We start from the raw sequence: 56,632 nt of genomic DNA on the forward strand, positions 1-56,632 counted from the left end.
CCACAGTGCTGGTCGGCGGTTTCCCTCGTGGCGTCGGGATCGGTCGATCCAAGAAGGAAGCAGAGCAGAAAGCTGCCAGCTTGGCGTGGAATGCACTGTCGGAGAACGACGCTGCGGTTCCGGCCGAGCCTGCATCAGACCCTTCCTGATGCCCGAACTACCCGAGGTCGAGGTGGTCCGACTCGGTTTGGAATCTCACGTCGTCGGCAAGACGATGCGATCGGTCGAGGTACTGCACCCTCGAGCTGTGCGGCGACACGATCTCGGTGGCCTCGATCTGATCGGTCAACTGAGCGGCCAGCGCGTCTCGTCCGCTCGACGACGCGGGAAGTACCTGTGGCTCGTGATGGAACCCGGTGACTTCGCGACTGTCGTGCACCTGGGTATGAGTGGGCAGATGCTGGTGCAGCCACCGACCGCGCCGGACGAGAAGCATCTGCGGATTCGCGCTCGACTCGACGACGGTAACGACTTACGCTTCGTCGACCAGCGAACGTTCGGTGGCTGGGCGCTCGCCCCGATCGTCACGGTGGACGGAACACAGGTACCCGAACCGGTCGCGCACATCGCCCGCGACCCGATAGACCCGCTGTTCGACGCCGAATCCGTGGTGAACGTGTTGCGCGGCAAGCACACCGAGATCAAGCGCGCCCTGCTCGATCAGACAGTGTTGTCGGGGGTGGGCAACATCTATGCCGACGAAGCGCTGTGGCGGGCGAAGATCCACGGCAACCGCATCGCCGAGACTCTGACACGGCCTGCCCTGCGACGACTGCTCACCGCGGTGCACGCTGTGATGGGCGAGGCTCTGGCGCAGGGCGGCACTTCGTTCGACGCGCTGTACGTCAACGTCAACGGCCAATCCGGTTACTTCGATCGTTCCCTCGACGCCTACGGCCAGGAGGGTCTGCCGTGCTCGCGGTGCGGAGCCCCGATCAGGCGTGAGAAGTTCATGAACCGATCGTCTTTCAGCTGCCCCACCTGCCAGCCACGACCGAGATACGCGCGCGCCTGACCGTGAACAGGGCATTCCGCAGGCTCCACTCCTGTCTGAATAGGTCATTCCGCAGGCTCCACTCCCGTCTGAATAGGTCATTCCGCAGGCTCCACTCCCGTGATGCCCGCCTAGTATTTCTGTCATGGCAGAACAGAGCACGCCGACCAACCTCTGGGTCGAGCGCACAGGCACCCGTCGCTACACCGGCCGCAGCTCGCGAGGAGCCGAAGTACTCATCGGTTCGGAGTCGGTCGAGGGCGTTTTCACCCCCGGCGAACTGTTGAAGATCGCGCTCGCCGCGTGCACCGGCATGAGCTCGGACCTCCCTCTCTCGCGGCGACTGGGTGACGATTACGCCGCCACCGTCGAGGTGTCCGGTGCCGCGGATCGCGAGAACGAGCTGTACCCGGAACTGAACGAGATCCTCCGGGTCGACCTGGGCGCGATGGACCCCGAGGCGCAGGAGCGTCTGCTCACCGTCGTCGAGCGCGCCATCGACAAGGTGTGCACCGTCGGGCGAACCCTGAAGGCGGGTACCAAGATCACCTTGGACATCGACGTGGACGCCTGATGAAAGCCAGGGCGGCCGTCGTCGCAGGTCTGATCATCGGCGCGGCAACCGCCCTGGCTCCCGCCGCGGAGGCGTCGAGCACCTGCACTCCGTGGTCGGTGCGCACGGTGGCATCGGGATTCGGGATGCTCGAGAATCTGGAATTCGACGGCCGAGGCTCGATGATCGTCTCCGAGACCTCGCCCATCGGACCGGGGGCTCTACGTACCGTCGCGCCGAACGGGAACCGGGGCACTCTCGTGTCGGGCGTCGAGTCACCCGGCGGACTGGTCCGTAGTGGTGACACGCTGTATTTCACGACCGGAAACAGTGCTGCCGCAGGACTTTTCGATTTCCGAACCGGAACGATCGACGAGATCGATCTCGGCACCGGGGTTCGGTCGACATATGCCTCGGGCCTGGTCATGCCCAACGGGCTCGCGCGATCGGAGGCGGGTGAGCTGTTCACGACCCGTAATCTGGGCAGCCTTTCCGGCCTGACGCGCGTTGCGGTCGACGGTTCGGTGTCGACGGTGCGGACCGATCTGGGATCGGCCAACGGCATCGGTATCGGCAACGGAAAGATATACGTGGCCAACACGTTCGATCCGGAAGCGACGGTGACCGTGCTCGACGAGATGTACCCGGCGGGGCCGTCCTCGCGCATTCGGATCGACGGTATCGGACCGCTGTCGATGTCGGACGATCTGACCGTCGGCGAGGACGGAGCGGTCTATCTCGCACAGAATCTCGCCGGCAGAGTGGTCCGTATCGACCCGGAATCCGGATCGTCCTGCGTGATGGCGACCGGCGTGCCCCTTACCTCTTCGGTCGCCTTCGGCGGGGTGGGATTCGACCCGAAAGCGTTGTATGCCACAAGTTTCGACGGATCCGTCCGAGAGTTGAGACCGGTATGAGCGACGAACGGTTGACGGCGTGGGTGCACGGCCTGGTTCAGGGGGTCGGGTTTCGATGGTGGACTCGTTCGCGTGCACTCGAGCTGGGGCTGGTCGGCCACGCGACCAATCACGCGGACGGACGCGTTCTGGTGATCGCGGAGGGGCCGCGCGATCGCCTCGAGGCGCTGCTCGACTTGCTGCGAGGCGGTCGGACTCCGGGCACGGTCACACTCGTGGTCGAGAGCTGGGATTCGGCCCGCGGTGATGTGGCGGGTTTCGTCGAACGGTGACCACGGCCCGTTCCGGGAGGCTCGGCGCACTTTCACGCACCGTGCCGGTAAAGTACGGACGCTATGTATCTCAAGAGTCTGACGCTGAAGGGCTTCAAGTCCTTTGCTTCGGCGACGACTCTTCGTTTCGAGCCGGGAATCACCTGTGTCGTGGGTCCCAACGGTTCGGGTAAATCCAATGTCGTAGACGCCCTGACCTGGGTGATGGGTGAGCAGGGTGCCAAAGCGCTACGCGGCGGCAAGATGGAAGACGTCATCTTCGCCGGTACTTCGGGGCGCGCCCCGCTCGGCCGCGCCGAGGTCACTCTGACCATCGACAACTCCGACGGAGCTCTACCGATCGACTACTCCGAGGTCTCGATCACCCGGCGTATGTTCCGCGACGGCGCGGGCGAGTACGAGATCAACGGCAGCTCGTGCCGGTTGATGGACGTTCAGGAACTGCTCAGCGACTCCGGTATCGGCCGGGAGATGCACGTGATCGTGGGGCAGGGCCGGCTGGCGGCGATCCTCGAATCGCGACCCGAGGACCGGCGGGCGTTCATCGAGGAAGCAGCCGGGGTGCTCAAGCACCGCAAGCGCAAGGAAAAGGCCGTCCGCAAGCTCGATGCGATGCAGGCCAATCTGGCGCGACTGACGGACCTCACGACCGAATTGCGTCGTCAACTCAAGCCCCTCGGTAGGCAGGCCGAGGTCGCGCGGCGCGCGCAGACGGTGCAGGCAGATCTGCGCGATGCTCGTCTGCGTCTGGTGGCCGATGACCTGGTGGCCAGACGCGAAGAATTCGCGAATCAAACCCAGGACGAGCAAGCCGCACGCGAGCAGTACGCGATGGTCCAGGACGCACTCGAAGCCGGGACCGTTGCGCTGGGGGAGCACGAGCAGGCTGTCGCACGGCTGACGCCGAGTGCCGAAGCGGCCGGGCAGACGTGGTTTCGCCTGTCCGCGTTGGCCGAACGCGTGAATGCGACGATACGTATCGCGCACGAGCGAGCTCGGCATCTCGACGCCGTCCAGAGCACCGGTCGCGGCCAGGACCCGGACGAGCTCGAAGCGCAGGCGGAACGGGTAGCCGAGGAAGAGATGGAGCTCGTCGAGGCCGTGGAGATGGCGCGCGAAACCCTCGAAGCGGCACGCGAGCAGCTGGCCGAGCGTGAAGCCGCTGCTGCGGCCGCCGAGCGTGCCCACCTTGCGGCCGTACGCGCGGTGGCCGACCGCCGCGAAGGATTTGCGCGCCTGTCCGGCCGCGTCGACACCTTCAGGACCAAGGTCGAGTCCATCGACGCCGAGGTCGCGCGGTTGTCGGTGGCCATCGACGAGGCCCGAGAGCGCGGTGAGTCGGCACAACGCGAGTTCGAGAGCGTTCAGGACCAGATCGGCACCCTCGACGCGAGCGAGCTCAGCCTCGACACACACTACGAACGAGCAGTCGCCGCGCTGCGCCACGCCGACGCCCGAGTCTCGGAACTACAGGCCGAGGAACGCATCGCGGGTAAGCGGGTGGCGTCGTTCGAGGCCAGGATCGAGGCGCTCACGATGGGCCTCGAACGCAAGGACGGTGCCGGGTGGTTGGTGGAGAACCAACAGGAGGGTCTGTCCGGTCTGTTGGCAGGACACATCACGGTGGAGCCGGGGTACGAAATCGCCGTGGCAGTGGCCATGGGCCCCGCGGCGGATGCCGCACATGCCGAATCGTTCGATGCCGCACGTGACGCCGTGCTGGCTCTGCGTGCTGCCGACGGCGGCCGCGCATCCATCGTGCACAGCAGTGCCGTTGCAGCACAACCGAGTCGACGCCCGGAACTCCCCGGCGGTGCTCGGTGGGTACTGGATCTGATCGACTACCCGGAGCGGTTGGCCGGGGCGATGGCGGCACTGCTCGACGGCGTGGTGGCGGTCGACTCGCTCGATGCGGCACACCGACTCGTCTCGGATTCCGGTGAGTTGCGTGCGGTGACGAAGGACGGCGATGTCGTCGAACCCGGTTGGGTCACCGGCGGCTCGGACCGTCGTCCGAGCACCCTGGAGGTGCAATCGGCAATCGATACGTCGACGGTGGAGCTGGCGGCTGCGGTCCGCCGCGCGGAGGAACTCGATGCCGCACTCTCCGGTGCGTTGGCGGAGCAGCGCGACCGTCGTGAATCGGCGGAGCAAGCGCTCGCAGCGCTCAACGAATCCGATGCCGCGATGGCCGCGGTGTACGAGCAACTGGGAAGATTGGGCCAATTGGCGCGCTCGGCGCACGCAGAATCCGCGCGACTGACGACGCAGCGCAGCTCTGCCGAGGCGAGCCGCGAGGAATCGATTGCGCGGCTGGCCGAGCTCGAGGAAAATCTGCGAACCGCCGAGGACGAACAATCCGGTTTCGTCGGAGACGGCGAGAACGGTGATGCGGCGACCACCATGGAACGGGAGATGGCGGCTGCGGCACTGACCGAGGTGCGCGCCGTGGAAGTCGAAGCGCGTCTGAACGTGAGGACCGCCGAAGAGCGGGCGCAGTCCCTACGGGGCCGGGCGGATTCGCTTCGACGGGCGGCGCGAGCCGAGCGCGAGGCCAGGGCACGAGCCGAACGCGAGAGCGCGGCGCGTCGGCACGCGGCCGCAGTGGCCGCGGCGGTCGGCGAAGCGGGCGAGGACGTCGCAGCGCGGTTGGCTTCGGTCGTCGCCGCTGCTGCCAGAAGGCGTGACGAGCTGTCGGCCGAACGAGCCACGCGCACAGTCGAACTCGACAAGGTGAAGGAGCAAGTTCGCGCCCTGCAGGGGCAGCTTGCCTCGATCACCGACGCCGTGCATCGAGACGAGGTCGCACGTGCACAGGCTGCGCTGCGCATAGAACAGCTCGAGACCACGATTCTCGAACAGCACGGCATCGGCCTCGACGATCTCGTGGCCGAGTACGGGCCAGACGTGGCGCTGCCGCCCACCGAGCTCGAAATGTCGGAGTACGAGGCAGCCAAGGAGCGCGGTGAGCAGGTGGTGGCCCCGGCTCCGATGCCGTTCGACCGCGTAACCCAGGAGCAGCGCGCCAAACGGGCCGAACGCGACCTCGCCACCCTCGGCAAGGTCAATCCGCTTGCCCTGGAGGAGTTCGCAGCGCTCGAGGAGCGCTACAACTTCCTGTCGACTCAGCTGGAAGACGTCAAGTCCGCACGCAAGGACCTGCTCGGCGTTGTCGCCGACGTCGACGATCGCATCCTGCAGGTCTTCACCGAGGCCTGGCTCGACGTCGAGCGAGAATTCACCGGAGTGTTCGCCAAGCTGTTTCCCGGCGGTGAGGGACGGCTGATCCTGACCGATCCGTCGGACATGCTCACCACCGGAATCGAGGTCGAGGCACGTCCGCCCGGCAAGAAGGTCAAGCGCCTCTCGCTGCTCTCCGGAGGCGAGAAATCGCTGACCGCGGTGGCCATGCTGGTGGCCATCTTCCGCGCCCGACCGTCACCGTTCTACGTCATGGACGAGGTCGAGGCTGCACTGGACGACACCAATCTGCGTCGACTGATCGGATTGTTCGAGCAACTTCGCGAGAAGTCGCAGTTGATCGTCATCACGCACCAGAAGCCGACGATGGAAGTGGCCGACGCGTTGTACGGCGTCAGCATGCGAGGTGACGGCATCACCACGGTCATCTCGCAGCGATTGAACCGAGAGCGTGTCGCGGTGGACGTAGGCGATCCCGATTCGACGCCTGTCGACGCCGAGCCCGACACGGTTTCCTGAAGGCGGGTCGCCCGGGCAGGCCTACTGCTTCGGGTAGAGCTGATCCGAGTAGGACGGTCCGTAGTATTCGCGCAGCTCCTCGACGGTCTCGGGGGCCTGCGGAATCAACGCTTTCGTCAGGGACGCCACATCGGGAATGGACTCCGCATCCCACGTTTGGGGCTGCCACAGCTTCGACCGCATGAACGCCTTGGCGCAGTGGTGGAACACCTGCTCGATGTCGACGACGAGGCACATGATGGGTCGGTGGCCCTTGACCTGCAGTTCGTCGAAGAACGGTGCGTCGGTCACCAGTGAGGCGCGACCGGCGATGCGCAGAGTGTCACCGCGCCCCGGCACGAAGAAGTTCAGTCCGACGAACGGGTTCTCGAGAATGTTGCGGTAGCCGTCCATCCGACGATTGCCGGGGCGTTCGGCAAGTGCAATGGTGGCGTCGTCGATGACGTGGACCAGGCTGCCGGGCGGGTCACCTTTGGGGGAGACGTCGCATCGACCGCTCGCGTCCGAGGTACCCATCAGGCAGAACGGCGAGGCAGCGAGCCATTGCACGTCCAGCGGGTGCAGGGTGCTGCGGTCCTTGTTCGCCGCTCGAAAGCTCGGCTCGCCGAACATCTCCGTCAATCGGTCGGCGTCGCGCACCGTCGTCCACTCCATGACGTCAGATGCTATCGACACGGCTCAGGTGAGGGACAGCGCTTTTCTCGAGGAGTGCACCACCGGTGACGAACGGCCGTGATCGCCTGACAGGATGGACCACGTGAGTAACCAAGCGTGGATCATCGTCGCGGCGATCGCCGCCGTCCTACTGGTCGTTCTCGTCGTCGGGCTGGTGCTCTCCCGTCGTCGGAGAGTGTCGCTCAAGTCGGACGAGGCCGCGCGCATCGAGGACGCGGCCACCAAGGACAGGTCCGGTGGCTACACCGCGGGCAGTGGTTTCTCGTTCAGCCAGGGCACCGCGACCGCCGAGCCCGTACCGCCTGTGCCGAAGCTCGTACCGCCTGCGCCGAAGCCCGTACCGCCTGCGCCGAAGCCCGTCGAGACCTCCCCGGCCGAGCCGACGCCGGAGGAACCCACTCCCACCCAGGACGAGCCGGAGGCGCTCGAACCCGAGGTGCCGGTCGTCGAGCCTCGGGTGCCGGTTGCCGAGCCGGCGTTGTCGGAACCCACCCCGGACGCCGAGGCTCCTGCTCCTCGACTGGACACCATCGATCCGACCGAGGGCCGGCTCGACCGTCTCCGCGGCCGTCTCTCCCGTTCTCAGTCCGCCGTCGGCAAGAGCTTGCTCGGACTGCTCGGTGGAGGAGACCTGGACGAGGATTCCTGGGAAGAGGTCGAGGACACCCTGCTGATCGCCGACATCGGCTCGGCCACCACCACCGAGATCGTGCGCACGCTGCGCGAGCAGATGGCGGCGCGCAGTATCCGCACCGAAGCCGATGCCAGGGCCCTGCTACGCGAAATCCTCGTTGCGCAGCTTCATCCCGAGTTCGATCGCTCGATTCGCGCGCTTCCACACGATGGTGCCCCGGCCGTGCTGCTCGTGGTCGGAGTCAACGGCACCGGAAAGACCACGACCACCGGCAAACTCGCACGGGTGCTGGTCGCGGACGGACGACGAGTGCTGTTGGGGGCGGCCGACACGTTCCGCGCGGCCGCCGCCGACCAGCTGCAGACCTGGGCCGAGCGAGTCGGTGCCGAGGTGGTCCGTGGCAAAGAGGCGGCGGATCCGGCCGCGGTGGCATTCGACGCGGTGAGCAAGGGAATCGAGAACGGGGTCGACGTGGTTCTGGTCGACACCGCGGGTCGTCTGCACACCAAATCGGGGCTGATGGACGAGCTCAGCAAGGTCAAGCGGGTCATCGAGAAGCGTGCTCACGTCGACGACGTCCTGCTCGTTCTGGACGCGACCGTCGGCCAGAACGGACTGACGCAGGCCCGTGTCTTCGCCGAGATCGTCGACATCACCGGTGTCGTGCTGACCAAGCTCGACGGAACGGCGAAGGGTGGCATCGTTTTTCAGGTACAACGTGAGCTCGGTGTACCCGTCAAGCTCGTCGGCCTCGGTGAAGGTGCCGACGATCTGGCTCCGTTCGAGCCGGGTGCGTTCGTCGACGCGCTGCTCGGCTGATCGAGACCTCGGGGTTGCCCGCGAACCGGGCGAAAAGCACAAACGCCAGCACGAAACCTTTTTGCAACAGAATTCGGTCATGCGTTCACATGTCCGAAACACCCGAGTGTCACGGATGAAACTTCGTGAAACCACTCTTCTTGCGTAACGGCGCGCCAACCGGTGTGCAGGAGAATGGAGGGTGTACGTGAGTCCCGAGGATATGTTGGCCAACTCCGGCAACGCCGCGTGGATGCTGATGGCAGCATCGCTCGTATTGCTGATGACGCCGGGCCTGGCGTTCTTCTACGGCGGTATGTCGCAGCAGAAGTCCGTGTTGAACATGATGATGATGTCGTTCGGAGCAATGGCCGTCGTCTCGATCATCTACTTCCTGTGGGGCTGGTCGATGTCCTACGGCACCCAGGACATCGGAGGCGTCTTCGCCAACCCGTTCGAGTTCTTCGGACTCAAGGATTCGATCACCGATGCCGACGGCAACTACATCGCCGGCGCATGGGGCTACGCCAACGTCATCGACGTGGCATTCCAGGTGACCTTCGCCATCATCACGGTGGCACTGATCAGCGGCTCGATCGCCGGCCGCGTCAAGTACGGAACGTGGCTGGCCTTCGCGGGCATCTGGGTCACCCTCGCGTACTTCCCGCTGGCGCACATGGTCTGGGGCGGTGGACTGCTCTCCGGATCCGAGAAGGGTCTGGCTGCAAAGATTTTCGGAACGATGGTCAACGACGATGGTGACACTGTCGCCAACGTAGCTCCCATCGACTTCGCGGGTGGCACGGTCGTGCACATCAACGCCGGTATCGCGGGCCTGATTCTGGCGATCATCATCGGCAAGCGCGCCGGATTCGGCAAGGTCGCCTACCGCCCGCACAACTTGCCGTTCGTCATGCTCGGCGCAGCGCTGCTGTGGTTCGGCTGGTTCGGGTTCAACGCCGGTTCCGCATTCGCTGCCGACGGCATCGCCGGCGTGGCCTGGGTCAACACCACCGCGGCTACGGCAGCTGCCATCGTCGGCTGGCTCATCACCGAGCGCATCCGTGACGGCCACGCCACCAGCCTCGGTGCTGCCTCGGGCATCGTTGCAGGTCTGGTCGCGATCACCCCGGCCGCAGGCGCACTGACGCCGGTCGGCGCAATGATCCTCGGTGTCATCGCCGGTGTGCTCTCCGCACTGGCTGTCGGCCTGAAGTTCAAGTTCGGCTACGACGACTCGCTCGACGTCGTGGGCGTTCACCTCGTCGCAGGCCTGTGGGGAACCATCGGAATCGGCTTCCTCGGATCCGAGACCGGCCTGTTCTACGGCGGCGACTACAAGCAGCTCGTCGTGCAGATCGTCATCGCGCTGTTCGCGCTGATCTTCACCGCCATCGTCACCGCAGTCATCGCGTTCGCGCTCAAGCCTCTCGGCTGGCGTGTGACGGACGAGGAGGAGGCGAACGGTATCGACGAAGCCGAGCACGCCGAGACTGCATATGATTTCGCCTGACAAGGTAGAGATAGACGTGAACGCTGCACCGTACGACAACGGGCACTCGAGGTCTTGTGAAGGGAAGCAAAAATGAAGCTGATCACGGCAATCGTCAAACCGTTCACCCTGGAGGACGTCAAGACGGGGCTGGAGCAGGCCGGCGTACTCGGAATGACAGTCAGTGAAGTTCAGGGTTACGGCCGTCAGAAGGGCCACACCGAGGTGTACCGAGGTGCGGAGTACTCGGTCGACTTCGTCCCGAAGGTACGTGTCGAGGTAGTCGTCGACGACGCAGCTGTCGAGAAGGTCGTCGAGGTCATCGTCGAGGCCGCTCGCACCGGCAAGATCGGTGACGGCAAGGTCTGGGTTTCCCCGGTCGATTCGGTCATCCGAGTCCGTACCGGAGAACGTGGCGCCGATGCACTCTGACCCCAAAGGGTCTCGGGCCGAGGGCCCCGGTTCTGGCGCGAAAGCGCCAGGATCGGGGCCTTCGGTCTCCACGGGCTCCGCATCGAAGGGCACGAGCGATGCTGCAGCAGATCTCGCTCGGGCCAGAAAACAACTACTCGACGGCGGCACGCGCAACCGTCGTCTCGATGCACCTTCGCTCAGGCAGGCTCTGGTCGATCTGCACGAATTCTGGTTGACCACCAAAGGGGCCGAGCTCGGGATCAAACCCGACTCCGGTTTCGCGATCGTCGCTGTCGGCGGTCTGGCGCGCCGCGAACTGCTGCCCTACTCGGATCTGGACCTGATCCTGCTGCACGACGATCTGGAACCACGCATCGTCTCCGACGTCGCGGACAAGCTCTGGTATCCGCTGTGGGATGCCCATATCAAGCTCGACCACAGCGTGCGCACTGTGCCGCAGGCCCTGCAGGTGGCCGCGGCAGACATGACGGCCTCGCTCGGGATGCTCGAGGCGCGTCATATCGCTGGTGACGTGGAGTTGAGCAATCTGCTCATCGGTGGCGTACGCCGCCAGTGGCGCACGGGAATTCGCGGACGCTTCGACGAGCTGATCGAGCAGACCCGCGGCCGGTGGTCGCGGAGCGGTGAGATCGCGCACCGCGCCGAGCCCGATCTCAAGAGCGGCCGCGGCGGACTGCGCGACGTGCAGTTGCTCGACGCCCTCTCCATCGCCCAAGTCACCGACGGCATGCCCGGCCTGGGGCCCGAATCACCGGGTGGCGGTCTGGCGTTCGCGCACGGACGGCTTCTCGATGTACGCACCGAACTACACCGTGTGGCCGGCCGCGCACGGGATCAACTGCGCGCGCAGGATGCCGACGAAATCGGTGCCGCGCTGCGGATCGGCGATCGGTTCGATCTTGCACGCGTGCTGAGTGATTCGGCTCGAACCATCAGCTACTCGGTCGATGTCGGGTTGCGTACCGCCGGGAATTCGCTTCCACGAAAGGGCCTTTCGCGCCTGCGGCGAGTTCCGGTCCGTCGTCCCCTGGACGAGGGGGTCGTCGAACACGCGGGAGAGGTCGTTCTCGCCCGAGACGCACGGCCGAACAAGGATCCGGGTCTGATCATGCGCGTCGCCGCGGCGTCGGCGCAGACCGGAATGCCGATGTCTGCATCGACGCTCAATCGTCTGTCCGACAGCGCACCCGAACTACGTGAGCCCTGGCCCAAGGAAGCTCTCAACGATCTGCTCGTGTTGCTCGGATCGGGTCGCAAAGCCATCGCGGCCATCGAAGCGCTCGACCGAACAGGACTGTGGGGCAGGCTCATCCCGGAATGGGGCGCGGTACGCGACCTACCGCCTCGAGACGCCGTGCACACGTGGACGGTCGATCGCCATCTGGTCGAAACTGCCGCCTACGCAAGTGCATTGACCACCAGGGTTGCGCGTCCGGATCTGTTGGTTCTCGGCGCACTCATCCACGACATCGGTAAGGGACGTGGCGGCGACCACAGTGTTGTCGGTGCGGATCTCGCAATCCAGATCGGAAACCGGCTCGGGCTGTGGCCGTCCGATGTGGCGCTGTTGACGGCGATGGTGCGGTACCACCTGCTGCTGCCGGAGACTGCCACCCGTCGCGACCTCGACGATCCCGCAACCGTGCAGACCGTCGTCGACGCACTCGGTGCCGACACGATTCTCCTCGAGCTGCTTCATGCTCTCGCAGAGGCCGATTCGCTCGCCACCGGTCCCGGCGTCTGGGGTGACTGGAAGGCATCGCTCATCCGCGAATTGGTGCGGCGCTGCCGATTGGTGATGGCGGGGGAGCAGCTCCCGTCCCCGGATGCACTCGACCCGGCCCACATCGAACTGGCAGCACGGGGAGGTGTGCACGTGGACATCACACCGACCGATGGACTCCACACCTTCGTGGTGACGGTCATCGCGCCCGACACCCCGGGGCTGCTCTCGGATGCGGCCGGGGTTCTGGCTCTGCACTCGCTGCGTGTGCTCTCCGCCTCCCTCGGCAGTCACGAGGGTTCGGCGATCAATTCGTTCGATGTCGCACCACTGTTCGGTGCTCCGCCGCAAGCGGGTCTGCTTCGGCAGGAGATCATCCGCGCACAGGCGGGAGAACTCGACCTGGTCGCAGTACTCGACGCCAAGGAACGCGACGCCAGGCCCGAGACCGCGGACGGCGACGGAGAAGATTCTGCAGTCCCGGTCCTCTACGCCCAGGCCCCGCCTCGGGTGTTGTGGTTCGACGACAACGAACCCGGTCAAGTGGTGTTGGAACTACGAGCCGAGGACCGTCTCGGTCTGCTCTGCCGATTGGCAAGTGCCATCGAACAGCAGGGCTCGGACATCCGTTGGGCCCGCGTCTCGACACTGGGCAGCTCGGTGGTCGACTCCTTCTGCATCGATTTGGCGGGAGCGGACAGCCGGGCGGTCCGTGAGCAACTGGAGCGAGCGATACTCGCGGTCGTGCCCGCCCCGGAGCCGCCCAAGCCCCCGGAAAAGCCCGAAGGCACCTGACTGCTGGTCGGTATACGGGCGAAGACCGACTCGCCGTGGTGACTTCTCACGAACTTTCGGCCGGTGCGTTTACCTCCGATACCTGTTTGTTATGTTCGTCACCTAATGCAGGACGACACGTCGCGGTCACACTCCTGCGGGCACCAACTGCTCGAACCACGAAGGTAGTTCCTGCAGGCTCCACTCCTGCTAATGCGAGAGGCACGAACTGTGGGATCCCACCGACGGTCGACCATCTACACGCCGGCCGGCACAGCAACGGACACGACACGCGGCAAACACCGCGCCGCAGAAGAGACCCCCGATACCGGCCGACGGGCCGCGACCATCGTTGCGGCGACCGGTGCGATCGTCGTCGGCGCGACGTCGATGGGCGCAGGCACCGCGGGTGCCGCTCCGATCCCCGAGCCGCCCGCAGCCGGTTTTCCCTTCGCCGTCCCGGAGGGCTTGCTGCCCGCGGGATTCGAGCTACCCCAATTCGTGCCGCCACAGTTCGAGCTCCCGCAGTTCGTGCCGCCGCAGTTCGTGCCGCCGCAGTTCGCACCTCCGCCTGCGGTGCCGCCACAGTCCGCACCCCCGGAGTCCACGCCGGTCGACGCCCCGCCCGCGCCGGAGACCGCCGCGGTGCCGAGTCCCGACCCCCTGGCCGCATTCGGTGTGGCCGATCCCGGTGCCGCAGCACGGCAGTGGCTCGACGATGTGGGCCTGGGGCAGATCGGTGACGGAGGAGCGATGCCGCTCGACAGTCTCCGTTCACTGAAGAAGACAACGGTTCAGCCCGTCGCAGGGGTGCTGACGTCCAATTTCGGTTCGCGGTGGGGCGCTCAGCACAGCGGCCTCGACGTCGCGGCACCGATCGGCACACCCATCTTCGCGGCCGCCGACGGCACGGTCTCCGACGCCGGCCCCGCTTCCGGGTTCGGTCTCTGGGTCAAGGTTCGGCACGACGACGGCACCGAGACGGTCTACGGGCACGTCAACGACTTCTCGGTGCAGCAAGGTCAGCGGGTGTCGGCCGGGGAGCAGATCGCCACGGTGGGCAACCGGGGCCAGTCGACCGGACCGCACCTGCACTTCGAGGTACACGATCCCTCCGGCGTGAAGGTCGATCCGGCACAGTGGCTCTCGACGCGGGGTGTCGCAGTGACGTGGAACGATTCCGCACGCAACGCCTGACCTTTCCGTCCCGTGAAACGACACGACTGTCGAACGCCCCAGCGACGACGGGGCGTGCTGGCGCTAGTCTGGTGACCGTGCCGGATTCGACTCGATTTCGGTGATCGGCTAGCTCAGGAGTGCAATCGGTGTTCGAATCCCTTTCCGACAGGTTGACCGGGACTCTCAAGGACCTGCGTGGCAAAGGTCGGCTGTCCGGCGCGGATATCGACGCCACGGCCCGTGAGATCCGCCTGGCCCTGCTCGAAGCGGACGTGGCACTGCCCGTCGTACGTGAGTTCATAGGTCGCATCAAGGTCCGGGCCAAGGGTGCCGAGGTATCGGGTGCGCTGAACCCGGCACAGCAGGTCGTCAAGATCGTCAACGAGGAACTGGTCGGCATCCTCGGCGGCGAGACTCGCAGACTCGACTTCGCCAAGAATCCCCCCACGGTGATCATGCTCGCCGGCCTGCAGGGCTCGGGTAAGACGACACTGGCCGGCAAGCTCGCCAAATGGCTCAAGGGCCAAGGCCACACTCCGCTGCTCGTCGCGTGCGATCTGCAGCGCCCCGGAGCCGTGAGCCAGCTCCAGATCGTGGGCGAGCGCGCAGGTGCAGCTGTGTTCGCGCCGCATCCGGGAACGTCGATCGGTGGCGGGGACAACGCGCTCGGCGTTTCGGCAGCGGATCCCGTCGAGGTTGCCCGAGCCGGAGTCGCCGAGGCACGAAGCAAGCAGTACGACGTCGTCATCGTCGACACCGCCGGGCGGCTCGGCATCGACACCGAGCTGATGAGTCAGGCCGCGGGCATTCGCGATGCGGTCGAGCCGGACGAGACACTGTTCGTCCTCGACGCCATGGTCGGGCAGGACGCAGTCAGCACCGCCGAGGCGTTCCGCGACGGCGTCGGCTTCACCGGCGTGGTGCTCACCAAGCTCGACGGCGATGCTCGCGGCGGTGCCGCTCTGAGCGTCCGCGAGGTGACCGGCCAACCGATCATGTTCGCGTCGACGGGCGAGAAGCTCGAAGACTTCGACGTCTTCCACCCCGATCGGATGGCCAGCCGCATCCTCGGCATGGGCGATGTCCTGAGCCTCATCGAGCAGGCCGAGCAACACTTCGACGCCGAGCAGGCAGAGGCAACGGCCAACAAGATCGGCTCGGGCCAGCTCACTCTCGACGACTTCCTCGAGCAGATGATGGCCGTCCGCAAGATGGGTCCCATCGGAAATCTGCTGGGCATGCTGCCCGGAGCCGGCCAGATGAAAGAGCTCGCCAACGTCGACGAGAAGCAACTCGACCGCGTGCAAGCGATCATCCGCGGCATGACGCCGCAGGAGCGCACCGACCCGAAGATCATCAATGCGTCGCGGCGACTGCGCATCGCGAACGGCTCGGGAGTCAAGGTTTCCGACGTCAATCAGCTCGTGGACCGATTCTTCGAGGCGCGCAAGATGATGTCGGCCATGGCCGGTCGGATGGGCATGCCGGGCGCGCGCAAGCAGGTGCGGAACAACAAGAAGGGCAAGAAAGGCAAGAAGGGTGCACGCGGCCCGACGCAGCCCAAGATCCGCGGTGGATTCCCGGGAATGCCGGGCGGAATGCCTGCGGGAATGCCCGACCTGTCGTCCATGCCCAAGGGTCTTGACCAGTTGCCGCCAGGGTTGGAGGGCATCGACCTCTCGCAGCTGAAACTGCCGAAGAAGTAAGCGCAGCAGGTGTCGGCGATGCGGGTGCGGGGCCGCGGATTGCCGGACGGGTCCGAGATCGATCTCTGGATCGACGGCGGCGTCCTGTCCACGGAGCCGATTGCGGATGCGGATTTCGTGAACGACGGCGGCTGGATTCTGCCCGGTCTCGTCGATGCCCACTGTCACGTGGGCATCGAATACGGTGGCGGACACACGGACCTGGACGGCTCGATCCGGCAGGCCGAGACGGAGCGGGGCGTCGGCGCACTGCTGTTGCGTGATGCCGGATCCCCGGTCGACACCCGCGCACTGGACGAGTACGACGACCTTCCCCGGATCATTCGAGCGGGCCGTCACATCGCGTCGTCCAAGCGCTACATACCGGGTCTGGCAATCGACATCGAAGACGAATCGCAGCTGCCCGAAGCGGTCGCCCAACAAGCTCGCTTCGGCGACGGCTGGGTGAAACTCGTCGGCGATTGGATCGATCGCTCGGTGGGCGATCTTCGGCCGCTGTGGAACGACTCGATCCTCGTCGATGCCATAGCCGCCGCTCATGCCGAGGGCGCGCGGGTGACCGCCCACGTGTTCGGCGAGGATGCGCTCCCCGGACTGATCGCGGCCGGAATCGACTGCATCGAACACGGCACCGGTCTGACGGACGAGACCATCGAGATGATGGTCGATCACGACACCGCTCTGGTGCCGACGCTCATCAACATCGAGACGTTTCCCGGCATCGCCGATTCCGCCACCAGATACCCCGTGTACGCCCGGCACATGCGGGCGCTGCACGCGCGCGTCGCCGACACCGTCGGCCGTGCGCACGATGCCGGGGTCTCCATCTACGCGGGAACCGATGCAGGTGGGTCGATCGCACACGGTCGCATCGCCGACGAGGTCGCCGCACTCGCGAGCGTCGGACTTTCTCCGACGGATGCACTGGGTGCTGCCTGCTGGGACGCACGGACGTGGCTGGGTCGGCAGGGGCTCGAGCACGGCGCGCCCGCGGATCTCGTCGTCTACTCCGAGGATCCGCGCGGAGGACCGGACCTGCTGGCCAACCCGGAGCTGGTGATACTGCGCGGACGCGTGACCAACCGGCGCGGCCGCACGACGAGCGGATCGGGAGCCGAGGATGACTGATCCGTACAACGGCGGCGGGCAGTTCGATCCGAACCGCCCGAGCTGGGCCGGAATGGCACCGATGAATCACGTCCAGCAGCCGGGCTCGGGTTTGTCCGAAACCTACTGGCGGGCCGAACAGGCCGCCGAACAGCGTCGGCCCGGCCAGCGTTGGGGTTTACCGGCAGCCGCGCTCGTTCTCGGCCTCAACCTGGCGGGCTTCCTGCTGCTCGGACTCGTGGTGACGACCGAGACCTCGGCTCTGTTCGTCGTGGGGATCATGATTCCCAGCCTGCTCGCGGCCGGACTGGCCGTGGCGATCTCGATGTCTCGTGGCAACGGCCCCGTTGTGGATTTCGGTCTGCCCACATCGAGTTCCGAACTGCTCGGCCAGATTCGTTCCGGATTGGCCTGGGGTGGTGTCGCCGTGGTCGGCGGTCTGCTCCTCGGGCTGGTGCTGTTGTCGAGCCTTGACCTCGAGGACCAGACCCCACTGGGCAACGTCACGGGCACCGCCTTGGGTTGGAAGATCGTTCTGGCGGTGTGGATCTGGATCGGCGCACCGATCTGCGAGGAGACGATGTTTCGCGGCATGCTGTGGGGCGCGTTCGAGAAGCGGACCCGCCCGATGCCGATGGCCTGGCTGGGCAACCGATGGGTCGTTCTTGCGATCACCGCGGTGGTGTTCGCGATCTGGCACCGTGAATGGTGGCGCTTCGTGATTCTGCTGTGGGGCGGGCTGGCTATCGGCATCGCCCGAATGCGGACCGGGTCGATCGTCGCGTCGACCACGGCCCACTCGCTGAACAACACCCTGCCCGCCCTGTTGATTCTGCTTGCCTGACCGAGTGGTCCTGCCGGGCGATTCACCGATCGCCCCGCTCGTCTGGCACAATGAACAGCTGTTCGCCCGTCATCCGGTTACGTACCGCGCGGCGGTCACAACAACCCTCAACGCAAAACCGGGTTCGCATGCCGTGCGAACCGCTGAATTGCGCCGTGACCAACTTTCGAAAGGCTCCACCAGAACATGGCTGTCAAGATCAAGCTCATGCGTATCGGCAAGATCCGCACCCCGCACTACCGCGTCGTGATCTCCGATGCTCGCACCCGTCGTAACGGCCGTGCGATCGAGACCATCGGCACGTACGAGCCCAAGCAGGACCCCAGCATCATCGAGATCAACTCCGAGCGGGCTCAGTACTGGTTGGGCGTCGGCGCGCAGCCGACCGAGCCTGTCGAGGCACTGCTGAAGATCACCGGTGACTGGCAGAAGTTCAAGGGCCTCCCCGGCACCGAGGGAACCCTCCGCGTCGCCGAGCCCAAGCCGTCGAAGCTCGACCTGTTCAACGCTGCACTGGCGCAGGCCGACTCCGAGCCCCAGGGCGAGGCCACCACCGCCAAGAAGAAGAAGGCTCCGAAGTCCGACGACGCCGCCGCGGAGACGACCGACGCAGCAGCAACCGAGACGGCAGACGCGCCGGCCGCCGAGGCTGCTGAGAAGTGAGTGCCGTTGTCGCCGATGCCGTCGAACATCTAGTTCGCGGCATCGTCGCCAATCCCGATGACGTTCGCGTCGAGATGATCACCGGCCGTCGTGGTCGCACCGTGGAAGTCCACGTGCACCCCGACGATCTCGGTAAGGTCATCGGACGCGGCGGTCGCACCGCCACGGCGCTGCGCACACTCGTCTCGGGTATCGGTGGTCGCGGCATTCGTGTCGATGTGGTCGACACAGACCACTAGGTCACGTAGACAACCATGGAGCTGGTCATCGGCCGTGTTGCCAAATCGCACGGCATCAAAGGCGAAGTTGTCGTCGAGGTTCGTACCGACGACCCCGACGATCGCTTCGCAGTGGGGACCGTTCTTCGCGGCCGCAAGCCCCGATCGAACGCTGCTCCTTCCTCGTACACGGTGGACGCCGTCCGGGAACACTCCGGGCGGCTTCTGCTGCGTCTGAACGGCATCGACGACAAGACGACCGCTGACCAGATCCGCGGAACTCTGTTCGTCGTCGAGTCGACGGATCTGCCGCCGTCCGACGATCCGGACGAATTCTACGATCACGAACTCGAAGGACTCACCGTCGTTCTGACCGACGGCTCGGCAGTGGGAACGGTCCGTGAGGTCCTGCACTCGGCAGCGGGGGAGCTGCTCTCCATCACGCCGGGCCCCGGTTTCGTCGAGGCCACACGCGCGGAAATACTCGTCCCCTTCGTGGCGGCGATCGTGACCTCGGTGTCGTTGGCCGACAAGACGATCGAGATCGATCCGCCCGAGGGCCTGCTGGACCCGGAGTAGATCGTGCGCCTCGACGTCGTCACCATTTTTCCCGAATACCTGACCCCGCTACGAACTGCCCTGTTGGGCAAGGCAATCGACCGCGGTCTGGTTTCGGTCGAGGTTCACGATCTGCGGTCGTGGACTCACGATGTACACAAGGCCGTCGACGATTCGCCCTACGGCGGCGGACCGGGAATGGTCATGAAGCCGACGGTCTGGGGAGACGCACTCGACGATGTGCTGACAGACGATTCTCTCCTCGTCGTCCCGACTCCGGCCGGTGTCCCGTTCACTCAGCGGACGGCCGAGCGATGGTCCTCCGAGCAACATCTGGTATTCGCCTGCGGCCGATACGAAGGCATCGATCAACGGGTGTTCGATGACGCCGCACGTCGCGTCCGTGTCGAGGAAGTCAGCATCGGCGACTATGTGCTCATCGGCGGCGAAGCAGCCGTCCTGGTCATGGCCGAGGCTGTGGTGCGACTGATGCCGGGAGTTCTCGGTAATCAGCAGTCGCACCAGGAGGATTCGTTCTCCGACGGTCTGCTCGAAGGACCGAGTTACACGCGCCCTGCACAGTGGCGCGATCTCGACGTTCCGCAGGTGCTTCTCTCGGGCGATCACGCGAAGATCGCTGCGTGGCGTCGAGAGCAATCGCTGGACAGGACCGCTGAGCGCCGTCCGGATCTGCTGCAAGACTGAAGAATTCAGCTGATGGTGCCGGCGGGGAAAAGCATCGAGACGAAGCCGGTGAGAGTGTCCCTGGCATGCAGTGCGCTGGCGTCGTCGCTGACGTCGACGACGGCGGTGTCCGGATAGCGTTCCATGTCGTCGGCGTAGAAGATGTCCTCGCGTGACGACAGAGCCAGAACGTAGCGGTTGTCGACACCGATCGTGCCGGTCGACAGGTGTACCCACCGATCGGACACGCAGCACATCCAGCCCTGTTTCACCGCGTGCACACTCTCGCCCGGCAAGCCGTCGACGATCCCGAAATGTTGCTTGTAGCCGTCCGCGGCAATCGGTGCCGAGCGTCGCAGCATTCCGATCACCACGTCCGTCGAGGCGGTCGTCAGACCGCCGCTGCCGTTGAGCAACCCCGCGTAATAGCCGACCAGGTCGCTCGGCGTGGTCTCGGTGTTGTACCACTGGTCGTCCCCGGGAGCTGTGGTGCTCGTCAAGCCGTAGCGAGCCGCGACCGTGCGCACGATCTCGGACGAGCCGTAGCGGTACCAGAGCGTGTACGCAGCGTTGTCGTCCGACAACTCGAGCATGCTGGTCATGGTGGCCAGGTCGTCGGCAGAGACCGGTCGGTTCTCCGACTGCGCTCGGAACAGCACCTCGTCGGCGATGAAGAGTTTGGACACGGACGCGGTCTCGACCTGAACATCGGCATTGCTGCTGTAATACGAGCCCGTCTGACGATCCAACAGCGCAAAATCGACATCGGCACCACGGGCCTGGGCCGAAGCGATCGCCATCGGGATGCGAGCTTCGAGGGCTACGCCGTCGACCTTCTTCATGTCGGGAAAAGGAGATGCCGACGTCTCGGCGGTTTCCTTCGAGGCGGCGTCACCGATCTGATCGTCGGGAGGAACCGAGCATCCGGCCAACAACAGTGAGGCGCAGGCTGCAGCCAGGAATCGAGACCCCCTGACCATCCGCGTATCTCTCCCACACGTTGAACCGCTGACCGACTTGTCCCACAGTAGCGGTAGGGTCCATCGCCGTGACCACTGCTCTGAAATCTGTGAACAAGCGCATAGCCGAAGAACTCGACGTTCGTGAAGAACAGGTTCGTGCCGCCGTGGAACTGCTCGACGGCGGGTCGACGGTCCCGTTCATCGCGCGCTACCGCAAGGAAGTCACCGGCACCCTCGACGACACGCAGCTGCGTCAGCTCGACGAGCGGCTGCGGTACCTGCGCGAGCTCGACGAGCGCAGAGACGCCGTCATCGAGTCCATCCGCTCGCAGGGCAAGCTCGACGACGCACTGGAGCAGTCGTTGATGCTGGCCGACACCAAGGCGCGCGTCGAGGACATCTATCTGCCGTTCAAGCCCAAGCGTCGAACCAAGGCTCAGATCGCGCGTGAGGCCGGGCACGAGCCCGTCGCCGACGCCCTGTTCTCCGACCCCACCACCGACCCGGCCCAGTTCGATCAGGAGCAACTCGACGGCGCGCGGGCGATTCTCGTCGAGCGCTTCGCCGAGGATGCCGACCTGGTGGGTGAACTGCGCGAACTGATGTGGACATCCGGCAAGCTCGTCGCCTCGGTTCGCAAGGGCAAGGAGGAGGAGGGTGCCAAGTTCTCCGATTACTTCGAGTTCTCGGAACCGTTCACCAGCCTGCCCTCGCACCGCATCCTCGCCACGCTCAGAGGCGAGAAGGAAGAAGTACTCTCGCTCGGCTTCGAGCCCGAGCGGGACGAACCGACACCCGGAGTTCCGAGCGTCTACGAAGGTCGGATCGCGACCAAGTTCGGGATCGCGAATCGAGGGCGGCCCGCCGACAAGTGGCTGCTCGACACCGTCCGTTGGGCGTGGCGCACCAAGATGCTGGTGACCGTCTCGCTCGATACCAGGATGCGATTGCGTCAGTCGGCCGAGAAGGACGCCGTCGACGTGTTCGCGAGCAACCTCAAGGACCTGCTGCTCGCCGCGCCGGCAGGCAACCGCACCACGATGGGCCTGGACCCGGGCTTCCGTACCGGCACCAAGGTCGCCATCGTCGACGCCACCGGGAAGGTCGTCGACTTCGACACCATCTACCCGCACAAACCACAGGGCAAGTGGGATCAGGCAGTGGCCACGCTCGCTGGCCTGGCGGCCAAGCACAAGGTCGAACTGATCGCCATCGGCAACGGCACCGCGTCGCGTGAAACCGATTCGCTGGCAGCAGAGTTGATCGCCAAGTTCCCGGCTGCGAATTTGACCAAAGTGGTGGTGTCCGAGGCCGGTGCCTCGGTGTATTCAGCGTCCGCGTACGCCTCGAGCGAGCTACCCGAACTCGACGTCTCGATCCGCGGTGCCGTCTCGATCGCCCGCAGGTTGCAGGATCCGCTGGCCGAGCTGGTCAAGATCGATCCCAAGTCGATCGGCGTCGGGCAGTATCAGCACGACATCTCCGAGACATTGCTGGCGCGATCCCTCGGTGCCGTCGTCGAGGATGCGGTGAACGCGGTCGGTGTCGACGTCAACACCGCGTCGGTGCCGTTGCTGTCGAGGGTGTCGGGTATTGCAGGCTCCCTCGCCGAGAGCATCGTGGCACACCGCGACCAGAACGGTCCGTTCGCCAGCCGTAGCACCCTCAAGGACGTACCGCGATTGGGGCCCAAGGCTTTCGAGCAGTGCGCCGGTTTCCTACGCATCTCGGGCGGCGAGGATCCACTCGATCGGTCGAGCGTGCACCCGGAGGCGTATCCCGTGGTGCGCCGCATCGTCGGCAAGGCCGGCGTCGGCGTGCTCGACGTCGTCGGCAACACCTCGCTGTTGCGTGGTCTCGATCCCGCCGAATTCGTGGACGAGCGATTCGGTCTGCCCACTGTCACCGATATCATCTCCGAACTCGAGAAGCCGGGACGCGACCCGCGTCCGGAGTTCAAGACCGCCACCTTCGCGGCCGGCATCGAGAAGGTCGCCGATCTGAAGCCGGGTATGACGCTCGAGGGCGTGGTGACCAACGTGGCCGCCTTCGGCGCTTTCGTCGACGTCGGTGTGCATCAGGACGGGCTCGTGCACGTCTCGGCGATGTCGCACAACTTCGTCAAGGATCCGCGCGAGGTAGTCAAGTCCGGCGACGTCGTGCGCGTCAAGGTGATGGAGGTCGACATCCCGCGTCAGCGCATCGGGCTGAGTTTGCGTCTCGACGACGAGCCCGGGGCAGCCGGCGGCAAGGATGCGCCGCGTGGACAGCAGAGCGAACGTCCTCGCGGCCAGGGCCGAGCGGCCGGTGCCAACCAGGGCAGTCGTGGGCGAGACGCACGTCCCCAGCGTGAACGCCGCAGCGGCGGCCAGCAGGCCGCACCGGCGGCCGGTTCGATGGCCGAAGCGCTGCGGAAGGCCGGATTCGGAAAATAGCGACCGCGTCGTGTCCGATGCAGGCCTGGGCGGTCCGGATCGCGAATAGTGTGAGGTGCGATTCACCGGTCGTTCGGTAGGAAGGACGTGAGAAACACGTGAGGTGGTTGCATCACGGGGTCATCGATCACGGACGTCTGCCACTGCTCTGTTTCCTGCTGGGACTGCTGGTGGGTTTTCTGCTGATCCGACTCAGCGTCAGAATGATTCGCGCCGATGTGAAGTGGTGGCCCGGCAACATCACTCCCGGCGGTCAGCACATACATCACGTCGTCTTCGGGATCGTGTTGATGCTGCTGGCGGGGATCGGCCTGATCGCGGTGTACGTCGACGGCTCGCAGACGATCGGCGCGGTGTTGGCCGCCATCTTCGGCATCGGCGCTGCGCTGGTCCTCGACGAGTTCGCGTTGATCTTCTATCTCCGCGACGTCTACTGGTCGGAGCAGGGGCGCACGTCGGTCGATGCTGTCTTTGCGGCCCTGGGGTTCACCGGTCTGTTGCTCCTCGGCTTCCACCCGTTGGAGCTGTTGAGCCCGGCAGACTTCCGGGCCGACCCCGATCCGTGGGTGCGCACTGCGCTGGCAGTCCTGGCGCTCATCAACCTGGCCCTGTGCGTGATCGTCCTGCTCAAGGGCAAGATCTGGACCGGGCTGGTAGGGCTGTTCGTCCTGCCGATCCTCGTGTTGGCGGCGATTCGACTGAGCAGGCCGAGCGCGCCGTGGGCGAGGTGGCGCTACACCACCAGGCCGAAGAAGATGGAGAGAGCTCTGCGCCGCGAGAAGCGCTGGCGCAGACCGCTGATCAGAGCCAAGATCTACCTGCAGGACGCGATCGCGGGCAAGCCGAGCATCGTGCATGCACGCGAGGCCACCGAAGACGAGTTGGCGCGCGTCGTGGTGCCTGCACCGGTGTCGGTGGCACGAGTGGAGCCGATTTCGTCGAAAGTGTGATGGTCTGGCACAATGGTCGGGTTGCCTCTAGCAGGCACGGACCTCACTCGGAGTACGAACCAGTCGAGCCGCGTAGTCAGCGAGCCGCTCGGTTCCTCTACTCATGCGCAGAACGCAAGGATGGCACAACCGATGAACACTCTGGACTTTCTCGACAATCAGTCGCTGCGTGGCGACATCCCCGATTTCCGCCCCGGCGACACACTGAACGTGCACGTCAAGGTCATCGAAGGCTCCAAGGAGCGCATTCAGATCTTCAAGGGCGTCGTCATCCGACGTCAGGGCGGTGGCGTTCGCGAAACGTTCACGGTTCGCAAGGTCTCGTTCGGCGTCGGCGTCGAGCGCACCTTCCCGGTGCACAGCCCCAACATCGCGCAGTTCGAGGTCCTGACCCGCGGTGACGTCCGTCGCGCCAAGCTCTACTACCTCCGCGATCTGCGTGGCAAGGCCGCCAAGATCAAGGAAAAGCGCTGACCGGTTCCGCCCGGCCACATCTCGATTCACATCATGCCGCGTCGCCCGTGAGGGCGGCTCGGCATGATGCGTATACACCCCACCGCATCCGGATATGCGCCGCCGAAGAGGGGATCGTCGATCTCGAAACGCCGGCGGTGGACCGTCGAGCCGTGGGGGTGACGGTTCCGGCTAACCTGTTGACGTGACGCAGTCCCCACAGGATCCGACCGATGAGCCCGACGACGAGTCTTCGCAGAAGAGGCGTCGGGAACGCAAGCCCCGATCGTTCTGGCGTGAGCTTCCGATTCTCATTCTCGTAGCGCTGGTACTGAGCTTTCTTCTTCAGACATTCGTCGCTCGGGTGTATTTGATCCCGTCCGAATCGATGGAGCCGACTCTGCACGGCTGTGCCGGCTGTACCGGCGACCGCATCGTGGTCGAGAAGATCGGCTACCGATTCGGCGACCCGAAGCCCGGTGACATCGTCGTGTTCCGTGGTCCGGATTCGTGGAACGACGAATTCGTGTCACAACGGTCGGACAATTCCGTGATCCGCGGGGCGCAGGAGGTCGGCTCGTTGATCGGGGTCGTTGCGCCCGACGAGAACGATCTGGTCAAGCGCGTCATCGCCACCGGCGGCCAGACCGTCGAGTGCTGCGACGACCAGGGGCGGGTTCTCGTCGACGGAAAGCCGTTGGACGAGCCGTACATTCAGATGGATTTCCCGTTCACGCCTGGAACGATGACCTGTGACACCGAACTGAAATCCGGACGATGCTTCGACCCGGTCACCGTGCCGGAGGGCAACATCTGGGTGATGGGGGACAACCGAAGCAACTCACGAGACTCCCGTTACCACATCACCGATGAGTTCACCGGCACCGTTCCCCTGGACAACGTGATCGGTAAGGCCGTGTTCATCGCTCTTCCACCGTCGCGAACAAGCCTCCTGGATTCTCCCGACATCCAGGGTCGATGACGGCATCCCCTCGCCGCGCGCCGCGTGCGCGCGCAACATTGACACGGTCGTCGTGGCCGCCGCGTCCGATCATCCGACGAGCGTCGGGTCTGCGGACGATGGAGTCTGCATTGGAGCGGGGCGGTCTCGGCCCGGTCGCAGGAGTCGACGAAGCGGGTAGGGGAGCCTGTGCCGGTCCGTTGACGGTCGCGGCGTGCGTTCTCGGTGCGCGGGCCCATGCAGCGCTGGCCGATCTGGACGATTCGAAGAAATTGACCGAGCGTCGGCGCGAGGACCTGTTTCCCGCGATCCAGAAGCTGGCATTGGCATGGAGCGTGGTGTTCATCGATGCTGCCGAGGTCGACCGCATCGGAGTCCACGTGGCGAACATCGAAGGGATGCGACGCGCCGTCGCCGGGCTCGCCGTGACTCCCGGGTATGTCCTCACCGACGGCTTTCGCGTGCCCGGCCTCCCGGTTCCGTCGCTACCGGTGATCGGTGGCGATGCCACGGCGGCGTGTATCGCGGCGGCAAGCGTGCTGGCCAAGGTCTCCAGAGACCGCCTGATGGTGAAGATGGACGCGGAAATTCCGGGCTACGGTTTCGCAGTGCACAAGGGCTACAGCACACGCGCTCATTCCGCGGCGATGACGGCACTCGGCCCGAGCCGGGAACACCGCATGTCGTACGCCAATGTCGCCGCCGCGGCCGCAAGCATGTCACGCGACCTGCCTGTGGGTCGTGCCGCAGGCTCCACTCCCGGTGTCGACGCCGTGGGGCGAATGGACTGCCCGGACGCAGGTGCGCGATGATTGTTTCTCACGCCCGACTGGAGGATGAAAGAGACCGATGAGTGCCGAAGATCTCGAAAAGTACGAAACCGAGATGGAGCTCTCGCTGTACCGCGAGTACCGGGACATCGTAGGTCAGTTCAACTACGTCGTCGAAACCGAACGTCGTTTCTATCTGGCGAACTCCGTCGAACTCATTCCACACAACGCCGACGGCGAAATCTATTTCGAATTGCGTATGTCGGATTCGTGGGTCTGGGACATGTATCGCCCCGCCCGTTTCGTCAAGCATGTCCGGGTGATCACGTTCAAGGACGTCAACATCGAAGAGTTGGACAAACCAGATCTTCGTCTCCCGGAATAGTCCACGTCGTACGACGCGGCGGGGCGGACGGTTCACCACGACGTACGTATCTGCGCGGGTGCCCGCCTCGTCGGTTCGGGGCGAGCCGGCCAACGATGGCTTCGGTTTGTCACTTACCTGAAAAGTTGGACGGCCGCCCAAATCGTTCCGGCTGTCCTGTTTCTCGGTTCGATCCGACAGGGAATTCCCCAGCCTCGAGCAGGTGGTCGACATCGTGTGGCGTGAAAGTAATTGCGCAACAGAATGATTCGATTTTCGTCAGCGTTTTCTCGAAAAGTATCGGCTTATCCGAACTGATATTGACCGATTCGACGCGTTGTGAAACACCGGCAGTTCTTTGCGTCGATACGAGAATCGGTGGTAGAACTTGAATATCACATCCCCCAGACGTGTAAGAGGTACGAGATGGCACGCAAGACGCTTGTGCAGATGATCGACGATGTCGATGGATCGGTAATCAAAGACGGACAAGGTGAATCCATCGAATTCGGCATCGGTGGAAATCAGTACCGCATCGATTTGAACCTCAAACATGCGAACGAATTGCACGAACAGTTGGCCTTCTGGATCGAGCACGCGGAGAAGATTTCCGGTCGCCGTACTCGTAAGCCTGGTGCCGCCGCGGCACCGGTTCGGGGCAAGGTCGATCTCCAGGACATTCGGGCGTGGGCACGCGAGAACGGCCACGAGGTCAGTGCACGCGGCCGCATCAGTCAGGACGTTCAGGCAGCGTACGAGGCTGCCCACTGACAGTGCGGTAGTGCCGAGGTGTGTCCCGGCACCACCACAGGTACCCGTTTCACGGTGCCTCGCTCTGCACACAGCTCCGTCCGAGTTCTCGAATTCGGTCGGAGCTTTTCGCTGTCTGTGCCACGACACCCGGCCACGGACTCGCACGGTTCTGGCACCGAGCTCCCTGACGCCGAGCCCCCTAACACAAAGCTCCGTCACAGCCGTCGAATCGGTGCCGCTCTCAGGCGTGTTGCTCCACAGGTGAGCGCTTGTCCACAGGGCAATCACTCACCAGTGCTTTCTTCGCTTCTCCTCTTTCGGGTCGTGCCACCGTCGAGACGACCGAATCGGCCGGCAATGCACGGTCGGAGAGTGGAGGAATGGCGGACATGGCAACCAACCAGGAACTCGGTGCGCGCGGTGAGGAACTCGCAGTGCGGCATCTCGAGGACATCGGGCTGGAGGTGATCGAGCGGAACTGGCGGCATCGAACCGGGGAACTCGACATCATTGCGCGCGATGGCGACACCGTCGTGTTCGTCGAAGTGAAGACGCGATCGGGAATCGGGTACGGAACGCCTGCCGAGGCGGTGACGTACACCAAGCAGACTCGAATCAGAGGACTTGCGCTGCAATGGCTTGCGCTGCAACAGGGGCCGTGGGTGCAGATCAGATTCGACGTGATCGCGATCGTGGTCGGACGAGACGAGAGTCCGGTCATCACCCACGTCCGGTCCGCGTTCTGATGCCGCTCGGACGAGCGCACTCGGTGGCGGTCAACGGGGTCGACGGTGTCCTGGTGGAAATCGAGGCCGACATCGGACAGGGCCTGCCGGGTACGCATCTGGTCGGACTGCCCGATACCGCCCTGAACGAATCGCGTGATCGAGTCAAGGCTGCCGTGAAGAACTCGGGTGGTACGTGGCCCGACAGCCGGGTGATTCTTGCGCTGTCGCCGGCCACGCTGCCCAAGGGTGGTTCGGTGTACGACTTGGCGTTGGCCTTGTCGGTTCTCGACGCTGCCAAAGCCATTCCGCGCGGATGCCTTTCGGAGACGGTTTTTCTGGGTGAATTGGCTCTGGACGGCAGGCTGCGCGCGGTCCGCGGAATTCTCCCCGGAGTACTGGCCGTCAAGGCTGCAGGGTGGAAGCGGGTGGTCGTGCCGAGCCGGTGCCTTCCCGAAGCAGGTCTGGTGGACGGGATAGAAGTATTGGGTGCTGGCTCGCTCGGGGACGTGGTGGCGTGGCTTCGCGGTGAGCACGCCCTCGAAGCGCCCCTCCCCACCGAATGGCATCAGGAGGCCTACCCGGATCTCAGTGATGTCGCCGGACAGGCGGATGCCCGGTGGGCCCTCGAAGTCGCCGCAGCAGGCGCCCACCACATCATGTTGACCGGGCCGCCGGGAATCGGAAAAACGATGCTGGCTCAACGCCTTCCGGGGATTCTTCCACCGCTGACCGAGTCCGAGGCGCTCGAGGTGACGGCCATTCATTCGGTGGCCGGACTCTTGACGACCGCACGCCCCCTCATCACGTCACCGCCGTTCATCGCGCCGCATCACTCGACATCGGTGAGCGCATTGGTCGGCGGTGGAACGGGAATGGCCAAGCCGGGAGCGGTCAGTCGCGCACATCGCGGAGTTCTGTTTCTCGACGAGTGCGCCGAGATGAGCGTTCGAGTACTCGAGGCCTTGCGGACTCCGCTCGAGGACGGCGAAATTCGCATCGCTCGTCGAGACGGCGTGGCCAGATACCCGGCCCGGTTCCAGCTGGTTCTCGCGGCGAATCCATGCCCCTGCGCACCGGCTCGGCAGGCCGACTGCGTGTGTGCGCCCACCGCGCGGCGCAAATACCTCGGAAAGCTCTCCGGGCCGCTGCTGGATCGCGTCGATCTTCGTATCCAGATGATGGGCGTCGCGACCGGAGCGTTGGTCGACGAGGTGGGGGAAGGAACGAGCGAGATCCGTGCGCGTGTCACCGGAGCCAGGGACGCCGCCGCGCAACGGTGGCACGAATTCGGCTGGAGAACGAACGCGGAAGTCCCCGGACCTGCTCTGCGACAAAGATTTCGGTTGGCTCGCTCGACACTTGCCCCGGTGGAGCGCGCACTGCGCAACGGATCGCTCACCGCTCGCGGTGCAGACCGAGCAATTCGGGTGGCTAGCGCACTACGATAGCGGTTATGAAATCGGCCACAGACACTCGGCGTGTGGCGGTCTACCTGCGCCAATCCATGGACCGCGACGGCAACGAGTACGGCATCGACCGCCAACGCCAGGACGTCGAACGCCTCGTCGAGCAACGCGGGTGGACCGTGGTCGAGACGTTCGTCGACAACGACGTGAGTGCCACCTCACGCAAACCACGTCCCGCATTCGAGCGTATGTTGACCTCCGCCGAGGCGGGGGCGTTCGATGTGATCGTGGCCCGGCACCTCGACCGTTTGCTGCGCCGCCTCGTCGAGCTAGAACGCGTACTCGAAGTGTGTGAGGGCACCGGTGTCAGTGTGGTCACGTCCAACGACGGCATCGACACATCGAACGACGGGGGCCGCACGAACGCCCGCATTCTGGCCTCGATCGCGCAGGGTGAGGTCGAGCGTAAGTCGGCCCGTCAACGGTCGGCCATGGCGCAGGCGGCGGCACAGGGCAGGTGGGTCGGTGGCCGCCGTGCGTTCGGTTACGAGTCCGACGGGGTGACGATCCGGCCCGACGAGGCCGAGTTGATCCGCGCCGGGTACGCCGCCGTGCTGGCCGGTGAGCCGGTGGCCGCCGTGGCCCGTGAGTGGACCGACTCGGGCATATCGACGACGCAGGGCACTCGTACCGGCGCGGCCACCGTGTGGCACCGGTCGGGCGTGCGGGACATTCTGTTGAACCCGCGCAACGCCGCGTTGCGGCGGCACCGGCCCACGGGCGCACAGGGCGATTTCCGCAAAGACCCCGAGGCGTTCGTCGTGGGCCGCGCCGAGTGGCCCGCCATAGTCGACGAGGACACGTGGCGGGCGGCGGTGCGTGTGTTGGTGTCACCGGATCGGCGGCGGCCCGCCACGAACCCACAGGCGCTACTCACGAGCGTGGCCCGGTGCGGTCGGTGCGCCGCCGAGGGCGTCGAGTCCTCGGTGCACACCGGGGGAGCGCGGCGGCACTATCGCACCTACCGGTGCGCTCACACACCCGGCCACATGGCGCGCCAGGCCGATCCCGTCGAGGCGTTCGTCGAGGCCGTCATGGTCGAGCGGCTATCGAGGGACGACGCCCTGGCGGTGTTCGCACCCGACGTCGAGGCCGACACCCGAGACCTCGGTGCCGAGGCCGACACGTTGCGCAGCCGCCTCGACGACCTTGCCGAGGATTACGCCGACGGCACCATGACCCGTCCACAGTTCCGCACGGCCAACGAGCGGGTGCGTGCACGCCTCGGCGCAATCGAGGCCGACATGGCCACCGCCGGGGCCGCCGACCTCGTAGCACCCCTCGTCACTAGTGGCGACGTGGCGGCGGCGTGGGCCGCCCTCACGACCCCGCGTAAGCGTGCGGTGATCGACGCCCTGGCCGTCGTGACGTTGAACCCGCTAGGCCGTGGCCGCCACCGGTTCACGCCCGAGACGTTCGCCGCCACCGTCGACATTGCGTGGCGGGCCGAGTAGCCCTCACGCGTCATGCACGACCAAACATGTTGTGCCCCAAGGGGTAACAGTTGCCGACGGCAGTGTCGGCGCTGTAGCGTCTGACACCACGGTGCTAGTCGGCTGACACCCCGGCGGCGCGAGGTTCAATTCCTCCAGACGAGTCACGAGTCCTGTTCCGTGACCGACTGGGAGAGAACCCATGGCGACAACCGCCACCACCCGCCGCCTCGTGACCATCACCGACGCGGCGGCCTACCTCAACACGAGCACCGCCACCATTGCCCGCCGACTGGCCGACGGCACCCTCACGCGCCACCGCCTCGGGCCGCGCACCGTCCGTGTCGACCTCGACGAGGTTGACCGCGTGTTTGGCCTGGCGTCGTGATCGACCCCGCCGTGGTGCGCGCCGTCGTCGACAAGGCCCCGTCGCTCACGCCCGCCCAACGTGACCGCCTGCGCGCCATAACGCGCACCTCGACACCTCGGCCGGCAAAAGTCGGTGCCGCCGCATGACCGCCGCCGTGTACGCCTCGATTGCGTTGTGGGGCAGTGGGTTCGGCTACCTCGTCGAGTACGCCGCCGAGGCCAGACGTGCCGCACGTGACCACCGAGCGCAGTGAACGCGCCAAGTATTTCGACGCCCGCCAAGCGACCAGCAACACCCCTGGAAATGCCGATGCCCTCGGGGACCAACCGAGGGCACTGGCCGAGCTTGAGAGGCAATCTCATGGATGACACCTACGATACCCCCGACCCGGTGATCGGCCTTGTTGCGTCGCTACGTGCGTTGCGCATTGCGCCGCCGGTCGAGGCATCAGCGTTCGAGCTGCGCGCCGGGACGGTGGCGCAGTGGCGCAAGCATTGGAACGACGGGGCACCGGCCCCGACCATCACCATGGCCGCCACGGTGACGCCCGTGGTCGACCTCGACTCGGGCGAACTGTACGAGGCGCTAGAGAGTGTTGAGGACGACGCCGAGGCCCTGGCCCGCGTGCACGACGCGTGGATACGGCACCGGCGGTGCCTCGGCACGAGTGTCGGGGAGGCCGAGGCCGTATTCACTCGTCAACTCGGTATTGCCCGCCACGTCGTCGATCACCACGGGGCGGCGTGATGACCAAGGCATACGAACCCGCGTGGTACCAAGCCCTCGACGCCCGCCAGCAACGTCGGGCCATGCGGTGGGTTCGCGGTGAGGCCGACCGGCCCGCGTTCCTGCCCGATTACGTCGTGCGGCCAGTGCCCAAACATGCACCGCCGCAGAAGGATGCGAGGTACAACCCGGCGGCGTCACCGCCCTCGGAATCCGTCGACGCCATGGTTGCGCGTATGGCCAAGGGGAAGACCGCCGACAAGCTTGCCACCGCCCGTGCCCACGCCGAGGCAAAGGTGGCCGGGGCCATGCGCTCACGTGCCGACCTGGCCACCATGCCCGCCCTAGAGCCGTTGGTCGACGGGTTCCTGTATCTCGACACGGTGGCCCGCCTCGTCGGCCCGCCCGGTAGCTACAAATCGTTCCTGGCCCTCGATTGGGCGGCCTCGGTTGCCACCGGCACGCCGTGGCACGGCCAGGCCGTTGCGCAGGGTGGGGTCGTGTACCTCGTGGGTGAGGGCGTGCGGGGGATCGACGGCCGGTTGACCGCGTGGGAACGCCACCGCCTCGACGGCAAGCCCGCCGAGGTCGAGGTGTTCGACGGGATCGTCGACCTGGCCGCGCCGCAGACCGACGCCGCCGAATGGGTGGCCCTGGCCCGACTGTTGTTCTGGCGCAAGCCCTCGTTGATCGTCGTCGACACACAGGCGCGCTACACACCCGGCCACGAAGAAAACAGCTCGACCGATATGGGCATCCTCGTCAACAACCTCGACGCGTTGCGACGTGGCACCGGTGCGTGTGTGTTGCTCGTGCACCACACCACCAGGGGCACCGAGCACGCCCGTGGATCGACCGCTATCGAGGGCGGCGTGCAGACCGAACTCGTGATGACACCCGGCAAACGAGGCACGGTCAAGCTCAAGACCGAGAAGCAAAAGGACATCGAAGAACCCGAGCCGGTCGAGTTGCACGCCGTGGCCGTCGAGGGCACGACGTCGATAGTGCTCGACTCGGCAGACCTCGGCGTGGACCCGCTCGACCTACCGGCGACCGAGCGCGTCAACGCAACCTCACCGATCTACGAGCGGTTGGCGAGGGTCATCGTCGAGACGTTCAACCACGGCACGACGGGGTGCACCAAGGTCGAGGCCAAGTCGGCACTACAGGCCGACCACGAACTCAAGATCACCGGTGACACCCGCACCGTGGGCAAGCGGTTCCCGCAAGCGTGGTCGACCTTGGAGGCCCGAGGGCACCTCGAAATGATGACCAGTGCCGCGACCGGCAACCCGGTCATGCGGTACAAGATCACCGCCGCCTATGCCGCCGAACTCGACCTCGGTGGGGCATGAAATCCGCCGCGCCGAGGGTGCCCGTTTGGGTGCCCGCCGCCCTTGCCCGCCGAGGGTGCCCGCCGGTGCCCGCCGCCCGCAACGAGTCCGGTGGTTTGCGCAGGTCACCGGTGGTGCCCGCCGGTTGCCCGCCGGTGCCCGCTGGCAATGCCCGCCAAAAGTGCCCGCGCCCCCTCTCTATAGGGGGCGGGCAATGGGGCATCGAGTGATTTTCGACGACAGAACCCGACCTCGATTGTGGGGCGCTGGCACCGGTCGATCACCGCCCACGGCACCGGCTACGAGACCGCCTCGGGGCATTGGCCCCGGCAACCCAACCACCGGACCCCGACGGGTCCACCGAGCGACAGGAACCAACCCATGAGCGTCACCGTAAACAACGAGGCCGACCGCCTCGGCCTACTCATTGCCCTTGGTATGTCCAACGCCGCCGACGCCGACGACCCCACCGCCGACGTACTCGGTGAGGCCGTCGACCAACTCTCGACCGGCAACGTGCCGCACGGGGAGGTCATCGTGGCCTTGGCCCGTCGATACCTTGCGGTCATGCGCCGTGCTCACGGTGCCGAGGGTGCGGCCCGCATGTTGCACGCACAGTTGGCCGCCACGCACATGGTCGAGGACGCGTGACCATGGCGCGGCGTACACACGACCCCCTCGACGGCAAGATCAAGCGGCAGCGTGAACGTAGGGCGCTGGATCGTGGGTACAGCGGCACGGCGCGTGAGGATCGGTTCGACGCCAAAGATGCACGGCGACTGGCGGCCAGGGACGAGGCCCGTAGGGCTATCCGGCGTATCCTCGTCGAGCAACACGGCCCCGACGCCGTGGCACCTTGGCCAGAGGGTGACGACCTCGGTGCATAAACATGCATAACCAGACCGACCGTGGCGCGTGGTGCCACGGTCGGCGATGATGTGACAACAATCACACAGTCGGTTCGGCGTTCTCGACCGCTCTCGCGGGGGTGGGGTCGGAATTGTTGGTGTCGCGTAGCTGGTGCACCCCCCTCTCTCGGGCTTTATCGGCGTGCACAGATCGGCGCGGCAATGTGATCCACATGCACCACGCAATGTCAAGTCTGCCCGACGACGCGACGGCACCGAGTGTCACGACACAATGAATGGAAATGCGGTGTAGTGAATGGGCATCGGGTATGGTTGGGGTGTGTATTTCTTTCGACGAAGTTGATAGGTCGGGTACTTGCGCACCCAACAGGAACGCCGGGGCCGCCGTGGAAACGGCCCCGGCGTTTCTGCTTTCCACGACCACCCGAAAGGGGTTGTGCCACATGGCCGCTCCCGCTAAGCCCACCGCCCTCAAGTTGATCGGCGGTCGAGGCCCCGGCCAGGACAGTGCAGGCCGCAAGGTCGTCACCGTGCCCTCGGCTCGTGAGGCCCCGCCGATGCCCAAGGGCCTGCCTCGTGAGGCGCAGGCCGAGTGGAAACGGGTTGTGCCACTACTCGACAAGCTGCGCGTGTTGGCCGGTGATCTGCACCGAGGCGTCCTCGTGCGGTACTGCACAGCGTGGGCCGAGTTCCACGAACTACGCGCCGACGTGGCCACACAGGGCCGCACCGAGTGGGTCACCGTGCGCAACAGTGCCGGTGACGAAACGACGAAACGCGTGGTGCGCCCCGAGGTCAAGTTGTTGGCCGACGCCCGCGCCGAGGTGCACCGCCTCACCGGTGAACTCGGGTTGTCACCGGCAACCGAAGCCAAGGCATACGCCTCGGCGCAGACCACGGCGGCCATGGCCGACGGCGGCGCGGTCAACCCGTTCGCCTACGGGTCGACGACGTGAGTGCCGTCGACGACGTGGCGCGCCGGTACGAGGCGGCGGCCTTGGCTCTCAAGTTCGACGGCCAGAACACCGACCCCAACGCCGACAATCCACGCGTGTGGGCCACGTTGGGCCTCGGCGCGGTCAAGATCGCATGGGGGTACCAAGGCGATTTCGAGCGGTGCGTGGCCCTGTTGGGCAAGCACGTCGACCGCCCCGAGGGCCTGTGCGCCAGCTATCACCGTGACCTGTTCGGAGAGGTGCCGAAACGGGCCACGCAGGCCGCCAAGCCCGACCTACCCGACGGGTGGGATTTCGACGCCGAGAGCGTCGAGGATGCCCTACCGACACCCGACGACGATGGGGGAACCAATGAGTGAGGCGACGACCGACGCGGAACGGGCCGACGATGCCCCGGCGCTCGTCGAGGTGCCTGTGTGCCTCGGTGAAGTCCTCGACGACGACGAACCGGTGATGATGACACCCGAGGCCGCGCCGGGGTGGGACGAACGCTATTGGCGGTAGACGTCACTGCGGTGTCACCGCCGTGTCACGAGGGGTAGCGTTACCCCAATACTGTTGACAGGCAACAGGATTGGGCATGTAGGGTCGGCGGTGTGTTGGTCGAAGCCATACGCAAGGGTCACGCCGGATCGTCGGCGGGGGCATCGGCGGGCCGTGGGCATCAGCACCCCTGCCATACGCAAGGGTCACGTTGCCAGCATCGGCGGCGGGGGCATAGGTGGGCCGTGGGGATTCACTCAAATCCGTTGTGCCACAAGTGTGGCCGTGAGTCCTAAGGGCACCCATGAAAATCAAGCTCGACGCATTACGCGCCGCAATCAAGGCCGCCGACGACAACTCGGCGGGCAGCCTCGTCGACCGACGGGTGACCCTCATCACCGAGGGTCAAAAGGTGTTGGCCGAACTCAAGTCACTCGACGACCCCGAGGCCACAGACCCGGAGGCAATCGAGGCCGCCAAGGCGGGGGCCGACGCACTCACCCGTCTCGACGCCACAATCGAGAAGGCCACCAAGTCTGCGGAGGCCCTGCGGCGTATCGGTGGCAGTGGCGGGGGCGGCGGCGGTGCCACCGACACCGGTGTGCGCCTCAACCTCAAGTCGGCGGCGCTAACACGTGGCTTGTCCACGAAAATGGCCAGCGGCGACACTCTTGGTCAAAAGGCGGTTGCCGCCTCGGGTGACGTCATCGTGGGTACACCCCTCGACAATCAGATTTACGAACTCGGCAAGGTGGGCACGTCGGCCCTGGACGTGTTGCCGGTGCGCAGTCGACCGGTGATCTACCAGTACTTGCGCCAGGTCACGCGTGAGAACAACGCCGCCGAGGTGGCCGTCGGGCAGCTCAAGCCGACGTCGAAATACACCGTGACCAACGTCGAGTCCCGCCTGCGGGTAATCGCCCATCTCAGTGAGCCCTTGGACTCTTACTGGATTTCCGATAACTCGGCGCTCGACACTTTCGTGGCCAACGAGTTGCAGTACGGCCTACAGCTCGCCGTCGAGGATGCCGTCATCAACGGAACCGGCGAGGGTGAGGGCATCCTCGGCATTCTCAACACCTCGGGGTTGCAGTCGGTGGCGTTCACCGTCGACGCGACCACCTCGGTACGTCGTGCGTTGACCGGCATCGAGTCGGTCGGGTTCCGCGCCACGTCGATCATCCTCAACCCCACCGATTGGGAAGGCATCGAACTCTCACGCCGCCAGGACGGCACACCCGACCTCGGTAGTGCGCTGCCGGTCGTTCGGGCCGACACCAAGTTGTGGGGCCTCAACGTGGCCGTGTCCAACGCGGTACCCGAGGGCACCGCAATCGTGTTCGATCCCACTGCATTGTCGGTGGCCGTCGACGCAGGCGTGCGCGTGCAGTGGTCCGAGTCGGTCGGTGACGACTTCGCACGCAACCAACTGCGTGCACGGTGCGAGGGTCGGTTCAACGTCGACGTGTTCAAGCCCATGGCGGTGGCCAAGGTAGCTCTCAAGGCCGCGTAGTCGTCCACACGGCGTGCAAGCCCGCCCCGCCTCAAGTAAGGCGGGGCGGGCTTTGCCTAGTGAGACGTTATTCAGTGACCTCGACTGAAATGGTCTGGTACTTGCCAGCGATCTTTGCCGAGGCTTCACCACTCACGACGTATTCAGTCCACCCGCCAGGGGGGAAGATGCCCACGACGGACTTAGCGCTCGTTCCTCCCTTGTAGACGGCAAGGTGACCCCCGTCGGCAATCTGCGCCCAATCGCCACTGGGGAACGAGAACTTGTTTGCACTGGTGAAAACGACTACCGCCATGTTGGAACCCTTCGTATCGTCGAACCGGACGGTTTGTACTGTAGTGACAGGCACCGACAATTCGGACGAAGTGGGCGTCGGGTGCTGCTAGGGGGTAGCAGCGAGGATGGCTATGAGGGTCGTGTAACTGGTTTTGACACACCACCGCCCCGGGTTCTCCTGTGAGACCGGGGCGGTGGTGTGTGGGTCAGGGCTCACTGCAACGGCGTGTCCGCAGCTGCCACGTCAACAGTTTTCACCTGAAAGAACAACTCGACGGACGCGGAGTTGTCCAACGTGCCTGCGATTCGGTACAAGCCTGATTTTGGCAACATGACGTCGGAAAGGTCCACCACAAGCGGCGCATTCATCGTGCGTGGATCGGCCTCAGCGTGAATACCAAATCCGAACTCACCCTCAAGTCGAGCGTAGATAGCGTCCCCGTCGGCCTCGGTCACTGTGAACAGGACCTGGATCGGCTCGCCCTGATAGCTAGGCGGGGGCTGAATCATGCACAAGAGTGACAAGGCCATTGGGGCCGGGTAGCTGGGCCTGTTCAAGTGGGATGCCCCGCCGCCGAGCACATTGACAAGTCCGCTTACAACTGTCGTGTGCTCGACGAGCATGAACGTCGTGAACTTCACTGCTTGCTCAACTCTCGGAAGCGGCCCGTCGCGGGGTTGCTGTCGTATTTCGCATCATCGGTTCGGTGTTCTGGCCACTTGTCTTTCACATGCCAGTTTTTCCATGAATCAACAACGGCATAGTTTTGCCGCACGTTGTCCGCAGCGTGGGCGTGAGCGTTCACGCCCTCGTGGCTGAACCCCTTCCAGTCAACGAGCAAGTAGACCAAATCGAAGTTGTCGTCAACCTCGGTGACGATTGCAGAACCCACAAAGTCGCCGTCGTCTTCGTCCGTCTGGACGGCCACGACGAACTCGCCCACGAAAGGGGTGCGGGAGAATTGTGATCGTCTAACCACAGTCAGAGCAGAGTCAGGACCGGCAAACTGGTTGGGGTCAACTTCAATTCGCGCGGTCTTCGCGCTGAGGTCGGGCGTGATCTCGTGATGCGCACCCGTAACCATCAGGTTTCGTGCGAAGTAGACCGCCTCATTTTGCGATGCGTGGTACGACACCCGGGACCCCGCGAGAGCCTGTGCCCATCCTCGGACCACCCGGTCGCTACCAAGACCGCGCAGTGCACCCATGTTCGATTCCACCGTCATCTAGGCATCCTAATCTTCTCGTCAAGCCCGAACGCGTTGGCCAGGTCTTCGACCCTCAAGCCGCGCCGATCTGTACCCACAGGTATGTCGTAGTGGTGTTCGGGAGGCTCATGTTTAATTAACGTGAAACCGCCTGCACTTAGTTCCGACTCGGTAATCAGCATCATGTGAGCAGAGCTACGTTTGGCTAGAACGTGAGTGGTCAGCCGCTCAATCAATTCGGGCACTTGTTCATCGTCCCCGCGCGCCATGGCGAACACAGAGATGCTGTAGTAACTCGGCGGCGAACCGTTCTCCTTGTGCTGGGAGTCGTAGTCGAGTTCTGCGCTCTCTTGTAATTTTTCGGCATCCCACCTCCACTGTCGTAGAGCCAGCAGTTCGCCTGCGGCAAGACTGATCGGTCGAGAACGCTCTTTGACTAGTTCAGCCACATCGCTCCACGGGCGCGTCAGACACGTGGGTACTTAGCGGTTGTGTCACGCGCACCTCGCCCCACACCAGTCTCATAGACGGAATTTTGGCACAGGGTCTTAAGTTTCCGCTCAGAAACCCCCTTAACTGCTACCCGCGTGCGTTCGCGGTGGCATGGACGTTGAACGACCTCGCCGGCGGTGCCGTCCCCGGGGCCGACGAAGTCGGAGCCGCACTGGATTCCGTGACAGGGGAGTGGCATGAAGCACGACGAACGTCGACTTGCATGGGCGTATCTTTCCCGGGTGGCGCAGGGCCCGCAGCGACCCGTGGTCGATCATGCCGCCGCGCACGGTCCGGAGTCGGCCGCTGCGGCGGTGCGGGCCGGTGGTTTGGGTGAGCGGTTGGCGGTGCGATCTCATATCGACACTGCGGCAGCAGATCTCGATCACATCACTGCACTCGGCGGCCGGTTGGTCACGCCCGACGACGACGACTGGCCGGCGTGGCGCTTCCTCGGGTTCGACGGGTCGGGGCTGACCGCAGGCGTCGATACCTGTCCACCGATTGCGTTGTGGGCGCTGGGAAACCAACCGGTAGCGGCAATCACCGAACGGTCGGTGTCCATCGTCGGTACCCGCGCATCGAGCCCCTACGGCGATCACGTCACCGCGGAAATCTCCGCCGATCTGGCACTCGACGGCTGGACCGTCATCTCGGGAGCGGCCTTCGGAATCGATGCGGCGGCACATCGGGCGGCGCTCGGGGTCGAGGGAACGACGATGGCGGTGCTCGCCTGTGGCGTCGACCGCGCGTATCCGGCGGGCCACTCTCGATTGCTGCGCCAGATAGCCACTCGCGGGCTGGTCGTGAGTGAATACGCACCGGGCACCACACCGGCCAAGCATCGCTTCCTCGCCCGCAACAGACTCGTCGCGGCGCTCGGATCGGCCGTGGTGGTCGTCGAGGCCGGGTGGCGTAGTGGAGCCCGGAACACTGCGGCGTGGGCCACGAAACTGGGGCGTCCGGTGCTCGCGGTGCCGGGGCCGGTCACATCGCCCACATCCAAGGGGTGTCACCGCATGATCCGCGACGGTGAAGCCGTTCTGGTGTCGAGTTCGCACGATGTGGTCGCCGAGGCCGGCGCTCTCGGCTCACCGGAAGAGTCACGGCCCGACCTCTTTCGCGAGACGGATGCACTCTCGGAGACCGGTTTGCTGATCTACGACGCGCTGCCGGCGACCGGGTCGCTGTCGAGCCGCGAGTTGTCCGAATACTCCGGTGTACCGATCGGCAAGGTGCGCGCTGCACTGCCTGTGCTCGAAATGGACGGGTTCGTTGCCCGCGACGAGACCGGATGGTTTCGCGTGGTCCGGGGATGAACACCACGTTGCCGAGCCTCGACGGTAGGGTGTTAGGTAATGCTTAGTCGGTGCAGTGTGCATCGGCGTCGTTCGCTCGAAGAGGGGTCCGAAGTGCCACGCAAGAAAACCACCCTGTCCGTCCTGCGCACCGAGGCGCTCACCCCGCACATGTACCGGGTTCATCTGGGTGGTGACAATTTCGACGACTTCGACGCGATCGACGAGACGGACGCCTACGTCAAGCTGTTCTTCGGAACCGATGACGATCCGATCATGCGCACGTACACCGTTCGCTCCGTCGACACCGATGCACGCGAGATCGCGATCGACTTCGTGGTGCACGGCGACGAAGGAGTTGCCGGGCCGTGGGCTACCCGGGCGAAGCCGGGGGACGAGATGTCGTTCTTCGGCCCGTCCGGCGGGTACGCCCCACGGCCGGACGCGGACTGGCATCTGTTCGCAGGCGACGAATCGGCGATTCCGGCGATCTCGGCGGCTGTGGAGGCACTGCCGGAAGACGCCATCGCCAAGGTTTTCATCGAAGTTGCCGACCGCCACGACGAGATCTACATGGAGACCCTCGCCGTCGTCGACGTCACCTGGATTCACCGGGGTGCGTCCTCGAACGAGGTGGGCGACGACCGGGCCAGCGACAACGCTCCCTTGATCGCCGCAGTCAAGGAAACGGAATGGCTGCCGGGGCAGGCACAGGTGTTCGTGCACGGTGAGGCGCAGGCCGTCATGCACAACATCCGGCCGTACATCCGCAAGGAGCGCGGGGTCGGCGCCGAGTGGGCGTCGATTTCGGGCTACTGGCGTCGAGGGCGCACCGAGGAGACGTTCCGAGTGTGGAAGCGCGAACTCGCGCAGGCCGAATCCGGAGTCGACGCCTGAGCCGGTGGCGACCGCTCTCGGTCGGCGTGTCCGTTTGTCGCGCAGCTCGGAAGCGCCCAAGCTGAGACGATGACCGATTCGCTGCCGCCTCGCCTCGGCATCCACGTCGAGGAGTTCGCCGAACACCTTCGACTCGGTCGAGAGCGATCCGAGCACACGATTCGCGCGTACGTGTCCGATGCCCGGTCTCTCCTCGAGCACCTCGCGGCGACGACGCCCAATGCGAGTATTGGCGACCTCGACCTTCGAACGGTCCGCTCGTGGTTGGCGACGTACTCGGCGGCCGGCTCGGCCCGAACCTCGATGGCCAGGCGAACGTCGTCCGCGCGAACCTTCGGCAAGTGGCTCGAACGGGTGGGAGCGGTCGAGGTGGGGCCGGCGGAACGACTGGCAGCACCGTCGAGTCATCGAACGTTGCCCGGTGTTCTTCGCCACAGTCAGGCGGCCGAAGCGTTGGCCGCTGCCGAATCGGGGGCGGCCGAGCTGGACCCGATCGCGCTGCGAGACCGGCTCGTCGTCGAGCTTCTCTACGCCACAGGAGTGCGTGTCGGAGAACTGTGCGGTCTCGACGTCGACGACGTCGACACCGAGCGTCGCCTGATTCGCGTGGTGGGCAAAGGCAACAAGGAGCGCGCTGCGCCGTACGGTGCGCCTGCAGCGGATGCTCTCGACAAATGGCTGGTCAGCGGTAGGCCCGAACTGGCCGGTGATCGATCCGGTGCCGCATTGCTGTTGGGGCGGCGAGGCGGACGGCTCGACCAACGACAGGCCAGAACGGCAGTACATGCGGTGCTCGACGCCGTTCCCGGAAGTCCCAGCCTCGGCCCGCACGGTCTACGTCACTCTGCGGCGACTCATCTCCTCGAAGGGGGTGCCGATCTGCGGGTGGTGCAGGAACTACTCGGGCACGCCTCGCTGGCGACTACGCAGATCTACACACACGTATCGGTGGAGCGCTTGCGTGCCGTGCACGATCAGGCTCACCCCCGAGCGTGAGTCGCGCGTCGGCGGCGCTACGTTTGGTAGCGTCGACACCGACTGACTACACCGAATACGGGGGACCGTGGACCGCGACCGACCGCAAGGTACTTCGGAGCCGTGGTCGATGCATGTCCGTCAGAGCCCGACCTCCGACCATCAGGAGTCCGGCGGGCGTACCGACAGGACTCACGACAACGGTGGCCCGGCATCGCCCGAGCACAGTTCCGCTCCCCGCTCGGTGCCGCGGCAGCCACCACCATGGCAGACACCGGATTCGCTCGATCGGCGGACCGTTCCGCCGCGGTACAACCCTCCGGTTCCGCTCGAGCCGGGTCCGCCGCCCGTACATCCCGATGTGTATCGACCTGTGCAGCCGCCTGCCGACGAGTTCCCGGCACCCTCGACCGGGTGGTCGCCGCAACCGTGGGCCGGTGCACCCAACGCGTATCGCCCGAACAGCCAGGACTTGGGTGCCGACTCGCTGCTCAAGCGTCCCAAGCGCGCGTCGAACTCCGGATGGCGACGTGGCGTTCACCGGCTCACCGGTGGCGTCATCAATCCCGGTGAGTCGACGGCAGAGGAGCGGTACCGGAACCAGGTCGAGCGGATCCGGCAGCCGGTACTCGGCGACTATCGAATCGCATTTCTCTCGCTCAAGGGTGGTGTCGGCAAGACGACGACCACCCTCGGCCTCGGTTCGACCTTTGCGTCGCTGCGTGGCGACTGTGTGATCGCAGTGGACGCGAACCCCGATTTCGGAACCCTGGGCGAACGAGTTCCGCGGCAGACGGCGTCGACCGTTCGTGATCTGTTGGCCGCCGCGCCCAACATTCGGCGCTACTCCGACATTCGCGAGCACACCTCTCAGTCACCGAGTCGACTGGAAGTACTGGCCGGAGAGCGCGATCCTGCGGCGTCCGAAATGTTCGGAGAAGAGGACTACCGAGCCGTCATCGAGATGTTGCAGGTGTACTACAACCTGATCTTGACCGACTGCGGCACCGGCATCATGCACTCGGCGATGAACGGTGTGCTGCAGCTGGCGAACGCCCTCGTGCTGGTCAGTTCCCCGGCGGTCGACGGTGCTCGCAGTGCGGCGGCGACCCTGGACTGGCTGGAATTGCACGGCTACGGACATCTGGTGGAGCGCACGGTCGTGGTGATCAGCTCTGTTCGGCCGGGCTCGTCCGCAGTGGACATGAACTTGCTGCAGCAGCACTTCCTGGAACGCTGCCGCGCAGTTCTCGTCATTCCCTTCGACGAGCATCTCGCCGAAGGCGCAGTGGTCGACCTGGACCTGCTGCGTCCTCAGACGCGAAGTGCGTTCGTCGAACTGGCTGCGATGGTGGCCGACGATTTTCCCGCCGCGTCGGGCAGACACTCCGGACCGCCCCGCTGACCGTCACCGACCTGGGGCGTCGAGTGGTTTCAATCTGATCGGTCGCGTACGTACCAGCGCTGTGGGATCGAGGTAGTCGCGACCGCGTCGTATTCCCCAGTGCAGGCAGGTGGACGAGCAGCTGTCGTGACCCGACGCCACCGAGCCCAGCACAGAGCCGCGTCGAACCCGGGTCCCTGCTGCGACCGATGCCACCACCGGCTCGTACGTCGATCTCAACCCGCCCGGGTGATCCACCGACACGACCGGCTTGCCGGCGACCGTGCCGGCGAACACCACCGTGCCGTCGGCGACGGCCAGGACCGATCGCCCTTCTTCTGCGGCGAGGTCGACACCGCGGTGCCCGGGCAGCCAATCGTGCTCCGGACCGTCGAAAGGGGTCACGACGTGCGGCTTCGGCCGCAACGGCCAGGCGAACTCACCCGGTACGGCCGACGCCACCGGAGTCGAGAGCGACAACGTGGCCGCGATGCAGACCGTGATTGCCTGCAGAACCCGTGTGATGTTCACTCGACGACCATCTCGCGAAACAGAGCCGCGAAACGAACGCGAACACCGATTGTGGACAAGCGATTCTTCTGTCCACAGGCAGCGGAATCCCTTGACAGTCGGCCCTGGTTATGGCGGGGGTCGCGGCAGGTCTACACTCGTCGGTGCGGCCTGTGCGTGCACGGGTCGACTTCGCGCGTCCGCGTCATCGCATCGACTGCTTCGGCAGAACCACCGATACGAGAACCGGTTGTCGGCGGTCCTGAGATCTTCGTGATGTCGGGTCCGGCAACTTCAGCGGCCGCCAGGGCAGAGGTCACCGACACTCTGCGTCAACCGCACCATCGAAAGAGAGTTCTTCAGCCATGGCTGTAGTAACAATGAAGCAGCTGCTCGACAGCGGCACACACTTCGGACACCAGACCCGTCGCTGGAACCCGAAGATGAAGCGATTCATCTTCACCGACCGCAACGGCATCTACATCATCGACTTGCAGCAGACTCTGACCTTCATCGACAAGGCCTACGAGTTCGTCAAGGAGACCGTCGCCCACGGTGGCACGGTTCTGTTCGTCGGTACCAAGAAGCAGGCGCAGGAGTCCATCGCCGCTGAGGCAACTCGCGTGGGCATGCCCTACGTGAACCAGCGCTGGCTCGGTGGCATGCTCACCAACTTCCAGACGGTCCACAAGCGTCTGCTCCGCCTCAAGGAGCTCGAGGCAATGGAGCAGACCGGTGGCTTCGAGGGACGCACCAAGAAGGAAATCCTCATGCTCACGCGTGAGATGACCAAGCTGGACCGCACCCTCGGTGGTATCCGGGACATGGCCAAGGTTCCGTCGGCCATCTGGATCGTCGACACCAACAAGGAGCACATCGCTGTCGGCGAGGCTCGCAAGCTGAAGATCCCGGTCATCGCGATCCTCGACACCAACTGTGATCCCGACGTGGTCGACTACCCGATCCCGGGCAACGACGACGCGATTCGCTCCGCAGCGCTGCTGACCAAGGTCGTCGCATCCGCAGTCGCCGAGGGCGTGCAGGCTCGTGCGGGCCAGAACACCGCGTCCGACGCCAAGCCCGAGGTCGGCGCAGGCGAGCCGCTCGCAGAGTGGGAGCTCGAGCAGCTTCAGCAGGCTTCACCGGCAGCCGACGCTCCCGCGGCAGAGGCACCGGCGGCAGAGGCACCGGCTGCAGAAGCTCCGGCCGCCGAGGCTCCGGCAGCAGAGGAAGCACCGGCCGCTCAGGCTTGATCGAATTCGGTCCCGGTTCACCGAAGTGGGGTGGGCCGGGACCGCTTCGGTATGTCAGGGTGGTCGACGCGCTCGCTCTGCAGTGAGCACGTCGGCGCACCCGTGATCGCATTTCGTACCCGCCCGTACCAGGATTTGAGGAGGCTCGCCCAAGATGGCGAACTACACTGCCGCCGACGTCAAGCGGCTCCGTGAGCTCACCGGCTCCGGAATGATGGACTGCAAGAACGCGCTCGCCGACACCGACGGCGATTTCGACAAGGCCGTCGAGCACCTGCGCATCAAGGGCGCCAAGGACGTCGGCAAGCGCGCCGAGCGCAACACCGCCGAGGGCCTCGTCGTCGCCGAGGGTGGAGTGCTCGTCGAGATCAACTCCGAGACCGACTTCGTGGCCAAGAACGACGAGTTCCAGACGTTCGCCGCGTCTGTCGCAGCGACGGCAGCAGCAGGCAAGCCCGCCGATGTCGACGCGCTCAAGGCGCTCGACCTGAACGGCAAGACGGTCGAGACGGCGCTGACCGAGCTGTCGGCCAAGATCGGCGAGAAGCTCGAGCTGCGTCGCGTCGTGTCCTACGACGGCAACACTGCTACCTACCTCCACAAGCGCAGCGCGGACCTGCCGCCTGCGGTCGGCGTGCTCGTCGAGTACACCGGTGACGGTGACGCTGCGGGCGAGGCTGCACGCGCAGCTGCGATGCAGATCGCGGCGCTCAAGGCCAAGTACGTCACGCGTGACGAGGTCCCGGAGGATCTCGTGGCCGCCGAGCGTCGCATTGCCGAGGAGACCGCTCGCGAAGAGGGCAAGCCGGAGCAGGCCTTGGCGAAGATCGTCGAGGGTCGTGTCAACGGATTCTTCAAGGACGTCGTGCTCACCGAGCAGAAGTCGGTGCAGGACGGCAACAAGACGGTCAAGGCGATTCTCGACGAGGCAGGCGTCACCATCACGCGCTTCTCTCGGTTCGAGGTCGGTGCCAGCTAGTCACGAGTACCGGTTCGGCCGAGGCGATGCCGTTCATTCGATTCCATCGAGTGGGCGGCATCGCCTGTGTGAGGACTCGCTCGTGTGCGGGGCAGGTTCGCGCGCACGCCGGAGCCCTGTCCACCACCCAGGCGTCGATAGGGCAGGATGATCGTTGAGTAAACCGTAGTGTTCGACGAGTACCGAGGAGAGCTATGACCGATCCGGCCCCTGACCGTCCCGGGTTCCGACGCGTGATGCTCAAACTGGGTGGGGAGATGTTCGGAGGCGGCCAGGTCGGTCTCGATCCGGACGTCGTGAACAACGTCGCCGAACAGATCGCCGAGGTGGTGGCCACCGGTGTTCAGGTAGCTGTGGTGATCGGCGGTGGCAATTTCTTCCGGGGTGCAGAACTGCAACAGCGCGGGATGGACAGATCACGCTCGGATTACATGGGCATGCTCGGCACCGTCATGAATTGCCTTGCCTTGCAGGACTTTCTGGAGAAGCAGGGCGTCGCCACCAGGGTGCAGACGGCGATCACGATGGGTCAGGTCGCAGAACCGTACCTACCGCTCCGTGCCCGCAGGCACCTGGAGAAGGGTCGGGTCGTGATCTTCGGAGCCGGCATGGGAATGCCGTACTTCTCCACCGACACCACAGCTGCGCAGCGTGCGCTCGAAATCGGAGCCGAGGTGCTGTTGATGGCCAAGGCAGTCGACGGCGTCTACTCGGCCGATCCGCGTCTTGACCCCGACGCGACGATGTTCGACACCATCACGCATCGGGAAGCGATCGAGCAGGGCCTGAAAGTCGCCGACGCGACCGCATTCAGCCTCTGCATGGACAATCAGATGCCGATGCTGGTGTTCAATCTGCTGATTCAGGGAAATATCGCTCGCGCCGTGTCCGGCGAGAAGATCGGAACGCTGGTCACGTCGTGACCGCCACCGGCGGGAACGTGGGCGAATCGAAGACGAAGACGATGGAGGACAGACCGTGATCGACGAAGCACTCTTCGATGCCGAGGAGAAGATGGAAAAGGCTGTATCGGTAGCACGTGACGATCTGTCTTCGATTCGTACCGGACGTGCGAATCCCGGAATGTTCTCGCGAATCGTCATCGAGTACTACGGAGCGCCGACGCCCATCACGCAGTTGGCCAGCATCAGCGTCCCGGAAGCCCGTCTGGTCGTCATCAAGCCGTACGAGTCCAACCAGCTGGGGCCGATCGAAACCGCTATCCGTAACTCCGACCTCGGGGTCAATCCCACCAACGACGGCAACCTGATTCGCATCGGCGTGCCGCAGCTGACGGAAGAGCGCCGCCGCGAATTCGTCAAGCAGGCCAAAGGCAAGGGCGAGGACGCGAAGGTGTCCATTCGCAACGTGCGCCGAAAGACGATGGAAGAGCTCAAGCGGATCCAGAAGGACGGCGAGGCGGGCGAGGACGACGTCGTCCGCGCCGAGAACGAACTCGACAAGACGACCGCCAAGTACACCGCTTCCGTGGACGAACTCGTCAAGCGCAAAGAGGGCGAGCTGATGGAGGTCTGACCTCCTGCAGGCAGCACTTTTTCACGACAGAAGACGATGAATCTCGAGGAGTTGACGACAGTGGTGGGACCGGATCGGCAGGAGGGCAGCGGTACGCCCGCTGCGTCGTCCGGGGTCGCTGCCGCAAAGTCCGCAGGCAAAGCGGGCCGTAATCTCCCCGCCGCGATCGGTGTCGGTGGGAGCCTGGGAATCGGCCTGATCCTCGTCCTGGTGTTCGTGCCGCTGGTGTGGATCGGCGTGGTGGCCGTTGCGCTGGCCATCGCCACGTACGAGGTGTCCAAGCGGCTGCGCGAGGGTGGCGTGCTCGTACCGCGTATTCCATTGATCCTCGGCGGGCAGGCCATGATCTGGCTAGGCTGGCCGTTCGGTGCTGTCGGCGTGCTCAGCGGGGCGGTGGGCACCGTCCTGGTCTGCATGGTGTGGCTGCTGTTGCGGCAGGGGTTCGGTACAGCCCCGAAGAATTACCTCGAAGAACTCTCCGTCACGGTTCTGGTGGCATGCTGGTTGCCGCTGTTGGCCTCGTTCACCGTACTGATGGTGCTCCAGGACGACGGGGCAGGCCGCATTCTGGTGTTCGTCATCGGTGTCGTGTGCTCCGATGTCGGCGGGTACATCGCGGGCGTGCTGTTCGGGAAGCATCCGATGGCACCGGCCATCAGCCCCAAGAAGTCGTGGGAAGGGCTCGTCGGGTCGCTCATCTTCTGCGTCATCGGCTGCCTGTTGACGGTCACGCTGATTCTCGGGGCCAACTCCATGATCGGAGTGCTGCTCGGGGTGATGCTGGTGGTCACCGGAACACTGGGCGACCTCATCGAATCTCAGGTCAAGCGCGACCTGCGTATCAAGGACATGGGAACTTTGTTACCCGGGCACGGCGGCATCATGGACAGACTCGACTCGCTGCTGCCTTCGGCCTTCGTTGCGTGGCTCGTCTTCACCGTGCTGCTCTGAACCGAGTGCCTGCACGGAAGCCCGGCGACCGCTCCGGGGTGATCCCGAGTCCGAACATCTGGCACTGGCCACATCTCTACGAGGCGGAGAACCGTGCTCAGGATGTCGACGGTGCCCTGTTCGAGGCAATCCGTTCGGCCGCGGACTGGGCGTCGAAGACGGTCGTCGACGTCGGCTGCGGCAGCGGTTTTCATCTTCCGATCTTCGCTGCGGACGCCGAGCGCGTGGTGGGTGTCGAGCCGCACGAGCCGCTCGTCGAGTTGGCACGAGCGAGAGTCGCAGACCTGTCGAATGTCGCGGTCGAGACTGGGCGGGCGGATGCGCTACCCGTCGTCGACGGATCGGTCGACCTCGTACATGCGCGCACCGCGTACTTCTTCGGGCCAGGATGCGGACCGGGGATCGTCGACGCCATGCGAGTGCTCGCGCCCGGTGGCACATTGGTCGTCGTGGATCTGGACGCGACAGCATCGCCCTACGGCGACTGGATGCGATCCGATCTGCCGCACTACGACCCGGCTGCGGTCGAGGCGTTCTTCGCCGCGCAGGGGTTCGACCTCACCCGTGTCGACACGAGGTGGTCGTTTCCGAATCGTCGCGTGCTGAGCGACGTGCTGGGAATCGAGTTCGGTCCGAGGGTCGCACGCCGAGCGATGACAGCGGTCGACGGCACCGCATTCGACGTTCGGTATCGACTGCACGTTCGGCACAAGCCGTCCGGAATCGAACTTCGTCGTGCCGGTGGGTGACTCGTGTCGACGAGGCGCGAGGTCAGGAGGCGGCGGAAATCCCGAAGACCTCGGCCGACTCGCTGATCTTGAGGGCCTTGGCCAGACGTGGCAGATCGCTGCCGTCCTTGACGTGAGCTCCATCGGCACCGAGAGCATCGATCACCTCGAGCGCCCACGACACGTCGTTCGGCGACGGGGCGAGCTCGCGATTGACGATGGCGGCCTGCTCGGAATGCATACACAACTTGCCGGTCATGCCCATGGACAAGGTCAGAGCGGCATCGCGACCGAGGATGCTGTCGTTGGCCGTCAGCGTCGGTCCGTCGATGGGGCCCGGCAGACGCCCGGCGCGCGAGGATACGACCAGGCGTGATCGCGGGTAGGCCATGGCCAGCGGGTCGTCGCTCATGCCGGTGTCGCGACGGAAGTCGCCGCTACCGAACGCGAGACGGAAGGTCGAATCTGCGCGGGCGATCTCGGTTGCCGCTTCGAGTCCCATGGCCGACTCCACCAGTGCCAGGATCGGTGTACCGGGTGCCAGACGGGCCGCGGTGGCCTCGACCTGTCCACCGCTCTCGGTCTTGGCGAGCATGACACCGACCAGGCCGGGAAGGCCGGACAGTGCAGCAAGGTCGTCGGCCCAGTACGGGGTCGTTGCATCGTTGATGCGGACCCATGCCGAATTTCCGTCATTCAGCCACCGGACGACGGCCTCGCGAGCGGCGGGCTTCTTGGCCGGAGCCACCGCGTCCTCGATGTCGAGGATCACTGCGTCGACTTCCGACGCCACGGCATCGCTGAAGGTGTCGGGCTTGGTACCGGGAACCAGCAGCCAGGACCGTGCTCGGTCGGGGGCAACGCCGGAAGCCACTGGTGTCTCCATGAAAGTTGTCACGTCATGCTCCTCGAGTGAAGTGGGGCACCCCCAGCCTGATCGATTCAGTGAGTCAGCGCCAGCTTCTGTACATAGTGTTCACGAGCCGCGCTACTTCTTCTTCGCAGAGCGCCGCACTTGAAGGATTCGAGCTCCGCCCACCATCGCCATCACCAGTGCGCCCGCGATTGCGGCCAACAGCATGCTGATGCCGAGCGGCAGATCGAGCTGCCAGGCGAAGATCTGCACGGTCACCGAATCCAGGTTCTGCACGATGAAGACGAGCAGAATCACCAGGACCACGGCTCCGACCACCAGGCCGGTCCACAGTGCGGCAGTACGAGTATGAGCGATGTCGGCCGAGGTGGTGGTCTGTCGCTCCGGGACGAACTCGGGGTCGGGAGCGGAATGACCCTCCGAATCCGGAGTCGTGATCGGAGCGAGGTCACCCGAAGCGCTGTGGTCGCCGGGGTAGCCCGCGCTCGATTTGTCCAGCGATGTCTCGTGACTGTCGTCAGCTCTGGTGGCCATGTCGATGATCCTTCCGCACGTGAGTGCCGAATGCACGCGCATCCGGCCACGACCTCGATACCCATCGGGTAACGGACGGAAACAGATGCGAATAGGACTGCGAGGCGATCGGGTGGACAATGGAGGCATGAGTGAGGCCGCCGACGCAACGAACACCTCGACCGAGCAGAAGAGGCCGAATCTTCCCCTGGTCTTCACCGCCCCACGTCGCGGTATGCCCTCACGCCACCTCGCCGATCTCGACAGGGAGGGCTTGCGCGAGGCCGTGAAGGCACTCGGCCTACCTGCGTTCCGTGCCGACCAACTGGCTCGGCACTATTACGGCCGGCTCGAAGCCGACACCACGAAGATGACGGATCTTCCGGCCGAGGCTCGCGAGAAGGTGGGAGCCGACCTCTTTCCCACCTTGCTCACGGCGATCAAACATCTGGCGTGTGACGACGGTGACACCCGCAAGACCCTGTGGAAAGCCAACGACGGAACGTTGCTCGAGAGCGTCCTCATGCGGTACCCGGACCGTGCGACGTTGTGCATCTCGAGCCAGGCCGGTTGCGGAATGGCCTGCCCGTTCTGTGCCACCGGTCAAGCGGGCCTGACACGGAACCTGTCGACGGCCGAGATCGTCGATCAGGTCCGCTCGGCCGCGGCGGACATGCGCGACGGCGTGGTTCCCGGCGGTGAGGGTCGTCTGTCGAACGTCGTGTTCATGGGGATGGGCGAGCCGCTGGCCAACTACAAGCGGGTTGTCTCCGCAGTGCGCAAGATCGTCTCGCCCGCACCCGACGGGCTCGGCCTGTCGCAGCGTTCGGTCACGGTATCGACGGTCGGTCTGGCACCGGCCATCCGCAAGCTGGCCGACGAGGGTCTGTCGGTCACGCTGGCGGTGTCGTTGCACACGCCCGACGACGAACTCCGCGACACACTGGTTCCGGTCAACAACCGGTGGTCGGTGGCAGAGGTGTTGTCGGCGGCGAGGTATTACGCAGATCGGACCGGTCGTCGTGTCTCGATCGAATACGCGATGATCCGAGACGTCAACGATCAGCCGTGGCGAGCGGACATGCTGGGCAAGAAGCTGCATAAGGCACTCGGCTCCCGGGTGCACGTGAACCTGATTCCGCTCAACCCGACGCCGGGCAGCGAGTGGGATGCCAGCCCGAAGCCGGTGGAGCGAGAGTTCGTCCGCAGGGTCATCGCGCAGGGTGTCTCGTGCACTGTGCGCGACACCCGTGGTCAGGAGATCGCAGCTGCGTGCGGTCAGCTCGCCGCCGAGAACTGATCCGCTGCTAGCGGGGCTTGCGGCGGACGATCACGTCACGAACGACCAACCCGACGAGCGTCACGGCGAATCCGATCAACCACAGATCCTCGACTTTGCCGGTGTGGTTGCCGATCATCATCAAGAGCAGGAACGCCGCAACGACGATGGCGGCCACTCGCATGGCGCGGTTCGACTCGCCACTCCAGCCCCACTCGGCGGACGGTACGTCCGGAACCTCGTGACGGGTATCGACGACCTGGTCGTACGAAGCGGTTTCCAGTTCGTTGTTTGCCACCGGGTCGGTCCTCTCGGGTGATGATTCACGTTGACGTGCGCACGAGGCGTCGAGGCTGCCGCGTTTCGACAATATTGGCATACGACCGCCCGTCGTAGCCATCAGGGTTGTGCTCACCCGGCGCGAATATCGGCTTCGGTGAGAGACTGCGACAGTGACGTCCGAGCGCCTTCCGCATCCGCTGACCCAGTTTCCGCTGAGCTACCCCAGGGACATGGTGGGGTACGGGCGAACGCCGCCACACGCGCAGTGGCCCGGTGACGCCAACATCGCCGTCCAGTTCGTCCTCAACTACGAGGAGGGCGCGGAGAACAACGTTCTCGACGGTGACACCAAGTCGGAGACATTCCTGTCGGAAATGATCGGTGCGCAAGCATTTCCGAATCGACACATGAGTATGGAGTCGCTGTACGAGTACGGATCCAGGGCGGGTGTATGGCGGGTACTCCGGGCGTTCGAGAAGCGAGGTCTGCCGCTGACCGTGTTCGCCGTCGCCAAGGCGATGGAACGGAACCCGGAAGTGGTTGCCGCACTGGCGGAGTTGGGCCACGAGATCGCCTGCCACGGACTGCGATGGCTGTCCTACCAGCAGATCGACGAGAACGTCGAGCGCGAGCACATGGCCGAGGCGGTGGCCATCCTGCAGGGTCTGACCGGCTCGGCCCCGCTGGGGTGGTACACCGGCCGCGACTCACCGAACACCCGATCGCTCGTCGTCGAGCACGGCGGATTCGTTTACGACTCCGATTCCTACGCCGATGATCTGCCCTATTGGGAGAAGGTGTCCACGGGCAGTGGGACGGTCGATCACCTGGTGGTGCCGTACACCCTCGATACCAACGACATGCGATTCGCGTCGCCGGGAGGCTTCTCGACCGGGGACGAGTTCTATGCGCACCTGCGGGACGCGTTCGACGTGCTCTACGCCGAAGGCGAGAACGGCTGTCCCAAGATGCTCTCGGTCGGATTGCACTGCAGGCTGGTCGGCAGGCCTGCTCGAATCGCGGCTCTCGAGCGATTTCTCGATCATGTGCAATCGCACGAGAAGGTGTGGGTCGCAAAGCGAATCGACATCGCCGAGCACTGGCGCGCCGCGCACCCGCCCAGCGCGTGATTCAGTAGGGAAACGTCACTGCGGCGACCGGCAGACCGCCGCCAGCGCAGTCAGGTAGCGGTCGGTGAACAGCGACTGGACCCGCCGGCCCACCGGACCGCCGAGCCTGGTGTACCAACGGCCCGGGCTCGAGAACGCGGCGATGTGCGCGGTGACGGTTCCGTCGGCGGGGGAGTAGTCGACGTGGAACAGCTCCTCACCGGACTCGGGATGGCCGTCGAGGGTGCCGTAGGCGAAGCCCTGACGGTTGGCCTCGTCGATGACGTAGACGACCCGGCACGGAATGCGTATCGGCCCGAGGGTGAGCACGACCACGGCGTCGGGGACGGCGGATTTCTCGCTCGAGTGGACCTTCAGGCCTGCGCCGCGGTGCATGTCCCACTGCATCAGGGCGTCTGCCGCAGCAACGAAGTCCTTCAACCCGGATCCGATCACTCGTGATTCGGTGACGTGGTGGTATCGGGCAGGGAAGGTGTTCTTCGTCGCTCCCACATCGGCATAGTTGAACGATGCCGTGCGGTACCTCGAGACGTCCATGCCCTCCAGAGTGCCAGCAACGGGCGAGCGCATAGGGGTTTCTCAGACTCGGTAGGCAACAATGGACCGGTGCCAGACCATAGTGAGCGAACGACCGCCTCGGATCGCCCCGAACCGATTCGCGTGCTGTTGCTGGGGAGCACCGGTTCGATCGGAACCCAAGCACTCGATGTCATCGCGGCGAACCCGGATCGCTTCGTCGTCGTCGGTCTCGCAGCGGGCGGCGGAAACATCGAACTGCTCCGCCGTCAGATCGCCGAAACCGGTGTCCGACGCGTCGCCGTGGCAGACCCGGGCGCAGCCACCGAACTCGACTTACCAGGTGTGCTCAGTGGGCCACGGGCAGTCACCGAGCTCGTCGAGTCGACTCCGGCCGACGTGGTGCTCAACGCGCTGGTGGGTTCGCTCGGTCTGGAACCGACGCTCGCGGCGCTGAAGACCGGTGCCCGGCTCGCATTGGCAAACAAGGAATCGTTGGTGGCAGGCGGCGAGCTGGTACTGGCCGCCGCCGCCCCCGGGCAGATCGTGCCGGTGGACTCGGAGCACTCGGCGTTGGCGCAGTGCCTGCGAAGCGGCACCCGCAGCGAGGTGGATCGGTTGATCCTGACCGCGTCGGGTGGACCGTTCCGAGGGTGGACCGAGACCGAATTGAAGTCGGTCACCCCGAAGCAGGCTGCGGCGCATCCCACCTGGTCGATGGGTCCGATGAATACTCTGAACTCGGCGACCCTGGTGAACAAGGGACTCGAGTTGATCGAGGCGCACCTGCTCTTCGGAGTGCCCTACGAGAAGATCGACGTGACCGTTCACCGGCAGTCCATCGTGCATTCGATGGTGACATTCGTCGACGGCTCCACCATTGCGCAGGCCAGCCCGCCGGACATGAAGCTGCCCATCGGCCTGGCGCTCGGATGGCCGGATCGCGTGCCCGATGTCGGTCGCGCACTCGACTTCACCTCGGCGTTCTCCTGGGACTTCGAGCCGCTGGACGATCGGGTGTTTCCCGCCGTACAGCTCGCACGTGAGGCGGGCATACTGGGCGGTTGCATGACTGCGGTGTACAACGCGTCCAACGAGATCGCGGCCGAGGCATTCCTGGCCGAGCGCATCGAGTTCCCGCAGATCGTGCAGACGGTGCGTGCGGTCGTCGACGACGGTCGTGCGGATTGGTCGGCGGTGCCGACTACCGTGGACGATGTTCTCGCGGCGGATTCCTGGGCTCGCGCACATGCGCGTGAGCTCCTGAAGCAGAAGGGCCTCTGACTCACATGGTGTTCGCACTGGGCGTCGTGTTGTTCGCCGTCGGCATCGGTGTGTCGATCGCACTGCACGAGGCAGGACACATGTGGACCGCGAAAGCGCTCGGCATGAAGGTCCGCCGCTATTACATCGGTTTCGGCCCCAAGATCTTCTCCTTCCGGCGCGGCGAGACCGAATACGGTCTCAAGGCGATCCCGGCCGGAGGATTCTGCGATATCGCCGGAATGACGGCGATCGACGAGCTCGCACCCGACGAAGTCGAGCGAGCGATGTACCGCCAGAAGACGTGGAAGCGCATCGTCGTCATGGTCGGCGGCATCGCGATGAACTTCGTGCTGGGAATCGTGCTGGTCTACGCCTTGGTTCTGGGCTGGGGAACCCCGGATCGGGTCACTCCAACGACCACGGTCCAGGGTGTCGTCTGCGTCAGCACGACACAGACGCAGGACGGTGAACTCTCGGAGTGCTCGGGCGACGGTCCGGCCGCTGCAGCCGGACTACGCACGGGCGACATCATCACCGCTGTGGACGGCAAGCCCGCGGAGGTCTGGTCCGACGCGGTTCTGGCCATTCAAGGCTCGACCGGCTCGGTCGAGTTGACGGTGGATCGCAACGGCGCATCGCAGACGATCACGGTCCCGGTCACGCAGGTTCAGCGATACGTCGTCGATCCCGACACCGGAGCGAAGGAATCGACGACGGTCGGGGCGGTAGGTGTCACCGGAGGTCCGCCGCCGAACATCACGTACAACCCGATCGAGGCGGTACCCGAGACGTTCGCCTTCACCGGTGAGATCT

At 65.1% G+C, this 56,632-nt stretch carries 60 protein-coding genes and 1 pseudogene (2 of these 61 running past the window's edge); 51 read left to right on the forward strand and 10 right to left on the reverse strand.

Features of this window, described 5'->3' with window-relative positions:
• The 6 genes from rnc to smc form a co-directional block, all read left to right on the forward strand.
• Nucleotides 1-149 carry the final stretch of a ribonuclease III gene (gene rnc / locus CH275_RS02930; protein ID WP_094674968.1) on the forward strand. The gene continues 634 nt to the left of window position 1, outside the view, so the window shows 149 of its 783 coding nt (coding positions 635-783); the start codon falls outside the window, past its left edge; its stop codon occupies nt 147-149.
• A complete protein-coding gene (mutM, locus tag CH275_RS02935) occupies nt 149-1,015 on the forward strand; it encodes a bifunctional DNA-formamidopyrimidine glycosylase/DNA-(apurinic or apyrimidinic site) lyase (RefSeq protein WP_094674970.1) in 867 nt (288 codons plus the stop codon). Before rnc ends, mutM begins: the two co-directional genes overlap by 1 nt.
• A 124-nt stretch (nt 1,016-1,139) precedes the next feature.
• Nucleotides 1,140-1,568, forward strand: coding sequence for an OsmC family protein (locus CH275_RS02940; protein WP_032397787.1), 429 nt, complete (start codon nt 1,140-1,142; stop codon nt 1,566-1,568).
• Nucleotides 1,568-2,464, forward strand: coding sequence for an SMP-30/gluconolactonase/LRE family protein (locus CH275_RS02945; protein ID WP_143546672.1), 897 nt, complete (start codon nt 1,568-1,570; stop codon nt 2,462-2,464). The genes CH275_RS02940 and CH275_RS02945 overlap by 1 nt, the downstream gene beginning before the upstream one ends.
• Nucleotides 2,461-2,736 (forward strand): acylphosphatase, encoded by a 276-nt coding sequence (locus tag CH275_RS02950; protein WP_094674972.1) that lies wholly within the window; start codon nt 2,461-2,463, stop codon nt 2,734-2,736. The genes CH275_RS02945 and CH275_RS02950 overlap by 4 nt, the downstream gene beginning before the upstream one ends.
• Nucleotides 2,737-2,799: 63 nt before the next feature.
• Nucleotides 2,800-6,456, forward strand: a complete 3,657-nt coding sequence (gene smc, locus CH275_RS02955) for a chromosome segregation protein SMC (protein ID WP_094674974.1) — start codon at nt 2,800-2,802, stop codon at nt 6,454-6,456.
• Between the two features lie 21 nt (nt 6,457-6,477).
• Here smc and CH275_RS02960 read toward each other — a convergent pair whose 3' ends face one another.
• The gene (locus CH275_RS02960) at nt 6,478-7,110 is read right to left on the reverse strand and encodes an MSMEG_1061 family FMN-dependent PPOX-type flavoprotein (protein ID WP_094674976.1); all 633 of its coding nucleotides are present in this window, start codon (nt 7,108-7,110) and stop codon (nt 6,478-6,480) included.
• A gap of 94 nt (nt 7,111-7,204) precedes the next feature.
• On the opposite strand from CH275_RS02960, the gene ftsY reads away from it, so the two are divergent.
• The 12 genes from ftsY (at nt 7,205) to trmD (ending at nt 19,967) form a co-directional block, all read left to right on the forward strand.
• The gene (gene ftsY, locus CH275_RS02965) at nt 7,205-8,584 is read left to right on the forward strand and encodes a signal recognition particle-docking protein FtsY (RefSeq protein ID WP_179275938.1); all 1,380 of its coding nucleotides are present in this window, start codon (nt 7,205-7,207) and stop codon (nt 8,582-8,584) included.
• 187 nt (nt 8,585-8,771) lie between these two features.
• The gene (locus tag CH275_RS02970) at nt 8,772-10,076 is read left to right on the forward strand and encodes an ammonium transporter (RefSeq protein ID WP_373453665.1); all 1,305 of its coding nucleotides are present in this window, start codon (nt 8,772-8,774) and stop codon (nt 10,074-10,076) included.
• A gap of 72 nt (nt 10,077-10,148) precedes the next feature.
• A complete protein-coding gene (locus CH275_RS02975; RefSeq protein WP_019664269.1) occupies nt 10,149-10,487 on the forward strand; it encodes a P-II family nitrogen regulator in 339 nt (112 codons plus the stop codon).
• Nucleotides 10,477-13,008, forward strand: a complete 2,532-nt coding sequence (locus tag CH275_RS02980) for a [protein-PII] uridylyltransferase (protein WP_094675362.1) — start codon at nt 10,477-10,479, stop codon at nt 13,006-13,008. Before CH275_RS02975 ends, CH275_RS02980 begins: the two co-directional genes overlap by 11 nt.
• Before the next feature lie 192 nt (nt 13,009-13,200).
• On the forward strand, nt 13,201-14,184 hold the full coding sequence (locus CH275_RS02985) for a M23 family metallopeptidase (protein ID WP_373453666.1): 984 nt from the start codon (nt 13,201-13,203) through the stop codon (nt 14,182-14,184).
• A gap of 128 nt (nt 14,185-14,312) precedes the next feature.
• Nucleotides 14,313-15,872 (forward strand): signal recognition particle protein, encoded by a 1,560-nt coding sequence (ffh, locus tag CH275_RS02990; RefSeq protein WP_094675366.1) that lies wholly within the window; start codon nt 14,313-14,315, stop codon nt 15,870-15,872.
• 18 nt (nt 15,873-15,890) lie between these two features.
• The gene (locus CH275_RS02995; protein ID WP_179275939.1) at nt 15,891-17,000 is read left to right on the forward strand and encodes an amidohydrolase family protein; all 1,110 of its coding nucleotides are present in this window, start codon (nt 15,891-15,893) and stop codon (nt 16,998-17,000) included.
• Nucleotides 16,993-17,823 carry a CPBP family intramembrane glutamic endopeptidase gene (locus tag CH275_RS03000; RefSeq protein WP_094674982.1) on the forward strand — a complete coding sequence of 277 codons (831 nt, stop codon included), beginning with the start codon at nt 16,993-16,995 and terminating at the stop codon, nt 17,821-17,823. Before CH275_RS02995 ends, CH275_RS03000 begins: the two co-directional genes overlap by 8 nt.
• A 186-nt stretch (nt 17,824-18,009) precedes the next feature.
• Nucleotides 18,010-18,486, forward strand: a complete 477-nt coding sequence (gene rpsP, locus CH275_RS03005; protein ID WP_094674984.1) for a 30S ribosomal protein S16 — start codon at nt 18,010-18,012, stop codon at nt 18,484-18,486.
• Nucleotides 18,483-18,725, forward strand: a complete 243-nt coding sequence (locus CH275_RS03010) for an RNA-binding protein (protein ID WP_008717313.1) — start codon at nt 18,483-18,485, stop codon at nt 18,723-18,725. Before rpsP ends, CH275_RS03010 begins: the two co-directional genes overlap by 4 nt.
• Before the next feature lie 15 nt (nt 18,726-18,740).
• On the forward strand, nt 18,741-19,283 hold the full coding sequence (gene rimM, locus CH275_RS03015) for a ribosome maturation factor RimM (protein WP_094674986.1): 543 nt from the start codon (nt 18,741-18,743) through the stop codon (nt 19,281-19,283).
• Nucleotides 19,284-19,286: 3 nt separating this feature from the next.
• The gene (gene trmD / locus CH275_RS03020) at nt 19,287-19,967 is read left to right on the forward strand and encodes a tRNA (guanosine(37)-N1)-methyltransferase TrmD (RefSeq protein ID WP_094674988.1); all 681 of its coding nucleotides are present in this window, start codon (nt 19,287-19,289) and stop codon (nt 19,965-19,967) included.
• Nucleotides 19,968-19,972: 5 nt separating this feature from the next.
• On the opposite strand, the gene CH275_RS03025 is transcribed toward trmD, so the two are convergent.
• Entirely contained in the window at nt 19,973-20,926 is a 954-nt protein-coding gene (locus tag CH275_RS03025; protein WP_094674990.1) for a serine hydrolase, read from the reverse strand.
• A gap of 68 nt (nt 20,927-20,994) precedes the next feature.
• Here CH275_RS03025 and CH275_RS03030 point away from each other — a divergent pair, with 68 nt between their 5' ends.
• The 19 genes and pseudogenes from CH275_RS03030 to CH275_RS03115 all read left to right on the forward strand — a co-directional run bounded on the left by CH275_RS03030 (nt 20,995) and on the right by CH275_RS03115 (nt 37,472).
• Nucleotides 20,995-23,343, forward strand: a complete 2,349-nt coding sequence (locus CH275_RS03030; protein WP_179275940.1) for a Tex family protein — start codon at nt 20,995-20,997, stop codon at nt 23,341-23,343.
• 107 nt (nt 23,344-23,450) lie between these two features.
• Nucleotides 23,451-24,293, forward strand: coding sequence for a hypothetical protein (locus tag CH275_RS03035; protein WP_094675370.1), 843 nt, complete (start codon nt 23,451-23,453; stop codon nt 24,291-24,293).
• Between the two features lie 132 nt (nt 24,294-24,425).
• Nucleotides 24,426-24,767, forward strand: a complete 342-nt coding sequence (gene rplS / locus CH275_RS03040; protein WP_032378188.1) for a 50S ribosomal protein L19 — start codon at nt 24,426-24,428, stop codon at nt 24,765-24,767.
• A 184-nt stretch (nt 24,768-24,951) separates the two neighbouring features.
• A complete protein-coding gene (gene lepB / locus CH275_RS03045; RefSeq protein ID WP_094674992.1) occupies nt 24,952-25,728 on the forward strand; it encodes a signal peptidase I in 777 nt (258 codons plus the stop codon).
• On the forward strand, nt 25,725-26,519 hold the full coding sequence (locus tag CH275_RS03050) for a ribonuclease HII (RefSeq protein ID WP_094674994.1): 795 nt from the start codon (nt 25,725-25,727) through the stop codon (nt 26,517-26,519). The genes lepB and CH275_RS03050 overlap by 4 nt, the downstream gene beginning before the upstream one ends.
• A gap of 37 nt (nt 26,520-26,556) precedes the next feature.
• Nucleotides 26,557-26,862 carry a DUF2469 domain-containing protein gene (locus CH275_RS03055; protein WP_008717288.1) on the forward strand — a complete coding sequence of 102 codons (306 nt, stop codon included), beginning with the start codon at nt 26,557-26,559 and terminating at the stop codon, nt 26,860-26,862.
• 405 nt (nt 26,863-27,267) lie between these two features.
• Nucleotides 27,268-27,612: a histone-like nucleoid-structuring protein Lsr2 gene (locus tag CH275_RS03060; RefSeq protein WP_094674996.1), complete on the forward strand. Its 345-nt coding sequence runs from the start codon at nt 27,268-27,270 to the stop codon at nt 27,610-27,612.
• Nucleotides 27,613-27,983: 371 nt separating this feature from the next.
• The gene (locus CH275_RS03065; RefSeq protein ID WP_094675372.1) at nt 27,984-28,340 is read left to right on the forward strand and encodes a YraN family protein; all 357 of its coding nucleotides are present in this window, start codon (nt 27,984-27,986) and stop codon (nt 28,338-28,340) included.
• Nucleotides 28,340-29,755, forward strand: a pseudogene (locus tag CH275_RS03070) (YifB family Mg chelatase-like AAA ATPase); the annotation flags it as partial. The gene CH275_RS03065 and the pseudogene CH275_RS03070, both read left to right, overlap by 1 nt.
• Nucleotides 29,756-29,775: 20 nt before the next feature.
• Nucleotides 29,776-31,242, forward strand: a complete 1,467-nt coding sequence (locus tag CH275_RS03075) for a recombinase family protein (protein WP_094675000.1) — start codon at nt 29,776-29,778, stop codon at nt 31,240-31,242.
• Between the two features lie 181 nt (nt 31,243-31,423).
• Nucleotides 31,424-31,609: a helix-turn-helix transcriptional regulator gene (locus CH275_RS03080; protein WP_094675002.1), complete on the forward strand. Its 186-nt coding sequence runs from the start codon at nt 31,424-31,426 to the stop codon at nt 31,607-31,609.
• Between the two features lie 342 nt (nt 31,610-31,951).
• On the forward strand, nt 31,952-32,338 hold the full coding sequence (locus CH275_RS03085) for a hypothetical protein (protein WP_094675004.1): 387 nt from the start codon (nt 31,952-31,954) through the stop codon (nt 32,336-32,338).
• Nucleotides 32,338-33,672: an AAA family ATPase gene (locus CH275_RS03090; RefSeq protein WP_094675006.1), complete on the forward strand. Its 1,335-nt coding sequence runs from the start codon at nt 32,338-32,340 to the stop codon at nt 33,670-33,672. The genes CH275_RS03085 and CH275_RS03090 overlap by 1 nt, the downstream gene beginning before the upstream one ends.
• A gap of 360 nt (nt 33,673-34,032) precedes the next feature.
• The gene (locus CH275_RS03095; RefSeq protein WP_094675008.1) at nt 34,033-34,302 is read left to right on the forward strand and encodes a hypothetical protein; all 270 of its coding nucleotides are present in this window, start codon (nt 34,033-34,035) and stop codon (nt 34,300-34,302) included.
• 2 nt (nt 34,303-34,304) lie between these two features.
• Nucleotides 34,305-34,538 (forward strand): hypothetical protein, encoded by a 234-nt coding sequence (locus CH275_RS03100; RefSeq protein WP_094675010.1) that lies wholly within the window; start codon nt 34,305-34,307, stop codon nt 34,536-34,538.
• A 425-nt stretch (nt 34,539-34,963) separates the two neighbouring features.
• Nucleotides 34,964-35,476 carry a phage terminase small subunit P27 family gene (locus CH275_RS03105; RefSeq protein ID WP_179275941.1) on the forward strand — a complete coding sequence of 171 codons (513 nt, stop codon included), beginning with the start codon at nt 34,964-34,966 and terminating at the stop codon, nt 35,474-35,476.
• Nucleotides 35,473-35,835, forward strand: coding sequence for a hypothetical protein (locus tag CH275_RS03110; RefSeq protein ID WP_094675014.1), 363 nt, complete (start codon nt 35,473-35,475; stop codon nt 35,833-35,835). The genes CH275_RS03105 and CH275_RS03110 overlap by 4 nt, the downstream gene beginning before the upstream one ends.
• Entirely contained in the window at nt 35,828-35,980 is a 153-nt protein-coding gene (locus CH275_RS29350) for a hypothetical protein (RefSeq protein ID WP_179275942.1), read from the forward strand. The genes CH275_RS03110 and CH275_RS29350 overlap by 8 nt, the downstream gene beginning before the upstream one ends.
• A 283-nt stretch (nt 35,981-36,263) precedes the next feature.
• Nucleotides 36,264-37,472: a phage major capsid protein gene (locus CH275_RS03115; RefSeq protein ID WP_094675016.1), complete on the forward strand. Its 1,209-nt coding sequence runs from the start codon at nt 36,264-36,266 to the stop codon at nt 37,470-37,472.
• 489 nt (nt 37,473-37,961) lie between these two features.
• Here CH275_RS03115 and CH275_RS03125 read toward each other — a convergent pair whose 3' ends face one another.
• Genes CH275_RS03125 through CH275_RS03135 form a run of 3 tightly spaced genes read right to left on the reverse strand, consistent with a single transcriptional unit; the run spans nt 37,962 to nt 39,405 of the window.
• Nucleotides 37,962-38,390, reverse strand: coding sequence for a DUF6941 family protein (locus CH275_RS03125; protein ID WP_094675020.1), 429 nt, complete (start codon nt 38,388-38,390; stop codon nt 37,962-37,964).
• Entirely contained in the window at nt 38,387-38,974 is a 588-nt protein-coding gene (locus CH275_RS03130) for a hypothetical protein (RefSeq protein ID WP_143546673.1), read from the reverse strand. Before CH275_RS03130 ends, CH275_RS03125 begins: the two co-directional genes overlap by 4 nt.
• Nucleotides 38,971-39,405 (reverse strand): hypothetical protein, encoded by a 435-nt coding sequence (locus tag CH275_RS03135; protein ID WP_094675024.1) that lies wholly within the window; start codon nt 39,403-39,405, stop codon nt 38,971-38,973. Before CH275_RS03135 ends, CH275_RS03130 begins: the two co-directional genes overlap by 4 nt.
• Before the next feature lie 240 nt (nt 39,406-39,645).
• On the opposite strand from CH275_RS03135, the gene dprA reads away from it, so the two are divergent.
• The 4 genes from dprA (at nt 39,646) to CH275_RS03155 (ending at nt 44,023) form a co-directional block, all read left to right on the forward strand.
• Complete coding sequence (dprA, locus tag CH275_RS03140; protein WP_094675026.1) at nt 39,646-40,767, forward strand: DNA-processing protein DprA; 1,122 nt, start codon at nt 39,646-39,648, stop codon at nt 40,765-40,767.
• 93 nt (nt 40,768-40,860) lie between these two features.
• Complete coding sequence (locus CH275_RS03145; protein WP_094675374.1) at nt 40,861-41,643, forward strand: siderophore-interacting protein; 783 nt, start codon at nt 40,861-40,863, stop codon at nt 41,641-41,643.
• A gap of 69 nt (nt 41,644-41,712) precedes the next feature.
• Nucleotides 41,713-42,639: a tyrosine recombinase XerC gene (locus CH275_RS03150; RefSeq protein WP_094675028.1), complete on the forward strand. Its 927-nt coding sequence runs from the start codon at nt 41,713-41,715 to the stop codon at nt 42,637-42,639.
• A gap of 340 nt (nt 42,640-42,979) precedes the next feature.
• Nucleotides 42,980-44,023, forward strand: a complete 1,044-nt coding sequence (locus tag CH275_RS03155) for a MinD/ParA family ATP-binding protein (RefSeq protein WP_179275963.1) — start codon at nt 42,980-42,982, stop codon at nt 44,021-44,023.
• Nucleotides 44,024-44,026: 3 nt separating this feature from the next.
• Here the strand turns inward: CH275_RS03155 and CH275_RS03160 are convergent, their stop codons facing one another.
• Complete coding sequence (locus CH275_RS03160; RefSeq protein WP_094675030.1) at nt 44,027-44,533, reverse strand: M23 family metallopeptidase; 507 nt, start codon at nt 44,531-44,533, stop codon at nt 44,027-44,029.
• Nucleotides 44,534-44,877: 344 nt separating this feature from the next.
• On the opposite strand from CH275_RS03160, the gene rpsB reads away from it, so the two are divergent.
• From rpsB to CH275_RS03190, 6 genes are all read left to right on the forward strand, one after another.
• The gene (gene rpsB, locus CH275_RS03165; protein ID WP_094675032.1) at nt 44,878-45,765 is read left to right on the forward strand and encodes a 30S ribosomal protein S2; all 888 of its coding nucleotides are present in this window, start codon (nt 44,878-44,880) and stop codon (nt 45,763-45,765) included.
• Nucleotides 45,766-45,919: 154 nt separating this feature from the next.
• Nucleotides 45,920-46,744, forward strand: a complete 825-nt coding sequence (gene tsf, locus CH275_RS03170) for a translation elongation factor Ts (protein WP_094675034.1) — start codon at nt 45,920-45,922, stop codon at nt 46,742-46,744.
• 194 nt (nt 46,745-46,938) lie between these two features.
• Entirely contained in the window at nt 46,939-47,667 is a 729-nt protein-coding gene (gene pyrH, locus CH275_RS03175) for a UMP kinase (RefSeq protein ID WP_032397808.1), read from the forward strand.
• 55 nt (nt 47,668-47,722) lie between these two features.
• Nucleotides 47,723-48,280, forward strand: a complete 558-nt coding sequence (frr, locus tag CH275_RS03180; protein WP_027496705.1) for a ribosome recycling factor — start codon at nt 47,723-47,725, stop codon at nt 48,278-48,280.
• 36 nt (nt 48,281-48,316) lie between these two features.
• A complete protein-coding gene (locus CH275_RS03185; protein WP_094675036.1) occupies nt 48,317-49,231 on the forward strand; it encodes a phosphatidate cytidylyltransferase in 915 nt (304 codons plus the stop codon).
• A 38-nt stretch (nt 49,232-49,269) separates the two neighbouring features.
• The gene (locus CH275_RS03190; RefSeq protein ID WP_094675378.1) at nt 49,270-49,980 is read left to right on the forward strand and encodes a class I SAM-dependent methyltransferase; all 711 of its coding nucleotides are present in this window, start codon (nt 49,270-49,272) and stop codon (nt 49,978-49,980) included.
• A gap of 22 nt (nt 49,981-50,002) precedes the next feature.
• Here CH275_RS03190 and CH275_RS03195 read toward each other — a convergent pair whose 3' ends face one another.
• The gene (locus tag CH275_RS03195) at nt 50,003-50,845 is read right to left on the reverse strand and encodes an HpcH/HpaI aldolase/citrate lyase family protein (protein WP_094675038.1); all 843 of its coding nucleotides are present in this window, start codon (nt 50,843-50,845) and stop codon (nt 50,003-50,005) included.
• Nucleotides 50,846-50,947: 102 nt separating this feature from the next.
• Nucleotides 50,948-51,367, reverse strand: coding sequence for a LapA family protein (locus CH275_RS03200; protein WP_094675380.1), 420 nt, complete (start codon nt 51,365-51,367; stop codon nt 50,948-50,950).
• A gap of 127 nt (nt 51,368-51,494) precedes the next feature.
• On the opposite strand from CH275_RS03200, the gene rlmN reads away from it, so the two are divergent.
• Nucleotides 51,495-52,646, forward strand: a complete 1,152-nt coding sequence (rlmN, locus tag CH275_RS03205) for a 23S rRNA (adenine(2503)-C(2))-methyltransferase RlmN (RefSeq protein WP_094675382.1) — start codon at nt 51,495-51,497, stop codon at nt 52,644-52,646.
• Nucleotides 52,647-52,653: 7 nt separating this feature from the next.
• Here the strand turns inward: rlmN and CH275_RS03210 are convergent, their stop codons facing one another.
• On the reverse strand, nt 52,654-52,923 hold the full coding sequence (locus tag CH275_RS03210) for a DUF2631 domain-containing protein (protein ID WP_179275943.1): 270 nt from the start codon (nt 52,921-52,923) through the stop codon (nt 52,654-52,656).
• A 214-nt stretch (nt 52,924-53,137) separates the two neighbouring features.
• Between CH275_RS03210 and puuE the strand changes: the two genes are divergently transcribed.
• On the forward strand, nt 53,138-54,037 hold the full coding sequence (gene puuE / locus CH275_RS03215; protein WP_179275964.1) for an allantoinase PuuE: 900 nt from the start codon (nt 53,138-53,140) through the stop codon (nt 54,035-54,037).
• A gap of 15 nt (nt 54,038-54,052) precedes the next feature.
• Here the strand turns inward: puuE and CH275_RS03220 are convergent, their stop codons facing one another.
• Entirely contained in the window at nt 54,053-54,574 is a 522-nt protein-coding gene (locus CH275_RS03220; protein ID WP_094675386.1) for a DUF1990 family protein, read from the reverse strand.
• A gap of 69 nt (nt 54,575-54,643) precedes the next feature.
• On the opposite strand from CH275_RS03220, the gene dxr reads away from it, so the two are divergent.
• A complete protein-coding gene (gene dxr, locus CH275_RS03225; RefSeq protein ID WP_256990831.1) occupies nt 54,644-55,837 on the forward strand; it encodes a 1-deoxy-D-xylulose-5-phosphate reductoisomerase in 1,194 nt (397 codons plus the stop codon).
• A gap of 5 nt (nt 55,838-55,842) precedes the next feature.
• Nucleotides 55,843-56,632, forward strand: the 5' portion of a protein-coding gene (locus CH275_RS03230; RefSeq protein ID WP_094675043.1) for a M50 family metallopeptidase. It continues 422 nt past the right edge of the window; only the first 790 of its 1,212 coding nucleotides appear in the window; its start codon is at nt 55,843-55,845; the stop codon falls past the right edge of the window.

Origin of the sequence: Rhodococcus sp. 06-235-1A (assembly GCF_002258785.1) — a bacterium.
Classification (GTDB): Bacteria; Actinomycetota; Actinomycetes; order Mycobacteriales; family Mycobacteriaceae; genus Rhodococcoides.

What these genes read in the sequence shown, in the direction of transcription:
- mutM (WP_094674970.1), top strand. Translation starts at nt 149, where the DNA reads ATGCCCGAACTACCCGAGGTCGAGGTGGTCCGACTCGGTTTGGAATCT.
- CH275_RS02940 (WP_032397787.1), top strand. Translation starts at nt 1,140, where the DNA reads ATGGCAGAACAGAGCACGCCGACCAACCTCTGGGTCGAGCGCACAGGC.
- CH275_RS02945 (WP_143546672.1), top strand. Translation starts at nt 1,568, where the DNA reads ATGAAAGCCAGGGCGGCCGTCGTCGCAGGTCTGATCATCGGCGCGGCA.
- CH275_RS02950 (WP_094674972.1), top strand. Translation starts at nt 2,461, where the DNA reads ATGAGCGACGAACGGTTGACGGCGTGGGTGCACGGCCTGGTTCAGGGG.
- smc (WP_094674974.1), top strand. Translation starts at nt 2,800, where the DNA reads ATGTATCTCAAGAGTCTGACGCTGAAGGGCTTCAAGTCCTTTGCTTCG.
- CH275_RS02960 (WP_094674976.1), bottom strand. Translation starts at nt 7,110, where the DNA reads ATGGAGTGGACGACGGTGCGCGACGCCGACCGATTGACGGAGATGTTC.
- ftsY (WP_179275938.1), top strand. Translation starts at nt 7,205, where the DNA reads ATGGACCACGTGAGTAACCAAGCGTGGATCATCGTCGCGGCGATCGCC.
- CH275_RS02975 (WP_019664269.1), top strand. Translation starts at nt 10,149, where the DNA reads ATGAAGCTGATCACGGCAATCGTCAAACCGTTCACCCTGGAGGACGTC.
- CH275_RS02980 (WP_094675362.1), top strand. Translation starts at nt 10,477, where the DNA reads ATGCACTCTGACCCCAAAGGGTCTCGGGCCGAGGGCCCCGGTTCTGGC.
- CH275_RS02985 (WP_373453666.1), top strand. Translation starts at nt 13,201, where the DNA reads ATGCGAGAGGCACGAACTGTGGGATCCCACCGACGGTCGACCATCTAC.
- CH275_RS02995 (WP_179275939.1), top strand. Translation starts at nt 15,891, where the DNA reads ATGCGGGTGCGGGGCCGCGGATTGCCGGACGGGTCCGAGATCGATCTC.
- CH275_RS03000 (WP_094674982.1), top strand. Translation starts at nt 16,993, where the DNA reads ATGACTGATCCGTACAACGGCGGCGGGCAGTTCGATCCGAACCGCCCG.
- rpsP (WP_094674984.1), top strand. Translation starts at nt 18,010, where the DNA reads ATGGCTGTCAAGATCAAGCTCATGCGTATCGGCAAGATCCGCACCCCG.
- rimM (WP_094674986.1), top strand. Translation starts at nt 18,741, where the DNA reads ATGGAGCTGGTCATCGGCCGTGTTGCCAAATCGCACGGCATCAAAGGC.
- CH275_RS03025 (WP_094674990.1), bottom strand. Translation starts at nt 20,926, where the DNA reads ATGGTCAGGGGGTCTCGATTCCTGGCTGCAGCCTGCGCCTCACTGTTG.
- rplS (WP_032378188.1), top strand. Translation starts at nt 24,426, where the DNA reads ATGAACACTCTGGACTTTCTCGACAATCAGTCGCTGCGTGGCGACATC.
- CH275_RS03050 (WP_094674994.1), top strand. Translation starts at nt 25,725, where the DNA reads ATGACGGCATCCCCTCGCCGCGCGCCGCGTGCGCGCGCAACATTGACA.
- CH275_RS03055 (WP_008717288.1), top strand. Translation starts at nt 26,557, where the DNA reads ATGAGTGCCGAAGATCTCGAAAAGTACGAAACCGAGATGGAGCTCTCG.
- CH275_RS03060 (WP_094674996.1), top strand. Translation starts at nt 27,268, where the DNA reads ATGGCACGCAAGACGCTTGTGCAGATGATCGACGATGTCGATGGATCG.
- CH275_RS03065 (WP_094675372.1), top strand. Translation starts at nt 27,984, where the DNA reads ATGGCAACCAACCAGGAACTCGGTGCGCGCGGTGAGGAACTCGCAGTG.
- CH275_RS03075 (WP_094675000.1), top strand. Translation starts at nt 29,776, where the DNA reads ATGAAATCGGCCACAGACACTCGGCGTGTGGCGGTCTACCTGCGCCAA.
- CH275_RS03080 (WP_094675002.1), top strand. Translation starts at nt 31,424, where the DNA reads ATGGCGACAACCGCCACCACCCGCCGCCTCGTGACCATCACCGACGCG.
- CH275_RS03085 (WP_094675004.1), top strand. Translation starts at nt 31,952, where the DNA reads ATGGATGACACCTACGATACCCCCGACCCGGTGATCGGCCTTGTTGCG.
- CH275_RS03090 (WP_094675006.1), top strand. Translation starts at nt 32,338, where the DNA reads ATGACCAAGGCATACGAACCCGCGTGGTACCAAGCCCTCGACGCCCGC.
- CH275_RS03095 (WP_094675008.1), top strand. Translation starts at nt 34,033, where the DNA reads ATGAGCGTCACCGTAAACAACGAGGCCGACCGCCTCGGCCTACTCATT.
- CH275_RS03100 (WP_094675010.1), top strand. Translation starts at nt 34,305, where the DNA reads ATGGCGCGGCGTACACACGACCCCCTCGACGGCAAGATCAAGCGGCAG.
- CH275_RS03105 (WP_179275941.1), top strand. Translation starts at nt 34,964, where the DNA reads ATGGCCGCTCCCGCTAAGCCCACCGCCCTCAAGTTGATCGGCGGTCGA.
- CH275_RS29350 (WP_179275942.1), top strand. Translation starts at nt 35,828, where the DNA reads ATGAGTGAGGCGACGACCGACGCGGAACGGGCCGACGATGCCCCGGCG.
- CH275_RS03115 (WP_094675016.1), top strand. Translation starts at nt 36,264, where the DNA reads ATGAAAATCAAGCTCGACGCATTACGCGCCGCAATCAAGGCCGCCGAC.
- CH275_RS03130 (WP_143546673.1), bottom strand. Translation starts at nt 38,974, where the DNA reads ATGACGGTGGAATCGAACATGGGTGCACTGCGCGGTCTTGGTAGCGAC.
- dprA (WP_094675026.1), top strand. Translation starts at nt 39,646, where the DNA reads ATGAAGCACGACGAACGTCGACTTGCATGGGCGTATCTTTCCCGGGTG.
- CH275_RS03150 (WP_094675028.1), top strand. Translation starts at nt 41,713, where the DNA reads ATGACCGATTCGCTGCCGCCTCGCCTCGGCATCCACGTCGAGGAGTTC.
- rpsB (WP_094675032.1), top strand. Translation starts at nt 44,878, where the DNA reads ATGGCTGTAGTAACAATGAAGCAGCTGCTCGACAGCGGCACACACTTC.
- tsf (WP_094675034.1), top strand. Translation starts at nt 45,920, where the DNA reads ATGGCGAACTACACTGCCGCCGACGTCAAGCGGCTCCGTGAGCTCACC.
- pyrH (WP_032397808.1), top strand. Translation starts at nt 46,939, where the DNA reads ATGACCGATCCGGCCCCTGACCGTCCCGGGTTCCGACGCGTGATGCTC.
- CH275_RS03185 (WP_094675036.1), top strand. Translation starts at nt 48,317, where the DNA reads ATGAATCTCGAGGAGTTGACGACAGTGGTGGGACCGGATCGGCAGGAG.
- CH275_RS03195 (WP_094675038.1), bottom strand. Translation starts at nt 50,845, where the DNA reads ATGGAGACACCAGTGGCTTCCGGCGTTGCCCCCGACCGAGCACGGTCC.
- CH275_RS03200 (WP_094675380.1), bottom strand. Translation starts at nt 51,367, where the DNA reads ATGGCCACCAGAGCTGACGACAGTCACGAGACATCGCTGGACAAATCG.
- rlmN (WP_094675382.1), top strand. Translation starts at nt 51,495, where the DNA reads ATGAGTGAGGCCGCCGACGCAACGAACACCTCGACCGAGCAGAAGAGG.
- puuE (WP_179275964.1), top strand. Translation starts at nt 53,138, where the DNA reads ATGGTGGGGTACGGGCGAACGCCGCCACACGCGCAGTGGCCCGGTGAC.
- CH275_RS03220 (WP_094675386.1), bottom strand. Translation starts at nt 54,574, where the DNA reads ATGGACGTCTCGAGGTACCGCACGGCATCGTTCAACTATGCCGATGTG.